Raw genomic sequence first — 57,176 nt, 5'->3', positions numbered from 1 at the left:
CCGGCCTGCCGCTGATTGCCCTGACCGGCATGCTGCGCCAGGCGGGCGTCGCCTTTTTCAACACCAAATAATTCCTATGCCAGGCACCCTCTTCCTCATTCCCAACACCCTCGGCGAGACCGAGGCGCTGTCCCATGTCATTCCCGAGCATGTGCAGGCTACCACCGCCGCCCTCGGCTACTTCGTGGCGGAAAACGCCAAGACCGCGCGCGCCTTTTTGAAACTGGTGGATGCGCAGCATCGGCTGTCCCGTCCGCTGCAGGAAATCAAGATCAGCGAACTGAACGTGAACACGCCGCAGCAGGCGCTGCTGGGACTGCTGGAACCGCTGCTGGCCGGCCAGGACGCGGGCCTGGTGTCCGAGGCGGGCGTGCCGGCCGTGGCCGACCCGGGCGCCGACCTGGTGCGCCTGGCGCACCAGCACGGCATTCCGGTACGCCCGCTGGTGGGGCCGTCCTCCATCCTGCTGTCGGTCATGGCAAGCGGCCTGAACGGCCAGAGCTTCGCCTTCAACGGCTACCTGCCCACCGACGCGGCGCTGCGCGCCAAGCGCATCAAGGAGCTGGAAAGCCGTTCGCGCAACGAAAAGCAGACGCAGCTGTTCATCGAAACGCCCTACCGCAACGCGGCCATGCTGGAAGCGCTGGTGGCCAGCTGCGCCGGCGGCACCTTGATTTGCGTGGCCACCGACATCAGCCTGCCGTCCGAAACCATCCGCACCATGACGGGCGCGCAATGGAAGAGCCTGCTCACGGCGGGCAAGGCGCCGGACTTCCACAAGAAGCCCACCGTGTTCCTCATCCTGGGCCAGTAAGGCCGCCCGATGCAGCCCGCCGACCTCGCCATCTCGATCCGCAGCTATGGCGACGTCCGCTCGACGGACAAGCATGACTACGCGCAGCTGGTGCTGCCGCTGCAAGGGGCGGTCATGCTGGACATCGAGGGCAGGCAGGCCCGGCTCGATCCGCTGCGCGCAGCGTTCGTCGCGCCGGGGGCGTGGCATTCGCAGCTGGGCACCTCGCACAACCGCTCGCTGATCCTGGACATCGCCGCACCCGCATTGCCGGCCCCGCTGCGCGACCAGCTCGGCGAGCGCCCCTTCCACGCGCTGAACGCCGCCTCCGGCAAACTGGTCGAATTCATGGGCCTGATGCTGGACCAGCAAGCCGCCCCGCCCGCCGCCGTGCAGGCTTGGCTTGGACTGCTGATGGACTCGCTCACGCTCGAATCGCCCCAGCCACGCACCCGCCTGGCCGTGCTGATGGCCGCCATCAGCGCCGATCCGGGCCTGCCGTGGAGCACTGAACGCATGGCGGGACAAGCCGGCCTCAGCGTGAGCCGCTTGCACGCGCTGTTCCGCGAGGAACACCACGCCACGCCGCACGGCTGGCTGCAGGCCACGCGCATGCAGTACGCGTGCACGCTGCTGGCGCGCGGCAGCCTGCCCATCGCCGACATCGCCTGCCGCGCCGGCTTCGCCGACCAGAGCGCTCTTACCCGCGCCATGCGCAACAGCCTGGGCCAGACGCCGGCCGCGTACCGCAGGCAGGCGCAGGAGAATTTGCCTAAAAGCTGAGAGCCGGCGACAAGAGATTTCCGCGCACGCGGGGCAAGATCGCCCCAACTGCAAAGGAACTCGAATGGACTCGAATCAAACTGGAATCAAAACGATGGGCCTGGGCATAGCCTGCGGCGTGGCGGCCGGCGCGCTGTGGGGGCTGGTGTTCCTGGCGCCCGAGCTGGCACGCGGCCACACCCCGCTGCAACTGTCCGCCGGGCGCTACCTGGCCTATGGCATTGCCGCCTGCGCGCTGATTGCGCCCTCGTGGCGCCGCCTGCGCGCCGCACTGGGCTGGCGCGACTGGCGCGCGCTGGTCTGGCTCAGCATGCTGGGCAACATCCTCTACTATCTGCTGCTGGCCAGCGCCGTCCAGCTGGGCGGCGTGGTGACGACGTCGCTGGTGATCGGCCTGCTGCCGGTGGCCGTCACCGTGATCGGCAGCCGCGAACAGGGCGCCGTTCCGCTCGCGCGCCTGGCGCCGTCCCTGCTGCTCAGCGCGGCGGGCACGGCCTGCATCGCCTGGCAAGCGCTTGCCGCGCCCCACCTGGCCGCCCGCACCACGGCAAGTGCCGCTGCTGCCGCCGCCGCCCCGGCCGCCGGCGGCGAGGCGGCAATCGGCTTGCTGTGCGCGTTCGGCGCCCTGCTCTCCTGGACCGCCTACGCCGTCGCCAACAAGCGCACGCTGGCAGCGTTGGGCCACATCAGCTCGCACGACTGGAGTTTGCTGACCGGCGTGGCCACCGGCGCGCTGGCCCTGCTGCTGGCCGTGCCCGCCTTCCTGCTGCCGCACCACGGCGCCGCTGGCGCCGCTACAGGCATGGGCGCCGCCGGCTGGCTGCGCTTCATCGCCATCGTCACGGCGGTCGGCCTGCTCTGCTCCATCGTCGGCAACGCCCTGTGGAACCGCGCCAGCCGCATACTGCCGCTCACCATGAGCGGCCAGCTCATCCTGTTCGAAACCCTGTTCGCCTTGCTCTACAGCTTCCTGTGGGAAGCGCGCTGGCCCACAGGCATGGAATGCGCCGCCGTCGCCCTGCTCTGCGCCAGCGTCCTCAGCTGCACCTCCGCCCACAGAAAGACATGATATATTCGCCAAGCTTATTGATTTCCCAAGGACACCGCATGGCCGAAACGCACCGGCTGCCTCATCGACTGCAAATCGTCGACGCCCTGCGCGGCTTCGCCCTGCTGGGCATCCTCAGCGTCAACATCTGGGCCTTCGCCGACTCGCACTTCGCCTCGCCCGCCGCCAATCCAGCTTACGTGTCCGCGCTGGACAAGGCCGTGCGCTTCCTGGCCGCACTGCTGTTCGAGACCAAGTTCTACCTGCTGTTCTCCTTCCTGTTCGGCTACAGCGTGACACTGCAGATGGACGCCGCCGCGCGCGCCCAGGCCGCCTTCCTGCCACGCATGCTGCGCCGCCAGGCGGGCCTGATCGTGCTCGGCCTGCTGCACGGCGCCCTGCTGTTCTACGGCGACATCATGTCGCTGTACGGTGCGCTCGGGCTGATCCTGCTGGCCTGCCGCCACTGGCCGCCGGAGCGCGCGGCCAAGGCGACAATCTGGCTGCTCAGCGTGATGGGCCTGGGATGGATGCTGTTCGGGCTGCTGCTGGCCGGCGTCACCGAGGCAGCACCGCCCGACACCAGCGCCGTGCTCAAGCTGCAGGCGTTCCGCGGCAGCGCCGCCGCCACACAGGCCTACCACCTCGGCCATCTGCCGGAAATGCTGGGCATTATCCTGCTGCTGCAAGCGCCCAGCGCCATGGCGCTGTTCTTCCTCGGCTTTGCCGCCGGCCGCCTGCGCCTGTTCGAGCAGCCAGAGCTCTGCCGCGAAGCCGCGCACCGGATGCTGCGCCTTGGCCTGCCGCTGGGCCTGGCCGGTGCGCTCTGCTACGCCGCCGCGTCGACCTACGGGCCCGGCGGCTGGCTGGAGGTCGTGGCCTTCGGCTTCGGCCAACTGAGCGCGCCGCTGCTGTGTTTCTCCTACGTCGCCGCCGCGCTACTGCTGTTTGAACGGCCTGCGGGACAGCGCATCGAAGCCGCGCTGGCGGCGCTCGGCAAAATGGCGCTGAGCAACTACCTGCTGCAATCGCTGCTGCTCGGCCTGCTGTTCACCGGCTACGGCCTGCGCCTGATCGACCGCCTGCCGCCGCTGGCTGTGCTGGCCTGCGTGCCGCCGCTATACGCGCTGCAGATGCTGCTCAGCCGCTGGTGGCTGGCGCGTTACCGCTATGGCCCCGGCGAATGGCTGCTGCGCGCGGCCACGCTGGCCGCCGTCCCGCCGCTGAGCAAGTGACAAAGTGTGACTATTCCGCCGTCCCGGGCTGCTATGCTGCCCGCTAACTTGCCACAAGGAATTAGTCCATCCGCGATCGATATGGATAACAGCCACTCAAAACGCCAGAGTTTCCTGCCGGGCCTGCTGGCCACCGGCATCACGCACGCGCTGCGCATCCCCTTGGCGGCGCCGCGCCCAGCTACTGCGCCGACAGCCGCTTCTGGCTGCTCCTGCAAGTGTTCGACATCGCCGGCGCCGCGCTGGCGGGCATCGCGCCGGCCGGCGGCCGGGCGGTGGCGAGGAAGTCTTCCTGCGGGGCTTTCTGGGCAACGGGCTGCGCCGCTTCGGCGCCTCCAACGCCATCGCCATATCGCTGCTGGTGCGGCTTCTTACGCACACTTACCAGGGGCCACACGGCACCTTGAACGTGGTATGTTCGGCGCCGCCCCCGGCATGTACTTGTTCCGCACCGGCCGCCTGGTTCCGGTGATCGCTGCGCACATCCTGGCAGACGCAGCTGCCTTACTCAATACTGGAGCTTCATGATCATCCGACCGACCACCGAATCAGACTGGGAAACCCTGAAAGCCATCCGCCTGGCGGCGCTGCTGGACGCGCCAACTGCCTTTGGCGTGACGCACGCCAGCGCCGCCGCCTACACCGACGCGCAGTGGCGGGAACGCGCCTCGGGCCGCAACGGCACCGAATTCCTGCTGGCGTTCGACGGCGATGCCGCCACCGGCATGGCCGCCCGCGCCGTCAGCGCCAAGCAGGAATGCAACCTGATCGGCATGTGGGTGCGGCCGCCGTACCGGGGCACGCCGGTAGCCGCCGCGCTGGTGCGGACACTGCTGGAACGCGCCGTGGCGCAGGGGCACACGCGCGTCGTGCTCGACGTTTCACCCGGCAACCAACGCGCCGCCGCCTTCTACCGCAAGCTGGGCTTTGCCTTCCTGCCTGCATGGGAGCCGCTCGCGAGCTACCCGGACATCACCGTGCAGAAGATGGAATGGCTGTCCACCAACCCGCACAACTGAACCATGACACGACACGCACTATCGGCCCTGCTTGCAGCCACCGCCGCCTTCGCCGTCGCCGCGCCGGCCCGCGCGGAACGCCTGCTCGACGAAGCCACCATACAAATCAGGAATGAGACCCGGCGCTACTACCGCTTGCATGATACCGAGGCGCCGCCGGAGGGGCCGCTGATCGTGCTGGTCAGCGGTTCCGGCTGCAACGATTTCGGCGCGCGCTTCAGCAAATACTTCGAGTCCTACCCGAAGTCGCTGGACCTGTATTTCCTCGAAAAGCCGCACATCGACAAGGGCGCCAGCGGCGAGCCCGGCACCTGTTCCGACGCCTACAAGCGCGCCGACAACCTGGACCGGCGCGTAGCCGACACGCTGGAATTCATCGACACGCACGAACACCTGAGAAACCGGCCGCCGGGCTCGCTGGCCTTGCTGGGATTTTCCGAAGGCGGCCAGGTCGCGCCCATCGTGGCATCGCGCAGCAAGAAAGTGGGCTGGCTGGCGGTGGCGGGCGCCGGCGGCATGCGCCAAGGCGCAGGCTTCCTGCTGTTCGCCGACCGTGGCGTCGCGCCGTATGCCGAATTTTCCAGGCCACGGCTGGAGGCCGAATTTGCAGCCATCGCCAAGGAACCGGACGCACTGGACAAGGAATTCTTCGGCCACCCCTACGCATACTGGAGCTCGCACCTGTTCCATGACCCCCTGCCGGTGTATGCGCAGCTCGACATCCCCATCGTGGTGGCCATGGGCGAGAAGGATGACAGCGAGCCGGTCGAAGCGGGCCGCCTGCTGAAGAATTACTTTGCACAGCGCCCGCAGAAGAAGTTCCAATTCATCGAATACAAGGATGCGAACCACGGCCTGCAAGCGAACGGGAAGTCCCATGCGAAGGACTTCGTGGGCAGCCTGGCGCAGTGGTTCAAGGGCGACGCCAAGGCGTTCGCGAACCAGCCGGGCAACTAAGGCATCAGCATGCGGGCGGCGTCCTCCGGCGGCACGTAGCGCTGCACCATGCGCTGCACGCTGCCGTCAGCCTGCATTTCCTTGATCAGCAAGCCCCAGCGCCTGGCGTCTTCGGCGCTGAAGTGCTTTTTGCTGATCAGCAGATTGGCCGCTTCGCGCGACAGCGCAGGCGCCCAGTCCTCTATCCTCACCTTGTCCGCGCGCAGGTAGTGCGAGTACACCAGCTGCGTGCCCAGCACCGCCTGGAAGCGTCCCGCCTTGAACATGGCGTACAACTGCTCGGTGCTGTCGATTTCATCGATGCGCGCGATATTGCGCAACTGCGCCACGAAGCCGTCAAACGGCTTGCCCGGAAAGTGGCCGCGCGCCACGCCGAGGCGCAGGTTGGGGCTGGCGATGAAGTCGGCCGGCGAGCGGATGGCGGGGCTCACGTCCTTGCTCAGGATGATCATGTTTTTCATCCAGAGATAGGGAACCGCATGCGCGAACACCTTGCGCTCGGCGGTGGCAATGGCGGACAAGGTCATATCCACCCTGCCGGCCTGCATCTCCTGCCAGATGCGGCCGCGCATCATCACCTTGTATTCAAAGCGGCAGCCGCTGCGCGCCGACAGCAATTCCGCCACGTCCTTGTCCAGCCCGGCGCCGGCACGGTAGAAGCCGCCGAATTCATACAGGCCGAACACGATGGGGCGCGGCGGGCAGGCCGGGCCGTCCTTGACCTGGGCCAAGGCGGCGGGGGCCAGCATCATGCAAAGCAGTGCGCAGACGGCCATGCGCACCGAAGCTGGCAATCGGCTAGCGGCAGTGCGGCGCGTGGGCTGGCGGCGTGGCGAAGACATGGCGGCGCCGCAGCGTCAGTGCACGCCGCTGGTGTAGTCGTTCACCCAGTCGAAGGCGGCCACCTGGATGGCGTACAGTTCGGCCGGCGACAGGTTCATGTCCTGCAGCATGCGGCCCAGCATGGCCGGCTCGCCGGCCTCCTCCAGCCGCTCGATGTGTTCAATCAGCGTCAGCATGCGGCCATAGTCTCCGTCACGCGCCAGCAAGGCGCCGCGCACTTCGTCCAGCACGTTGACGCTGTCCAGGATCTCGTCCATCTTCACCGAAAACAAGGTGTCCATCAGCGACATCACGCCCACCGTGAAGCCGATATCGGCGCTGGTGCGCTGGCCGGGCCGCAAGCGCTCGACGATCAGTTCGAGCGTCTTGCCGCGGGTGGTGGCCATCTGCAGCAGCGGCGAATCGAATTCCGGCTTCTGGCCGGTGCGCACGTACAGCAGGATTTGCAGCCAGCGCTGCAGCTGGCGCCGTCCCAGCACGATGAGCGCGTGGCCGACCGAGTTGATGCGGAAGCGCGCGCCCACCGCCGGCGTGTTCACCAGCCGCAGCAGGTTCAGGGTGATCAGCGGATCGTGCTTGACGCTGCGTTCGAGCTCGCGCTGGTCGGCGTCCGAACCGAGCAGGTTCAGCAGATTGAGGATGGACAGCTGCGACGGCGTGATTTTCTTCCCGCTCAGGATCACGGGGCGCGCGAAATAATAACCCTGGAAGTACTCGAAGCCCAGGTCCATGCATTGCTGGAACTCCTCCACCGTCTCGACCTTTTCGGCCAGCAGTTTCTGGTGCGAGTTGCGCATGGAACCGGCCAGCGCGGACAGGCGCGCGGGCTGCATGTGGTGGATGTCGACCTTGATCACGTCCATCATCGGCTGCAGCTTGCTCACATCCTCGGATTCCGACACCACGTCGTCCAGCGCGAAGCGGAAGCCGGCTTCCTTCAGCTCGCGCACGCGTTCCAGCACGTCCGGCGTGGCCTGTACGGTTTCCAGGATTTCGAGGATGACTTTGTCGTTCGGCAGGAAGCGGATGAAGTCGCTCATCAGGCCCACCTTGTCGACATTGACGAAGGCCATCTGGTCGCCCACCACCTGCCCCATGCCCAGTTCGGAGGCGTGGGCGATCACGGTGGCGGTGGCGGCGGCGTCATCGGTGACGTCCGCCTTGTCGGTGTCGGCGTTACGGAACAGCAGCTCGTATGCGACCAGGCGCTGGCTGCGGTTGAGGATGGGCTGGCGCGCCAGGTAGAAATGGTTGGCGAGCGCAGGCGCGATCTGTAGCGGCGAAGCGATGGTCATGGGCTACCCCAATCTGCGGCGGTATGGTAAGACTATACCTATCGATACAGTCTTGCCAACATTTATTGTCGCGAATTACGGGCGGCGCGGTTTGGTGTTGCGCGGCGTGCTCGTGCGTGGACCATCGGTGCCCAGCTTGGCTGCCGGCTTGGCGCCGGCCGGACGGCTGTAGCTGGCGCCGGGCGAGCCGGGACGGCCGGTGCCTGTGCCTGGCGTGCCGGGACGTGACGACGTGCGCAGGCTGCCGCGCGGCGCGGTCGGGGCGTTGTTGCCGCGCAGGCTGCCGCCCGGGCCGATGGCGCGCGGCGAGATCGGCGCGCGCAGGCCGCCGCGCGGATTGTTCTCCGCTTGCTGCAGCGACGCCGCGCGCGGCGCGGTGGCGGCGTTGCCCGACTCCAGCACGAAGCTGGCGCCGGCATCTTCGCCCAGCACTTCCACCAGGTAGGGCATCACTTCCTTCAACGTGGCTTCCAAGATGAAAGGCGGGTTGACGATGAACATGCCGCTGCTGTGCAGGCCGCCGAAGCCGTCCGGGCCCGGCGTGCGGATGGTCAGCGTGACATTCAGCCATTCGGTGCCCTTGATGTGCTTCATGCGCTCGGCGAAATTGCGCGCCTCGATACGCTGCAGGATGGGGTACCAGATGGCGTAAGTCCCGGCCGGGAAGCGCCTGGTGGCGTCGTTCAGCATGTCCACCACTTTGCGGTAGTCCTGCTTGTCCTCGTACGGCGGGTCGCACAGCACGACGGCGCGGCGCGACGGCGGCGGCAGCAGGCCTTTCAGTTCCTGGAAGCCGTCGCCGCGCGTGACCAGCACGCGCTTGCCGCGCACGGTGGAACGCACGCCCTGCGCGGCCTTGTGTTCGTCGAGCTTGCGGAAGTTGTCGGTCAGGATCTTGGAATCGGCCGGGTGCAGTTCGTACAGGCGCAGCCGGTCCTGCTCGCGCGCCACCTGGTCGGCGCAGTACGGCGAGCCGGGGTAGTAGCGCATCTTGCCGCTCGGGTTCATGGACTTGATCAGGTCCACGTATTCAGCCAGCGCCGCCGGCATGTCGGTGCGTTCCCACAGCGGGCCGATGCCGGTTTCGTATTCAGCGTTCTTGGACGCAAAATTGCCGTCCAGCGCATACACGCCCGCGCCGGCATGGGTGTCGATGTAGCTGTAGGCGGTGTCCTTCTGGTTCATATACTGAAGCAGCTGGACCAGCACGAAATGCTTGAGCACATCGGCGTGGTTGCCGGCGTGGAAGGCGTGGCGGTAACTGAACATGGTGTGGGGATTTCCTTAAAGATGATGCTGCAAGGGTGCATTATACCTAAGGAGTCCCCGGTTACCGGCTTACGCGACCTTCTGCGGCGGGTCGAAGCACCGCTCGTCTTCATGGGAACCGTGCAGCGCGGCGATCGGATTCCGGCATTGCCGGATGGCCCGGGCCACCGCGTCGACGTATCCGGCGCCCACTTCGCGCTGGTGCCTGCCGGGGGCGAAGCCCTTGGCGGCGGCGGCAAATTCGGCCTCTTGCAGTTCCACGAAGGCCGGCATCTGGCGCCGCGCGTAGCCGTGCGCGAGATTGAACATCCCGTAGTTGAGCGCGTGGAAGCCGGCCTGCGTGACGAACTGGAAGGCGTAGCCCATGGCGCCCAGCTCCTTCTGGAATTTGGCGATGGTGGCGTCGTCCAGGTGCTTTTTCCAGTTGAACGATGGCGAGCAGTTATAGGCCAGCATCTTGCCGGGGAACTTGTCGTGCACGGCATCGGCGAACCGCTTGGCGAATACCAGATCCGGTTTGCCGGTTTCGCAGCACACCAGGTCGGCGTACGGCGCGTAGGCCAGCGCGCGCGCCACCGCCTGGTCAAGGCCGGGACGCACCTTGTAAAAGCCTTCCACGGTGCGCTCGCCGGTGCAGAACGGCTGGTCGTTGCCATCCACGTCCGAGCTCAGCAAGTCGGCCGCGGCGTCGGTGCGGGCGACCAGCAAGGTGGGCGTGCCCATCACGTCCGCCGCGAGGCGCGCGGCGGCCAGCTTTTCCACGGCCTCGCGGGTCGGCACCAGGACCTTGCCGCCGCAAGCCAGCAGGTCCCCCAGATGCACGCCGGCGACGCCGGCCTCTATCATGGCCTTCGTCAGCTGGTAGGTGTTCAGGGCGCCGCCGGAACCGGCTTCGGCATCGGCGACGATAGGGACGAAAAAGTCGATCTCGCTGCTGCCTTCGGACCACTGCTGCTGGTCGGCCTGCTGCAAGGTGCTGTTGATGCGGTGCACAGCCGCAGGCGCCGGGTCGGCCGGATACGGCGGCTGGTCCAGCGGCGTTTCGCAGGACAGGTGGATTGCTCTCAGTCCAGCCCTAACCTGCTGCATGGCCTGGCTGCCGGTTTGCGCGCCGAGGGCGCTGACGAACGGTTCACGGTTGAGCAGTTCCCACAGTTTTTCAGCGCCGCGCTGGGCCAGGGTATGCTCGATTTTCAGCGAACCGCGCAGGCGGACCACGTCGCAGGCCGTGTAGCGGCGGGCGATCCCCTTCCAGCGCGGATTGCTGCTCCATTCCATTTGCAGCGCCGCCGCCTGCTGTTCACGAGTTGCCATGATGCTCTCCTATCGATGTAATTCTTTCGCTACATCATAGGATGGATTGTTCAATGCAGCATCTCTCTTCTATAAGACAAATAATCAGGAAAAAATGCTTTGGGATCAGTCGCTTAGCTACGCCTTTTCATGTGGCGGAAAGATATTCCTTGTCATGAAAGCGCCGCACTGATGCGCCGCCGCATGCCATTCCACATGATGAAACAGTTTTTGCGCAGCGTGAAAAGATGCCGTTTACGCCTCAAACTTTCCAAATTGAAATGTAAGTTATCATAAGAAAACACAATGGGACAATTGGAGAGAGTCTGCTAATCTGAAGATACTTTAAAAACCACAGCAGCCTGGCGCCGCGTGGAACCGGATGATGTCGACGCTGAAAGCGGTATCCGGTTGTTACGGCGTGGGGCTAGGCCCGTGCCGCCGCTTGTCCGGACAAGCGGCATGCGCGAATCGGCCGCAGCGTCGCCTCGACGCGTGCGGCCATTTCTTTTCTGGCTGGCCCAACAGCTCGCGGGGCGCCGCCCCGTCGAACAGCTTCTCCAGCCAGTCTTGCAACTCCTGCAGGCTGGACGCGGAGCGGCAGGGTCAGGCAAGCTGTTTTTGCGAGACCAGGATGCCGTCGGCGTCGGCGTAGATCCAATCGCCGGGGCTGACGGCCACGCCGCTGATCTGGACGCGCACGTCGCGCGCGCCGTCGCCGTGCTTGGAGCTTTTTTGCGGATGGGCGCCCAGCGCGCGCACGCCCACGGCGCAAGCGTTAATTTCGTCAACGTCGCGGATGCAGCCGTGCACCACGATGCCGGACCAGCCGTTGTTCTGCGCCAGCAGCCCCAACTGGCCGCCCACCAGCGCGCGGCGCAGGCTGCCGCCGCCGTCCACCACCAGCACGTTGCCGTTGCCCTGGGTCTCCAGCGTGCTGCGCACCAGCGCATTGTCTTCGAAGACCTTCAGCGTGGTGGCGCGGCCGCTGAATTTCTTGTGCTGGCCGTAGTGCTGGTACACGGGCGGCAGCACGGCCAGCGTGCCGTCTTCCAGCAGCTCGGCATTGTCGTCGCACAGGTCGGTGGTGGCAAAGTTCATGGCGTCTCCGGCTGGTTGGCAATTGATGGGTGATTCTAAGCCTTTTGCAGGCGCACCGCGCGGGTGTTGCTGCCCACGCCCACCGCAGTGGCGATCGCCAGCGCCTGGAACAGGCCGATGAATACGAACACCCAGGACGGATGATGCGCGTCCATCAGCGCGCCGAACACCAGCGGGCCGACCGACAGGCCGCTGTCCAGCCCCGAATACACCACGCCGAACACGCGGCCGGTGGCATTCGGCGGCGCGGCGGCGCGGATCAGCAGGTCGCGCGACGGGCCGGCAATGCCGGACGCGAAGCCGACCGCGCCCATCAGCACCACGGCCATCCAGGCGGGAACCAACGCCAGCGCCAGCACGATCGCCAGCGCGGCGGCGCTGCCGAAGGCAACGGTGATGGTACGGTCGTGGTTGCTGCTGCGCGCGCCGAGAAATCCGCCCAGCGCCATGCCCGCCGCCGATGCCGCCATATAGGCCGTATAGGCGGAGGTGGCCCAGCCCAGCGACATGCCGTACAGGTCCACCAGCGCGGTGGAGGCGAAGCTCTGGATGCCGGCCAGCGCCAGCGCGGTAATGAAGAAGAAGGCAAAGCACATCCACACAGATTTCAGGCGCAGGAAGGCCAGCGAGCCGCCCGCCGGCTGTCCGGGCGCGGCTTTCACGATGGGATCGGGCCGCAGCGCGTGGCGGTTCAGAAACAGCAGCGCGAGCACGATGAAGGGCAGCGCGGCGGCGCACAGCAGCGCGGTGCGCCAGCTCGACATGGCGGTGACGAAGGTCATGAAGATGGGCGACAGCGCCCAGCCGATATTGCCGCTGATGCCGTGCACCGAGAAGCCGTGCGCCAGCCGCGCCTTGGACACGCGCTGGTTCAGCAGCGTGTAGTCGGCCGGGTGGAACACGCTGTTGCCGACGCCGGCCAGCATGGCGCCGGCCAGCAGCATGGTGTAGTTGGGCGCGGCGGCCAGCGCCAGCGCGGACACGCCCAGCAGCGCGATGCCCGAGCACAGCACGGCGCGCGCGCCGAAACGGTCGACCACGAAGCCGGCCAGGGCCTGGCCGATGCCGGAGACGACGAAAAACACCGTCATCAGCAAGCCCAGCTCGGCGTACGACAGGTTGAATTCGGGTTTGAGCCAGGGGAACAGCGCAGCCAGGATCAGGTGGTAAAAGTGCGAGATGCCGTGCGCCACGCCGACCAGGCCGATCACGCGCGCATCCTGCCGCAAGCTTGCGGTGCTCATAAGGACTCCATGGATGGGTATGCAGAGCCCAGTGTAGCAATCCGGCGGCGGCTGATTTAAGATAGGCGGACATCTTTTGTCGCAATCCTGCCAAGGCCCGCCCATGCACATCCCGATTGTCACCCACACCAACCATTATCATCCTCGCAACGAACCGAGCGATGCGCGGCCGGTGACGCTGCGGGCGCGCGACCTGGAGGCGGCCGAATTCATGGCGCCGCACAGCCACGAATGGGGCCAGGTGACCTATGCGCTGGAAGGCGTGGTTCGCGTGACGGCCAACAATAGCAGCTGGATCGTGCCGCCTCTGCGGGCCATCTGGATCGCGCCGCACGTGGAGCACGCGGTGACGGTGCTGGAGAAGGCGCGCCTGCGGCCGCTGTGCGTGCTGGCTGCGCGCGCGCCATTCGCGGGCACGGAATGCAAGGTGCTGGAGGTGTCGGGCCTGCTGCGCGAGCTGATTGTGGCGCTGGAGCAGCTCGACCTGGGCAAGGAGACTGCGCGCGAGCCGCTGCTGGCAGAGTTGATCCTCGACGAGCTGGCGCGGTCGGCCACGCGCCCGATCCGCGTGCCGCTGCCGGAGGACAAGCGCCTGAAAATGCTGTGCGCGGCGCTGATGGACGACCCGGCCTCGCCGCAGACGCTGGAACATTGGGCGCGCCAGGTGGGCGCTTCCGAGCGCACGCTGGCACGCCTGTTCGAACGCGACCTGGGGCTGACCTTCGGCCAATGGCGCCAGCAGGTGCGGCTGGCACACGCGGCGCCGCTGATCGCGCGCGGCCTGCCGATGGCGCAAGTGGCCGAGCAATTGGGCTACACCAGCCAATCGGCGTTTTCGGCCATGTTCAAGAAGACCTTCGGCACCACGCCGTCCGCGTTCTTTACGTAAGCCGCCGGCTAGGCCAATTCATCGAGCAGGCTGCGGGCCAGGCGCAGGTCGCGCGTGGCGTGGCCTTCGCTGTAGCGGCTGTAGATGGCCTCCAGCGGCGCGCGCGCCTCCAGGCGCCGCTGCTGCGACCAGCGCAAGCGCGCCAGGCTGGTGGCCGCGCGCAGCTGCCAGGCGCCAGCGCCCTGCTCCGCCGCGATGGTCAGCGCACGCTCGAACAGTTGTTCGGCTTGCGCGTCCGAACCGGCCTGGCACAGGGTTTCCCCCCAGCTGCGCAGCACTTCGGCGCGGCTCCAGCCCGCGCTGCCGCCCTCGGCGCGCGCGATCGCCCGCGCCGACAGCAGGCGCGGATGCAGCGTCGCCAGCACGTCCACCTGCAGATCGCCGCAATGCCGGTCCTGCTGCAAGGCGAACAGTTCGTCGTCCTGCGGCGGGTGGCGGCCATGCAGCAGGCGCTGCGCCAGCGCGTGGCCCCGGCCCCAGAAATGCCATTGCGGCAGCGCGCAGCGGTGCGAGTGATCCAGCATCAGCGCGGCGTAGCGCTGGCCGTCCGCCTCGTCGCCGCACCAGGTGGACACGGTGCACGCGACCAGCACGGCGAAGCACAGCGAGATGCCGTGCCCGGCCCTCTGCCCTTCCTCCACGCAGCCGCGCGCCACTGCCATGGCCTGCTCCGGGTAACCTTGCAGCCACAGCACGCGGGCGTGGATGGCCATGCTGGATATGCGCTGGTCGAACTGGAAGCCGCGTCCCTGCGACAGGCGCATGCTGTCCAGCGGATGGTGCACCACGAACTCGATGTGGCTGCGCGCGAGATCCTGGTGGCCGAGATAATGCATGGTGCGCGCCAGCATGCGGGCGTGCGCCAGTTTGTGCACTTCCCCGCCGGCGCTGGCGGCCGCCGCACCGAAGCGCTCCGCGTAGCCCAATGCCAGCTGGTAGTCGCCGTTGAAAATGGCATCAACAAAGCAGCCCCACAGCGCGCCCATGCGGCTGGGGTTGTCGCCGATCTGCTGCGCCAGGTCGAGCGCGCGCGCAAAGGCGCTGGAGCGCTCGGCATTGTCGGCCTGGTCGCCCGCGTGCAGCAGCGCGTGGCCCAGCGCCAGCACCAGCGGCATTTCAAGCTGCGGGGCAAGCTGCGCCGGCCCTTCGGCGCTGCCGCCGTTCTCGCCGCCCTGGCGCGCCAGCCGCAGCGCCTGCTGCAGCCGGCTACGGTATTCATCCATCAGCGACAGCTGATACCACAGCGGCGCCGAGACGGCGCACAGCTGCAGGCCCAGCACCAGGTCGCCACCGCAAGCCTGGTCCGGACCGGCCGCGCCGCCGCCTGGCTCCACGCCGAAGGTCCAGTCCAGCGCGGCACGCACGTGGTCAATGCCGCGTCCGTAGGTGGCCATCCATGCCGCCGGCGGCTGCCGTTCCAGGTCCGCCTGCGCGGGCTGCAGGAATGCGCAGCAGCGCTGGGCGTAGCGCCGCGCCACCCACGCCAGCTCGCCGCTGGCAAGCAGCTTTTCCAGCGCGTAAGCGCGGGTGGTGTCGAGCAGGCGGTATTGCACCACCTCGCCGCCGGTGTCTGCGCTGAGCAGGGACTTGGCCGCCAGGTTGGCTATGCAGTCCAGCACGTCCGCAGCGCAGATATCGGCGCACTGCACCACGCCGGCGGCGCATTCCAGCGTGAACGGCGCGCGGAAAATGGCGAAGCGGCGCAGCGTGGCCTGCTCCGCAGCACTGAGCATGTCGTAACTCCAGTCCAGCGTGGCGCGCAGGGTCTGGTGGCGCGGCAGCGCCGTGCGGCGGCCGCGCGTGAGCACAGTGAAGCAATCCTGGAGCCGCTCGGCCAGTCCGTGCACGCCGAAAAACTCGGCCCGTCCCGCCGCCAGCTCGATCGCCAGCGGAATACCGTCCAGCCGGCGGCAGATATCGGCTACCGCGGCCGCGTTGTCCGCGTGGAGGCGAAAGCTGTCCATGCCGGCAGTGGCGCGTTCCACGAACAGCTGCACCGCCGGTGTGGCTGCCAATTCGGCCAGATCGATCCGGTTCGCCAGCTCGGCCGGAATGGCCGGCTTGGCCGGAGGCTCGGCGCTGTCCTGCCTGGCCGCCGGCGGCAAGGCCAGCGGCGGCAAGCGGTGCACCCATTCCGCATCCGCCCGCAGCGGCTCGCGGCTGGTGGCCAGCACGTGCACGCGCGGGGTCTGACGCAGCAAGCGCTCCACCAGGCTGGCCACGCTGTCGACCACATGCTCGCAGTTGTCGAATACCAGCAGCACATGCATGTCATGCAGGTGCGCCACCAGCACCGCGCCCGGATCGCTCGACATGGACGGCATGCCCAGCGCCAGCGCCAGCGCGCTGCTGACCTGCGCCCCGTCGGTCAGCGGCGCCAGGTCGACCAGCACCGCGCCGTGGCTGAAACCGTGCGCCAGTTGGCCGGAAGCGGCCACCGCCACCGTGGTCTTGCCCATGCCGCCCGGCCCCACCACCGTGACCAGGCGCCGCTGCGGCACCTGCGCGGCCAGCTGCCGCAAGGTGTCGTCGCGGCCGAAGATGCGAGCGTTTTGCAGCGGCGGCGCCAAGTTCCCGGCCGCTGGCGCTTGGGCATGCTGCCCCTGAAGAACCACACGCCGCACCGGCGCCACGAAACTGTAGCCGCGCCCCACCACATTTTCCACGTACAGGCTGCCGCTGGCGTCGTGCAGCACCTTGCGCAGCGCACCGATGTGCACCCGCAGATTGCCCTCTTCGACACAGGTGCGCGGCCACACGCGGGCGATCAGCTCGTCCTTGCTGAGCACTTCGCCGGGCCGTTCCAGCAGTGCCAGCAGCAGGTCGAAGGCGCGGCCGCTCAGGCGCACCGGCTGCTCGCTGTTGAACAGCGCGCGCTCGGACGGCACCAGTCGGTAGGCGCCAAACAGGATAGCGGTATCGGGTGAGGTCATTGTGTCGTCGGTATGGCCGGCGTCTATCCCTTAAGGACATTTAACGCCAATTTACAAGAATTTATTAACCGCTGCACGGAATAGTTTTTACAATATTTAAGCGCCACAGACCATCAAAGGCATGCCCCTAGTGAACACCCCCGCCACCTCCGCCGCTCCCCAGCCGCTCCCGCTGCCGCCCCACGCCCGGGCCAGCCTGGACCTGGCCGCGCGCCGCGCCGATGCGGCAGCCGCCGCCTTCCGCCACTGCAGCGTGGCCGACCGCTGCCGCCTGCTCGAGCTGATCTCCTTCCATATCGACGCCGCGCGCGAGGCGGTGGCCGCCAGCGCCCGGGCCGAACTGAACGCGGACGCACCGGTTGTTGCCATGGAGCACGAAGGTGTCCTGCAACAGCTGCGCGCCTTCGCCGCTGTGCTGCGCCGCAGCCACTGGCTGGGTGCCGCCATCGAAACCGCGCCGCCCGAACAGCGCGTGCAGAACATCGCGCTGGGACCGGTGGCCGTGCTGGGCGCCGGGCATGCCTGCGCCGCGCCGGTGTATGCGGCGGCGGCGGCCGACGTGATCGCCGCGCTGGCCGCCGGCTGCCCCGTGGTGGTGCGCAGCAGCGCCACCCATCCGCGTACCTGCGAGTTGCTGGCCGGGGCCATTGCCGCGGCTGTGCAGGCGGCCGGCCTGCCCGAAGGCGTGTACGGCCTGGTGGCGGACCACGCCGGCAGCGCCGCCGCGCTGGTCACCCACCCGGACATCAAGGCGGCCACGTATGCCGGCCTCCGCGCGGAAGGCATGGAACTGATGCGGCGCAGCCTGGACCGCAGCGAGCCGGTGCCGGTGCTGCTCGACATCGCCAGCAGCAATCCGGTATTCATCCTGCCGCACGCGCTCAATGCGCGCGCCGAGCACCTGGGCCAGCAACTGCTCAAGCAGTTCAGTCCCTGCACGGCCCACGGCATGTTCAAGCCCGGCATTGTAGTGGCGATAGAGGGCGACGGGTATATAGACTTAAGAGAGACCATCATTGACGGCGTGCTGGCCATGCCGCCGGTGGCGCTGCCCTGTGCCGGCGCGCAGCACGGCCACGCGCAGAGCGTGGCGCGGCTGCTGCGCGAGCGCAATGTGGATCTGCTGGCCGAGAGCGGCGCCGCAGCGGCCGGCGGGCCGGCCAGTGAAGCGCGCGCCGTCTTCGTCGAGGCCGAAGCGTCCAGCCTGCTGACCACGCCCACGCTGGCCGAGCGGCATCCGGGGCCGTCCGCGCTGCTGCTGCGCTGCGCCTGCCCGGAGGAGCTGCTGGCGGTGGCCGCGCTGCTGGGCCGCCAGCTGGTGGCCGGCATGCAGATGGCCGACGGCGACACTGCGCTGGCCGCGCGCCTGATGCCGCAGCTCGAGCGCATGGCGCGCCACGTCAACGTCAACAGTTTCACCTCCATGCCGATCTATAACGGCGCCACCGCCGCGCAGGCGATCGCGCGCTTCCTGCGACCCGTGTTCTATCTCGATGTTCCATCCAGCCTGCTGCCCGCCGCGCTGCAGGACGGCAACCCGCTGCAGCTGTGGCGCCAGGTTGACGGCGAAATGCGGCACTGACCTCTCGCGAGCATGCCATGCACCATGACGAAAAAGTAGGTGTCGCCAAAATCCGCATCAGCCAGGAGCGCGCCCGCGCAATGGCCGTTCTCGGCTCATTCGTGTCGGCCGACAAGCTGCTGCGCAGCTGGGCCACCGGGCCGCAAGACTATTTTGAATGCGATTTCGAAATCGAGTATCTGGACGGTTACCGCGTCAGCGGGCGCTATCCGATGTGGCAGAAGTGCACCACGCGCCAGTCGCTGGGCGCGTACGTGCGGCGCACGATAGAACAGCTGGAGGCGGAGCGGCTGCGCTTCGCGATGGCCGACAGCGGCCTGCCCCGGCGTGAGCCGAGGCGCTTTCTGGACCGCTATGAGGTGGAGGACTTCGGCGATGGCGCCTTACGCGGGGCCGAGCCCCGCTAAGCTGTCCTACGCGACGATCGGCTCTTTGCCGTCCGCGCTGAACACCAGCGCGCCGTTGCGTTCGCCGACGTGGATGGTGTCCTTCGGACCGAAACGGCCCTCCAGGATCAGGCGCGACAGGGGGTTCTCGATCTGCTGCTGGATCGCGCGCTTGAGCGGACGCGCGCCATACACCGGATCGTAACCCGCCTCGGCGATCTTCTGCAGCGCCCCGTCGGTTACCTGCAGTGCCATCTCCATGCGCGCCAGGCGCTGTTCCAGGATGTGCAGCTGGATCTTCGCAATCGCGCCGATGTTCTTCTCGTCCAGGCCGTGGAACACCACGATCTCGTCGATGCGGTTGATGAATTCCGGGCGGAAGTGCGAACGCACCTCGGCCATCACCGACAGCTTCACCAGGGCCGGATCGGAATCCTCCATCGACTGGATCTTCTGCGAACCGAGGTTCGACGTCATGATGATGACGGTGTTCTTGAAGTCCACCGTGCGGCCCTGGCCGTCTGTCATGCGCCCGTCGTCCAGCACCTGCAGCAAAACGTTGAACACGTCGTGGTGCGCCTTCTCCACTTCGTCCAGCAGGATCACGCTGTACGGCTTGCGGCGCACCGCTTCGGTCAGGTAGCCGCCCTCGTCGTACCCCACGTAGCCGGGCGGCGCGCCGATCAGGCGGGCCACCGAGTGCTTCTCCATGAATTCGCTCATGTCGAGGCGGATCAGCGATTCTTCCGTATCGAACAGGAAGGTCGCCAGCGCCTTGGTCAGCTCGGTCTTGCCGACCCCGGTCGGGCCCAGGAACATGAACGAGCCGTATGGGCGGTTGGGATCGGCCAGGCCGGCGCGCGAACGGCGGATCGCATCGGCCACCGCGTTGATCGCCTCATCCTGCCCCACCACGCGCTGGTGCAGCTTCTCTTCGATGTGCAGCAGCTTGTCGCGCTCGCCCTGCATCATGCGCGACACCGGAATGCCGGTGGCGCGCGACACCACTTCGGCGATCTCCTCGGCGCCCACCTGGGTGCGCAGCAGCTTGGGCTTGTCGGCGCTGTCGGCGGCCGCGCCCAGGGTTTCAGCCTGCTTGAGCTGCGTCTCCAGCTCCGGCAGCCTGCCGTACTGGAGTTCTGATACGCGCTGCCAGTTGGAGGCGCGCGTGGCTTCCTCCATCTGCTGCCTGATGCGCTCGATTTCCTCCTTGATGTGGGTAGTGCCCTGCACATTGGCCTTCTCGGCCTTCAGGATTTCCTCGAAGTCGTTGTACTCGCGCTGCAGCTTGGCGATTTCCTCGTCGATCAGGTCCAGGCGGCGGCGCGAAGCCTCGTCCTTTTCCTTCTTGACCGCTTCCTTCTCGATCTTCAGCTGGATCAGGCGGCGCTCCAGCTTGTCCATCACCTCCGGCTTGGAGTCGATCTCGATCTTGATCTTGGAGGCCGCCTCGTCGATCAGGTCGATCGCCTTGTCGGGCAGGAAGCGGTCCGTGATGTAGCGGTGCGACAGTTCGGCCGCCGCGATGATGGCCGCGTCGGTGATCGCCACCTTGTGGTGCAGCTCATACTTGTCCTGCAGGCCGCGCAGGATGGCGATGGTCGCCTCCACGGTCGGCTCGTCGACCAGGATCTTCTGGAAGCGGCGCTCCAGAGCGGCGTCCTTCTCGATGTATTTGCGGTATTCGTCCAGCGTGGTCGCGCCCAGGCAGTGCAGTTCGCCGCGCGCCAGCGCGGGTTTCAGCATATTGCCCGCGTCCATCGCGCCTTCGGCCTTGCCGGCGCCCACCATGGTGTGCAGCTCGTCGATGAAGACGATGGTCTGGCCCTCGTCCATGGCCAGTTCCTTCAGCACGGATTTCAGGCGTTCCTCGAATTCGCCGCGGTACTTGGCGCCCGCCAGCAGCGCGGCCATGTCCAGCGAGAGCACGCGCTTGCCGCGCAGCGAGTCCGGCACTTCGTTATTGACGATGCGCTGCGCCAGGCCTTCAACGATGGCGGTCTTGCCCACGCCCGGCTCGCCGATCAGCACCGGATTGTTCTTGGTGCGGCGCTGCAGCACCTGGATGGCGCGGCGGATTTCGTCATCGCGGCCGATCACCGGGTCGAGCTTGCCCGCGCGGGCGCGTTCGGTCAGGTCCAGCGTGTATTTTTTCAGCGCCTCGCGCTGGCCTTCGGCCTCGGCCGAATCAACCTTGCCGCCGCCGCGCACGGTGTCGATGGCCGCTTCCAGCGCCTTGCGCGTCAGGCCGTTTTCGCGCGCCAGCTTGCCGGCGTCGGATTTGTCGTCGGCCAGCGCCAGCAAAATCATTTCGCTGGACACGAACTGGTCGCCGCGCTTCTGGGCTTCCTTGTCGGACAGGTTCAGCACGCCGATCAGCTCGCGGCTGACCTGCACGTCGCCGCTGGTGCCGGACACCTTGGGCAGCCGCTCCAGCGACGATTTCAGCGCATTGGTCAGCGCGTTGACGTTGACGCCGGCGCGCTGCAGCAGCGAGCGCGCGCTGCCGTCGTCCTGGTTGATCAGGGCAACCAGCAGGTGCACCGGTTCGATGTAGGGATTGTCGTTGCCCACGGCCAGGCTTTGCGCGTCGGCCAGGGCTTCCTGCAGTTTGGTAGTAAGTTTGTCTTGCCGCATTTGAAATGCTCCTGAATTGGTCTAACCAACAAGTTGGGTTGCGCGACCGGTTTTCAAGGAGGCTATCTTGATCCAGATCAACCTAAATCAAGAAAGTGTCCATTTCTTCAGTGCGGCGTCATCGCTGACGCGGGCATCGACCCAGCGGGCGCCTTCCGGGGTTTGTTCCTTCTTCCAGAACGGCGCTTCGGTCTTCAGGTAGTCGATGATGAATTCGCAGGCGGCAAACGCTTCGCCGCGGTGGGCCGACGTCACCGCCACCAGCACGATCTGCTCGGTGGGCTTCAGGGGCCCGATGCGATGGATCACCAGCGCGCCGTAAATCGGCCAGCGCGCTTTCGCCTGTTCAATAATGGCCTCGATCGACTGTTCCGTCATGCCCGGATAGTGTTCGAGTTCCATTTCCGCCACGTCGGCGCCTTCGTTCAGGTCGCGCACGGTGCCGACAAAGGTGACTATACCGCCGACCCTGGCGTTCCCGGCGCGCAGTTGCGCCACTTCGGCGGCGACATCGAAGTCCTCCGCCTGCACACGTACCTGGGTCATTTGGCCTCCGCGCCGATGCGGCGGAACAACTGTTCGATGCGGCTGGCCGTGCGGGCGTCCGCCAGCGCCGGCATGGCGCACAGCTGCACGAACTGGGCCGCCTGCGTCATCGGCTTCTGGCCGGACTTGAGCGAGGACTGCAGCACCTCGACCTGCATTTTCAGGCGTTCGCGCGCGAACTCGGCGCCGCTGTCGACGCCGGCCACGATCTCCAGGCGCAGCACTTCCTGCAGCAACTTGGCGCGCGCCGCTTCCAGCTGGGCCGCATAGGCGCTGCGCTTGCCCGGTTCGGCCGCGGCGGCCAGCGCGGCGGCGAAACGGGCGTGCAGCGTGCGCTCGTAGTCGTTCGGCAGGGCCGGCAAGGCTTTCCAGCGCGCCTCCCAGTCGGCGGCGTCGACGGCGCCGCCGGCCGCGGGGGCGGCGGGCGTGGCGGCATCCGGTACGGCGGCAGCGGAGCCGTTGGGCGCGGCGCCTGCCAGGGCCGCCTCCAGCGCCTGCGTCAGGCGCAGCTTGTCGCGCAGCGCGTTGGCCTGCGCGGCGCCGGCGCGCTTGCGGATGGCGTCGCCCTGGGCCTGCACAGCGGCGATGGCCGCCTTGTAGCGCGCCTCGATCTTCTGCTCGCTGGCGCGCGGCACCGTGCCGGACGCGTGCCACGCCGTGGCGGCGTCGCGCAAGGCCTTGGCAATGGCGGCCTGCTGGGCCTTGTCATCGCCGCTGAAGGTGGCTTGCTCCAACTGCGCGCAAATGGCCTCGCGGGCATGCAGGTGGGCTTTGCGTTCGTGGTCGGCGGCGTGCGCCGACTCCTTGCGCGCGGCGAAAATGGCGTCGCAGGCGGCGCGGAAGCGCTGCCACAGCGCCTGCTCCTGCTTGCGCTCCAGCGGCAGCGCCTTGGCGTGCTCCTGCCAGCGTTCCTGCAGGATGCGCAGCGTGTCCAGCGTATGGCGGTCGACCGGATTGAGCTTGGCGGTTTCCTCGATCAATTGCTCGCGGCAGGCCACTTCGATGCTGCGCTGGTTTTCCAGCGGCGCGAGCATGGCGTCCATGGCCTTGCCGAAGATGGCGTCCAGCTTCTTCTTTTCCTTGCGGTCGATGGCGCCCAGGCGGCCCCAGGCCTGGCGCAGGCGCTGCGAGGCAGCGGCCAGCGCCTTGTAGTCGGGCGTTTCCGATTCGGCGGCCTTGGCCTTTACAGCGTCAACTTCTGCGATCAGCGCTTGCGCCTTGGCGGCGTTGGTGTGGCGTTCATCGGCCAGGTGCTTGAAGTGGGCGGCGGCCGGTGCGTAGGCAGCGGTGCAGGCGGCGTCGAAACGCTCCCACAGGCCTTTGGGCGCCGGGCCGGAAACCGAGTCCAGGCCTTTCCAGCGTTCGCGCATGCTGCCGACTTTTTTGGCCAGCTCGGCCATCGCCAGTTGCTGGCCTTGCAGGTCCTCGACCGACTTCACCAGTTCCTCGCGCGACACGTTGCCGCCCCAGCGCGCCCAGTCGCCCAGGCGTTTCAAGTCGGCGCGCACATGCGCCAGGCGGTCGGCCTGGGCCGGCGTCAGGCGGCCGGTCTTGATTTCCTTCAGTGTCTTGTCGTGGTCATTGGCCACATGCAACTGGCCTTCGGCCAGCGCCGCTTCCATGCCGTCCAGCGTGGCCATGAAGCGCTTGTTGGCCTCGCGCGCTGCCTCCTGCGCGGCAGGCGACAGGTCGCGCTGCCGGGCGGCGCGCTCGGCGCCTTTGCCGCCCGCGTCCCCGCCGTGCTTGGCCGATGCCTGGGATTCAGCGCCGTGCGCGGCGGACGGATACTGCTGCGCAACCTGTGCGCCGGCTGCCTGTGCGTCGGCTGACTGTGCCGCACCGTGCGCGGCGCCGTCGGTCTCGCTGCCGCCGGCAGCGGCATGGGCGCCCTGCGCAGCCGCAGCGCCCGGCACTGCGCCGTCGCCGGCTGCCTCCTGCGCGTTGCCGCCGGCCGCCGCCTCGGACTGGGCGGCGCCAGCGCTGGCGCCGGGGGGCGCGCCGGATTGCGCGGCGCGGCGGGCCTCTTGCGCGGCAAGCTTGCTGCGCGCCTCGGCCATGGCGGTCTCGAAATCACCCAGCAGGTTGCGCGGCAGCGCGCCCTTCTCGGGTGCCGCCACGTGTTTGGCGTGCTCCTCGGCCAGCGCGTCTAGCTGGGCCGCATCGGCCCCATCCGCCGCGAGGCGGCGCACGGCGGCCAGCGCGTCGAGCGCGGCGCGCTGCAGGTTGACCTGGTCTTCCAGGCGCTGCCCCAGCGCGCTGCGCACGCCGTTGAATTCTTCGGCCAGTGCGGGCGTGGCGGCAATCACCTTCCACAGGCGGTCCAGTTCGGCGACTTGATTGGGCGTGAGTTTCTCGTCGGCCTGCAGCTTGCGCGCATTGGCAATGGCGGCCTCGGCCTGGCGCTGTTCGGCCTGCTGGTGACGGATCGCGTCCAGGCGCGATTGCATCAGCTTGGCCACCCGGCGGTCGGTGTTGCGCATGGCCTGCTGCACCTTCTCCAGCGCCGGCTGCGACACCACGTGCGCGGCCGCAGCCAGGCGCACGTCGGCAAACTCGCTCTGCAAAATCAATTCGACTGCAGCGGCCTCGTCCTCGGCCAGCGTCTTGGCCCGCTCGGCCTGCGCGGCGCGGCGCGAGGCGGTCTGCTCAGCTTGGGCGGACGCGGCCACGGCGGCGGAAGCCTGTGCAGCGTCGGGCTGCTGGCCGTTCGGCGCATCGCCGGGTCGCTTGAAGAGGAATTCGAACATGATGGGCTATCGCTGTTTCAAAACCGCCATCATAGCAAAGGAAGGCCATGCTTTGCCTCGGCTACGCGAAAGCTAGTCTGCCAGCGCGCGGCTGGACGGACGCTGACGGCGCGGACGGACCAGTTCCGACACCGGAATATTGGTGTCGAACTCGTCGTCCGGCAGCACCTGGGGCAACACGGCCAGTTCCGGCAGCGCCAGCTCGTCCGCCTTGCCGCGCGGCCTGGCGGCCGGCTTTCCCACCAGGTGCAGCGTGCCGCCCTTGCAGCGGCGCGCCTCGGCCACGTTGGCATCGTGCAGCAGGAACTGGTTGGCGATGGCAAACCACGCTTCGCCGCCGATGGCGGTGCGCGCCACGGCAAACAGTTCCTTCTCTTCCTTGTCCAGCCGCTGCAGCAGCGACTCGCAAAAGGCGTCGATGCCGGCACAAATATCGTGCACGCGCTGCGCGGACTCGTCTTTCGATTCGGCAACCTGTTGCTGCAGCGAGCGGATCACCCCCAGCGCCGTGTCGTTTAGCCGGTTGAGCTCGTCGAGCAGCTGGTTGGCCTGCTCGGTCGCCTGGCGGATCGCCGGGATCAAATACATCTCGATCTTGCGCCAGTGGCAGGCCTGGTACAGCCGGTTCAGCGATTCGCACGCGAACTCGAGTTGCGACAAGGTCAGGCTGTTCTGGTTGAGCAGCGTGGACTGGACGTATTTCTGGAAGGAAAGCAAACTGACGCGGATGCTGGCTTGCTCGACAGATAGAGCTACCAAGGTGTATGTGGCAGTTAACATTCTTACTCCAAGCTAGGATCACAAAAAGCGACGAGGCGGAAGTAAAAGTGTAAATAATTGCGACGATCAGGACTTTGACATAGAACAAACTGTCTGGGTATTGATCAGGAAACTACGCTTGCAGCTTGAGATGTAAAATGGACGTCCCGGGTTCCGGCGACGGACTGACCGAGCCGCCGAAGCGCCGGACCAGCTGCTGGACACCGCCATTTTCAGACAACGCTTCACCGACAATCGCCGCAGTGCCTCGGCTGCGGAAATAATCGATCAGCTTTTGAAACAGAATAGCGCCTAGCCCCATTCCCTTCAAGTCCGAACGTACCAAAATGGCAAATTCAGCATGCTGATTATCGGGGTCGGCAACAGCGCGTACTACCCCTAGTGTTTCAGCCCTGCCCGCGCTACCGATGCGTGTTGCAATGAAGGCCATGGCGCGGTCGTAGTCGATCTGCGTGAGCCGCGCCAGTTGCGCCGGCTGCAACTCGCGCATGGCGGAAAAGAAGCGCAAGCGCACATCGTCCGGATCCAGTTTGGAAAAAAATTCGACATGTTGGGGGGCATCTTCAGGCCGGATCGGGCGCAAGGTCAGCGGTGCGCCGCGCCACAGGACTTCCTGTTCCAGCTCCTGCGGATAAGCACGGATGGCCAGCCGGTAGCCGGCGCGCGGCGGACCCAGCGTGATGCGGGCATCCAGCGCCAGCACGCCTTGCGCATCCGCCAGCAGCGGGTTGAGGCTCAGGCTGGCCAGTTCGCACGTGTCGGCCACCAGGTCGGATACCTGGATCAGCGCATGGCAGATGGCGTCGCTGTCGGCGGCCGGGCGCAAGCGGGTACGCTCCAGCAAGTCCCGCGCCAGCACCATGTTGAGCGGCGGCAAGCCGATGGCGCGGTGGCTGGCGCCGAAGTCCATGGCGCCGCCCCGGCCGGCCGCCGCCTCGGCCGCAAGATTGGCGCTGGCGCCGCCGGGCCCGAAACTGATCACCGGCCCGAAGGTGGCGTCGTCGTGCACGGTGATGGCCAGTTCGGTCGCATGCAGCGCCGCGGCCGGGCGGGCGCCGGCACCGTGCGCGCCGCCGCCCCAGTCCGCGCCCGAGTCCGAGCCTGCGCCTGATGCCGGCCCGGATACCGAACCGGGTGCCGGGCCGGGTCCGCCGTCCGGTGCCGCCACCCGGATGCCGTAGGCGGCCAGCACGGCGCGCGTTTCCGCCGCTGTCAGCGCCTGGCGCCCATCTGCCACGGCGGCAGCCAGCACGGCGCGCGCGGCGGCGCGCTCCGGCTTGCCGCCCGGCGGCAACTGGCCCGGCACTTCCATCAGCAGTTCCTGGTTGCGGCGATACTGCACCGTCTGCATGAAACCGCGCACGGCCTGCTCGGGCGTGTCGTAGGCCGGCAAGCCGGCTTCGGCAAACACGCGGCGCGCGCCGGCCACCGCTGCCCCGCCCAGCCAGCACGCCAGGACGTTCTTGCCCGAGGCGCGCGCCAGCGGAGCCAACAGCTCGGCAATCCGGCCGGCGTCCACCCCGGTGGCGGGCGCGTGGATCAACAGCACCGCATCCACTTGCGGCTCGCGCAGCAGCGCGGCGAACACGGCCGCGTACTGCTCAGGCGTGGCGGCGCCGCCCAGGTTGAGCGGATTGAACGGCGGCGCGGCCGCACGGCGCGCGATGGCCGCGCCCGGCTCGGCCGACTGCGCCTGCCGCAGCAATCTGATGGTCTCGTCCGACAGCGCCGCCAGCGCGCCGTCCGCGTACGCCAGTGCGTCGGTGGCGATGGTCCCCAGCGCGCCGCCGTTGGCCACGATGGCCAGCCGCTCGCCGCGCAGCGCGCGCGCATGGGTCAGCGTTTCGGCCGCGTCGAACAAGTCCTCGGTGGAATGCACGCGCAGCATGCCGGCGCGGCGGAAGGCAGCGTCGTAGGCCAGGTCGCTGCTGTCGCGCCCCGCTTTCAGCACGATCACCGGCTTGGCGCGCGCCGCCAGCCGCGCGGCCGACATGAATTTGCGTGCGCAGGCCAGGTTTTCCATGTAGACCAGGATGGCGGCCGTATCGGCATCGTCGGCCAGGTAGTCGAGCAAGTCGCCCAGGTCGATGTCGGCGCGCTCGCCCAGCGAGGCAAACTTGGAGAAACCGATGCCGTGCAGCCGCGCCCAGTCCAGCACCGCCGCCATCAGCGCGTCCGACTGCGAGATGAAGGCGATTTTCCCGGCCCTGGCGCCGCCCTCGGCCAGGCTGGCATTCAGGCCGCTGTGCGGCGCCAAGAGCCCCACCCCGCCCGGCCCCAGGATGCGCAGCAGGTGCGGCTTGGCCGCGTCCAGCATGGCCTGGCGGGCCGGCTTGCCGCCGATCCTGGCCTGGTCCAGGCCCTTGGTCAGCACCACGGCGGCGCGTGTGCCGCGGGCGCCCAGCTCGGCGATCAGCCCCGGCACTGTGGCCGGCGGGGTGCAGATGATGGCCAGGTCGGGCGCCTTCGGCAGCGCCGACACCTTGCCGTAGCAGCGCACGCCCAGCAACTCGTCGTACTTGGGATTGACCGGCCAGAGCGCGCCCGCGTAGCCGCCGCCGGCCATATTGGTTAGCACGATGGCGCCCAGGCTGCCCGGCCGCAGCGAGGCGCCGATAACGGCCACCGAGCCGGGGTCGAACAGGCTGTTGAAATTCCTGATGCTCATGGTCCGCCCTTTCAGCTCCCGCTACCAGCGGGAGCTATGGTCTTCCGTTACGCCCACCAGCTGCGTCACCATGCGTTTTGGCTGGTCTGCGCTGCTGCGCACCCAGCCGCTGAAGGTGCCGATCGGCTGCAAGTAGCGGCTGGCCGCCACCACCATATTCTTGTTCTGGCGGCGCGCGCCCTCCGGCGTGAAAAACAGTTCCAGCAGGTCGTCCTCGGTGAAGATATGCCAGCGCGCCAGCGGGTCGGCCTGGTCGTAGATGAAATGCGCCGGTCCCAGCGCATGCACCTGGCCGTCGAGCCACAGCGCGTTCTCATGGCCGCCGAAATAGCCGGCCTGCAGATTGAAACCCAGTTCCAGATTATGCCCCGAGGCCCAGCGCCACGCGGTATTGCGCGCCAGCAGGCCGTTGGAATAGTCGAAACTGGCCACGCCGCCGGCCAGATCGTATTCGCCGCGCCACAGCTTGACCTGGCCTGTGAGCGGCATCCCGGAAGACTTCTGCGTGGCGTGCACCGAACCGTCCTTGACCGGGCCGCTGGCCAGCAGCAGCGGCGCATTGCCGGGCCCGAACTCGGCCTCGATCACCAGGTAGGGACAATCCAGTTCCAGCTTGTAGCGGCCCGCGCCCAGCCCTTCGATGTTGATGTAGGTCTGCTTCATCTTGAAGGTACTGCGGCCGTTGGCGTGCGCAGCCACCCGGGCCGACGTGATGGGCAGGCCGTCCTGCGAAAAATTGGCCAGCATGTCGCCGTCGTCGCGGTCGAAAGCGTAGGCGAAACAGGTACTGATCCAGCCCAGGTCGACGATGGCCACGGCGCAAAACACCTGCTCGGTGGCCAGCGCCACATAGTGCCAGCGCTTGTGGTGGAAACGGCGCCACAGCGGGTTGCGGGCGTGCGGGCCGGCCAGTGCGCTCCAGTCGAATCCGGCCGCCTGCCCGGCATAGCGGCCGAACAGCGGCTGGCCGTCCGCGCCGACCAGGCTGGCGGGGGCTGCCGGCAGCATCATGCGGCCTCCCTGCCGGCTTGGCCGTCCAGCGCCGCCTGCAGCACGCCGGAAAAGCCGGACGGCTCGGTGGCGCCGGCTTGCACGCGGGGGCAGCCATGCCAGTTGGCGCAGCGCTGCAAGGCTGCGGCCACGTCGCGCGCGAAGCGCTCGCTGACCCGTACACCCGGTTCCAGCGCCAGCGATTTCAGCTCGAACACGCCGTCGCGCCGGTGCGCCTTGGCGTCGACCCGCCCCACCAGCGCACCGCGCCGCAGGATGGGCAGCGTGAAGTAGCCGTAGCGGCGCTTTTCGGCCGGCGTGTAGCACTCCAGGCGATAATCGAAATCGAACAGTTCCAGCGCGCGGCGGCGGTCCCACACCACCGGGTCGAACGGCGACAGGATGGCGGTGGCGGTGGCCGCCAGGGCGCCGGCAGCTGCGCTGGCGGCCAGGCCGGCGTGGTCCGGATGGATGTAGACCGGCTCGTCCCAGCCCTGCACGCGCGCGCGCAGCAGCGCGCCCTCGGCCGCCAGCGTTTCCGGATCGAAGCGCGGTGGCCGGGTCCGGAAGTAGTCGGCAATCCAGGATGCCTTGGCCAGGCCCAGTGCCTTCACGGTTTTCAGCACGAAAGTGCGGCGCGTGTCTTCGATGGCGGGCATGCGCTTATCGTCCCAGCCCGGCAGCGCACGCGCAAGTACGCGTTCGGCCAGGTCGTACACGCGCTGGAAGTTGTGGCGCCGCGCGATCATCAGCCGGCCGGCCGTAAACAGCACCTCCAGCGAACGCTTTTCCGGCTTCCATTCCCACCAGCCGCCGCTCTTGCCGTCGGTGCGCTCGAAGTCCGAGGAGCGTGCCGGTCCATGCTCGCGGATATGCGCCAGCACCGCATCGACCTCGGCGCGGCGCTCGGCCATCCAGGTCCCGGAATACTTCCAGCCCATGGAGCCAGGATCTATCATGCGGTGGCGGTACAAGCCATAGTCTTCCATCGGCACGAAACAGGCTTCATGCGCCCAGTACTCGAACAGCGCGCCCTCGGCCAGCAGCTCCTCCAGCCAGGCTTGCGGGTAGTCGCCCAGGCGGCTCCACAACACCAGGAAAGGGCTGCGCGCCACCACGTGGATGGTGTCGATCTGCAGCGCGCCCATTTGCCGTATCGCCGCCAGCAGGTCGGCTTTTTGCGCTTTCCTGCGGCGCGGCTGCAACAGCCCCTGGGCCGCCAGATGCAGCGCGCGCGCGCCGGCCAGGCTGAATGTCAATTCGGTCAAAAACGTGGCCCTTCCATAGTTAAACCCAGCCCGCTATTCTAAAGAAGAAAGCGCGCTTTGTTGCAAGCGCTGTCGACGATAGCTTGATGTTTTATCACTTTTTCCGGCGGCCCGGGATTTTTTGCTTTTGTTTTGGCATTCGCGCGGCCCAAGCACCCGGTTTACGTGCAAAATACCCCTGATGGAGACTGTGTTACCCCATAGCCCCAAGGCGACCAATTGACAAGATCCGATAACCCAGTCCGACGCCTGCTGCGTAAACTGTACCGGGCGATACTGCTGCCCGCCTTTGCGCTGGGCTTGCTGATTTCCATGTGGGCAGCCGTGGCTTACCAGGTTAGCCAGGAATACCACAGCGCCCGCCACGAGGGCGTGCTGCACAGCCAAACCCTGGCCCGCACCCTGGCCGAGCACACCAGCCACCTGCTGCGCCAGACCGAGCACGCCACCCAGCTGTTCAAGCTCAAATACGAAGAAACCCGCGGCGCGCTGCGCCTGCCCGAATTCACCCGCAAGGGCGGCCTGCTCGACTCCTTGATGCCGTCCCGCCTGGAGCTGCCGATTGCGCTGTACCTGCCGGACGGCACGCTGCTGGAAAGCCGCCACGGCTTCTTCAACCAGAGCATCGCCAACGATTCCGTGTTCAAGATGCTGATGCTGGCACAGGACGATGCGGCGCTGGCGTCCAACCCGATGGTCGAGCCGGTGACCAAGAAGTGGCAGATCCAGATCGCGCGGCGCCTCAACGACGCGCAGGGACAATTTGCCGGCGTTGTCATGCTGATGGTGGACCCTGCCTATTTCGTGGAGGACTACGACCGCCTGCACGTGGAGCCGAACGGTCTGGTGATGCTGGTGAGCCGCGACACCGGGCTGGCCATCGGCCGCATCGAGGAGCGCCTGTACATCACCGACACCATCGACTTCACCACCTCCACCACCGATGCCTACGGCAGCGCCGACGAGCTGACCCTGAAACAGCCGCTGGACGGCGTGGAGCGCATCTACAGCTTCCGCGACCTGCCGCGCTATTCGCTGACGGCGGTGGTGGGCAACACGGTCAGTTCGGCGATGGCCCGTTTCGAGCGCCAGCGCAGCATCTACTTCGTGCTGGCCGGCGTGGCGACCGTACTGGTGGTGTGCTTTGCCGCGCTGCTGATGCAGCAAAGCGAACGGCTGCGGCGCAGCATGAACGCGGCCAACGAGGCCAGGCAGAAACTGCGCGCGGCGGCCGACGCCAGCCTGGACGCGGTGTTCCTGCTCAAGGCTTGCCGCTCGCAGACGCGCGGTGAGGTGATCGACTTCACGCTGCTGGACGTGAACGAGCGCGGCGCGCGCATGCTGGAGCTGCCGCGCGACACGCTGCTGGGCCAGCGCATCGGTGAACTGGTGCCCATGTGGCGCACGGAAGGCTTCATCGACAAGTATCGTACCGTGATGGAGACCGGCCAGCCGCTGGAAGAGGAATTCGAGACGCGCAACCTGCCGGGCGAACCGCGCTGGCTGCGGCACCAGATCGTGGCGCTCGACGACGGCGTCACCGTCACCACCCGCAACATCACGTCGCGCAAACGCGACGAGCTGAAAATGCGGCAGAACCAGGCCGAACTGGCGGCCGTCAACGATGCTTCTCCGCTCGGCCTGATCCGCGCCGACGCCAACGGCCATTGCACCTATGTGAACCGCACCTTCGAGGCAATTACCGGGCTGACGCGCGACCAGGCCCTGGGAGACGCCTGGATGGCGGCCGTGCACCCGACCGACCGCGACGTGCTGCGCACGGCGCTGCGGCACCTGCGCGAAACGCTGAAGCCGTTCCAGGACACCCTGCGCTGCGTGCATCCGGACGGCACCATCGTGTGGACCTCGATGAAGGTTGCGCCGATTATCATCGACAGCAATATCGACGGCTTCGTCGGCACGCTGGACGACATCACGCTGATGCGCAAGTCGGTGATGGCGCTGCGCGAAAGCGAGGCGCGCCTGCGCACCATTGCCGACACGCTGCCGGCCATGATCGCCTACGTCGACGAGGAAGAAGTGTACCGCTTCAACAACCTGGCCTACGAGCGCGAATTCAGCCAGTCCGGCATCGAGGTGATGGGCAAGACCATCCGCGAAACCGTGGGCGAGCAGCGCTACCAGTTTTTGCAGCCCTACATCCAGCGCGCGCTGGCGGGCGAAACCCTGTCCTTCGAGGAAGACGACGAGAGCCATGGCCTGCTGCGCAGCTTTGAAGTGATCTACATTCCGCAATTCGACGAGGGCGGCTTCAGCGTGGTAGGTTTCCACGTCATGCGGCAGGACATCACCGCGCAAAAGCGCGAGAAACAGCGCCTGCTCAAGCTGTCGCAGGTCGACGCCCTTACCGGCCTGACCAACCGCGCGGGCTTCCTGCAGGAGCTGAACAACGCCATGGCCGCCAGCCGCGACAACGGCACCATGATGGCGGTGATGTATATGGACATAGACCGTTTCAAGCCGGTCAACGACACCTACGGCCACAGCGTGGGCGACTCGCTGCTGAAGGTGTTCTCGGCGCGCCTGACGCACGCCATGCGCGCCACCGACACCATCGCCCGCCTCGGCGGGGACGAGTTCACCATCATCGTCGAACGCCTGGCCCGCTGCGAAGACGCGGAGACCCTGGCAGCCAAGATCGTCACCACCATGCAGGCGCCGTTCGAGCTGGACGCGGCCACGGTGTCGGTATCGACCAGCATCGGCCTGACCTTCTACCAGGGCGAGGACGTGACTCCGGCCGAACTGCTGAACCGGGCCGACATGCTGCTGTACCAGGCCAAGCAGGCCGGCCGCAACACCTACCGCGCCGGCGCCCCCGTGCCCGAAGCGCACGTTGCCTCGAATGCGGCTTGAGCCTCCGCTTGAATATCCGTCAATGCCTGGCGGGCCAACTTAGGCTATATTGAGCGTTTTCCGGCTTTACCCTGGCAATCCATGCGTCTGCTGCACACCTCCGACTGGCATCTGGGCCAGTCGCTCCACAATTTCGAACGCACCTACGAGCACCAATGTTTTCTTGACTGGCTGCTGGACGCCATCGTGGCCGAGCAGGCCGACGCCCTGCTCATCGCCGGCGACGTGTTCGACAACGCCAACCCCTCGTCCGCCTCGCAGCGCCAGCTCTACCACTTCCTGCAACAGGCCAGGGTGCGCGCACCGCAGCTGGACCTGATCGTCATCGCCGGCAACCATGACTCGCCGGGCCGCCTGGAAGCCCCCGGCCCGCTGCTGGAAGCGCACGGCACCCGAGTGATCGGCAACGTGCCGCGCGGCGCCGAAGGCAGCATCGACGTCGAGCGCCTGGTGCTGCCGCTGACCGGCAAGAGCGGCGCGGTGGAAGCCTGGTGCCTGGCCATTCCCTTCCTGCGCCCCGGCGACGTGCCGCGCCCGGCAAGCGCGGCCGAACCGGCGCCGGAGCCCGCACCCGACCCGTACCTGGCCGGCATCGCCCTGCTCTACCAGCAGGCATTCGCCGTGGCGCAGGCCCGGCGCCAGCCCGGCCAGGCCATCGTCGCCATGGGCCACTGCCACATGGTGGACGGCCAGATGTCGAACGACTCCGAACGGCGCATCGTCATCGGCGGCACGGAGATGCTGCCCGCCGGGATTTTCGACCCGTCCATCGCCTACGCCGCGCTGGGCCACCTGCACCTGGCCCAATCGGTGGGCAAGCAGGAGCGCATCCGCTACTGCGGCAGTCCCATTCCGCTGTCGTTCGCCGAAGTCGGCTACCGCCACCAGATCCTCAGAATCGATCTCGATGCCGGCACCGGCGCGGCCGCCGAAGTAGTCCCCATTCACGTGCCGCGCGCCGTGGAACTGATGCGCGTGCCCGCCACGCCCGCCCCGCTGGAACAGGTGCTGGAACAGCTGGCCGCCCTGCCCGGCGAGAGCGGCCTGCCGCCGGAGGCCCACCCATTCCTTGAAGTGCGCGTGCTGCTGGACGCGCCTCAGCCCGGCATGCGCGCACGCGTGGAAGCAGCGCTGGAAGGCAAGCCGGTGCGGCTGGCGAAAATCGAAACCTCCACGCCCAAGCGCATGCCATCGCTGGACGACGCGGCCCTGACGCTGGACCAGCTGGGCAAGCTGCAGCCGGACGACATTTTCAAGCGCCTGTACCGTCAGCGCTTCGGCAACGAAGCCCCGGCCGAGCAACTGAGCGCTTTTGCCGAGCTGATGCTGCCCGGCGCCTGAACAAAGAACACCTATGCGTATCCTGAGAATCGGCGGTAAAAACCTGGCCTCGCTGGCCGGAGAATTCAGTGTGGACTTCGAACAGGAGCCGCTGGCTTCCAGCGGCCTGTTCGCCATCAGCGGCCCCACCGGCGCCGGCAAAAGCACCCTGCTCGACGCGCTGTGCCTGGCCTTGTACGACGCCACGCCGCGCCTGCTGAAGGCGCTGGGCCGCAGCATGCTGCCGGACGTGGGCGCCGAAACCGTCACCACCCAGGACACCCGCAACCTGCTGCGGCGCGGCGCCGCCGACGGTTTTGCCGAAGTCGATTTCGTCGGCAGCGATAACCTGCGCTACCGCGCGCGCTGGAGCGTGCGCCGCTCGCGCAACAAGGCCGAAGGCGCGCTACAGCCCACCGCCATGGGCTTGCAGCAGCTGCCCGCACTACTGCCGGTGGGCGGCACCAAGACGGAGGTAAAAGCCGAAATCGAAAAACGCATCGGCCTGTCGTTCGAGCAGTTCACGCGCGCCGTGCTGCTGGCGCAAAACGAATTCGCCACCTTCCTGAAAGCGGACGACAACGAGCGCGGGGAGTTGCTCGAAACGCTGACAGGCAGCGCTGTCTACAGCGAAATTTCCATGCGCGCCTTCGAGCGCGCCAAGCTGGAACTGGCAGCGCTGCAACGCCTGACGGGCCGGCTGGCCGACCAGAAGCCGCTCAGCGGCGAGGAACGCGCCGCGCTGGATGCGCAAAGCGCGGAGGCGGACGCCGTGGTAGCCGGGCTGGACGCGCAAAAAGCGGTGCTGGAGCAGGAACTGCGCTGGCACCAGCAGGCGCATAGGCTGGAGCAAAACGAGCTGCAGGCGCAGCAGGCATTGCAGCAGCGGCAGGAAGAAGCGGAGGCGGCGGCCCCGCGCCGCGCGGTGCTGGCGCAGCTGGACGCCGTGCAGCCCGCGCGTCCGCTGGCCGGCGAGGTGACGCGCATCGAAGACGAAATCATCGTTGCGCAAGCCGCGCTGGCAGCGCGCCAGCAGGAGTCGGAACAGGCGCTGCAGGCGCAGGCGCAAGCCGCCGCCGTGCTGCAGCAATCAGAAACGGCAGTTGTCGACGCCGAAGCCGCGCAGCGCAACGCCGGTCCGCAGCTGGACCAGGCAAAGGCGCTGGACGCCCGCATTGAAGCGGCGCTGCCCGCGCACCGGCAGGCCAGCGCTGCGCTGGAGGCAGCCAGCCAGGCGGACAAACTGGCGCGTAGCGCGCTGCAGAACAAGCAAAGCGAACACCGCCAGCTCACCGCCGCGCAGGAGCACGGCGCCGCTTGGCTGGCCCGCCACCAGCAATGGCAAGCGCTGGCCGAGTCGTGGCAGAAGTGGGACGTGCTGTTCGTGCAGGCAGGGCAGGCCGCGTCGCAATCCGAGAAGCACGGCCATGCGCTGGCGCTGCTGCAACGCCACGCTGCCCAGCACCGCGACGAGGAAGCGCGCGCCACAGCCAGCCTGGCCGGCGCCAGCGAACGGCTTCAGGCGCTGGAGGCGCAGCGCCAGCAAGCCATCGCCGCGCTGGCGTCGTTCGATGCGGACGCCTTGCACAGCCGCCGCCGCGCGCTCGAACAGCGGCGCGACCTGCTCGTTACCGGCGAGAAGGCGTGGTCCGAACTGGACGCGCGCCGGCAGCGCAAGGCACAGCTGGACAGCGAAGCCGCGCAGCAGCAGCGCATCCGGCAGGCGGCTGAAACCAGGCTGGCCGGCGCGCAGCAGCAGTACACATTGCTGATGGCCACCTTCGGCCAGGCCGAACGCTCGCTGAAACTGGCCGAAGCGGCGTGCGCGGAAAGCGTGGAGAAGCTGCGCGCCACCCTGCAGGACGACCAGCCCTGCCCGGTCTGCGGCGCGGAGGAACACCCTTACCGCCATGACGACGGCGCGCTCGCCGCCATGCACGCCAGCCTGCAGGGGGAAGTGACGCGCTGCCGCGAGCAGCTGCAGAAAAACATCGAGCAGCAGACCTTCCAGCGCACCACGGCCGAGAACAGCACCGAACGGCTTGCCGTGCTGGCCACCGAGCTGCACGCGCTGGCCGACACGCTGGCCCGCGCCGGCGCAGCCTGGGACAGCCATCCGCTCGCCGCTGACGCCATGGACGCTGCCGGCGCGAGCGCTCCCGCCGCCACGGCCATGAACGCCGGCACCGCAGCTGCCAGTGCGGCCCCCATGCTGCCTGACGGCGCAGCGCCGGACCTCGCCGGCTGGTTTGCTTCGGAACTGGCGTCGGCCCGGGACGCGCTGCACAGCATCGACCAGCAGGAACTGGCCCTGCGCCGCGCCGGCGCCGCGCGCGACCTCGCGCAGCAAGCCTGCGACTCCGCATCCGCCGAACACGCTCGCCTGCACGCCACGGCGGCGGCAGCGCAATCCGCGCTGGCGCAGTCGAACGCGGAGTTCCAGGCACTGGAAGACAAGCGCATCGAAGTGGCGCTGCAGCTGAGCGGCCTGCTGGATGAACTGGACGCCGCCTTCAGCAGCATCGACCTGCCCAATGAGGGCTGGAAAGACGAATGGAAAGCGGGCCCCGCGCGTTTCCACGAAGCGCGCCGTGCCGAAGCCAAACAATGGCAAACCCAGCGCACCCAGCTGGATGAACGCGCCCCTGCCTTCGCCGCGCTGGACGCCGAACTGCACGCGCTGGCCGCCGCGCAGGCCCGCACCGGCCATGACGCCGACAGCGCCCGCAGCGCCTTCGCTGCCGCCGACGCGAGCCTGCAGGCGATGCAGGAGCAGCGCATGGCGCTGTGGGGCGGCAAGGAAGTGCGCGACGTGGAAGCACAGTTGCAGGCCGCCATCGGCGCCGCCCGTGCGCGCCTCGCGGCCCAGCAGCAGGCCAGCCAGCAAGCCGCGCAGCAGCGTGTGCGCGCCGAAGAAGCCATTGCCCAATCGGCCGCCCGCATCACGGCCCTGCACGCCGCCGCCGAAGCCGCCGCAACCCGCCTGGCGGACTGGCTGGATGCCTACAACCGCGACCAATCCTCCCGCGCCGCTGCCGCGCGCGCAAATGCCGCGCGTGCAGCCGCCCCCCACGCATCCGGGCATGCCGCGCCGCCAAGCGACGACCTGTTCGCCGCCGGCTCCGCAGCGCCTGCGGCGCCGGAAACCGAGCCGCAGCCGCCCGCCGTCACGCTGGCGGAGCTGCTCGCCCTGCTGGCCTGCCCGGCCGACGCCATCCGCATCGAACGCGAAGCACTGCAGGCGCTGGACCATGCGGCCGCCGCCGCCGCCACCGTGCTGAAGGAACGGCAACTGCAGCGCCGCCAGCACAGCGAGAGCGCGCCGGCCGGCAGCGCGCGCAGCATGGACACACTGGCCCTGGCGCTGGACGCCCTGTCGGCCGAACGCAAGCAAGCCCACGACCTGGCCAGCGCGCACCGCCTCGCCATCGCGCAAGACAACGACAAGCGCCAGCGCGCGCACGCCATGCTGGCGGAGATCGAACAACAGGAAGCGGCCGAACAGCGCTGGGCGCGCCTGAATGAGCTGATCGGCTCGGCCGACGGCAAGAAGTTCCGCAACTATGCCCAGCAATTCACGCTGGACGTGCTGCTGGGCTACGCGAACGCCCACCTCAGCCACCTGGCGCGGCGCTACCAGCTCGAACGCATCAACAACAGCAACGGCCCTTCGCTGGGCTTGCTGGTGCGCGACCAGGACATGGGCGGTGAAATGCGCTCCGTGCACTCGCTGTCCGGCGGCGAATCGTTCCTGGTCTCGCTGGCGCTTGCGCTGGGACTGGCCTCGCTGTCGTCCAACCGCGTGCGGGTGGAGTCGCTGTTCATCGATGAAGGCTTCGGCAGCCTGGACGCCGAAACCCTGCGCGTTGCCATGGACGCACTGGACGGCCTGCAAGCCATGGGCCGCAAAGTCGGCGTCATCTCCCATGTGCAGGAAATGACGGAGAGGATTTCCACCCGCATCCTGGTGCAGCCGTCGGCGGGCGGAAAAAGCGTGGTATCAGTACATGCTTCCTAGCGCTGCGGCACTTCGCCGCGCTCCACTTTCACCAAATCCCAACCCAGCTCGCGGCGGATCTGCTGCGGGTCGGGTGGCGGACGGCGGTCCACCAGCTTGTTTTGCAGCCACTGGCGCACCGCTTCCTTGGTAGGTTGTTTCTTCTGATCCACAGCTAGCCTCTTTGAGCAACGTTCGGATATCTATTCAACGCGGCCCGGATTTTTCAGTTGACGGCGCGGGGCCGAATACAACACTTTGTTACGCTTTTTGCTAATATGGGATAACCATGAGCATCAGCGCCATCTCTCCGGGATCGAGTGCGGCGGCGCCAGCCGCTGTGCGCAGCGCTGCGCAGCCGCGGGTGCAGCTCACGCCGGAACAGCTGGCGCAGATTGAACAGCTCAAGCAGCGCGACACCGAAGTGCGCCAGCACGAACTGGCCCACCTGTCCGCCGCTGGCGGGCTGGCCACCTCCGGCCCCAGCTACACTTACCAGCGCGGCCCGAACGGCGTGAACTACGCGGTCGGCGGCGAAGTCAACATCGACACCTCGCCCGGCGCCACGCCGGAAGAGACCATCGCCCGCGCCCGCACCATCCAGGCCGCCGCGCTGGCGCCGGCCGAGCCGTCCGGCCAGGACCGCGCCGTGGCCGCCCGCGCCCAACAGCTGGAGCAGCAGGCCCGGACCGAACTGGAGCTGGCCTATGCGCCCGGCGCAGCCGCCAAGCCAACGGTTGATGTCTACGCTTGAATCTGCCGGGATGCGCTAAAATCTCGTCCTTTCACATTCCCCTACCGCGAGCCTTACATGCTGAAAGCCCCACGCACCCTGACGTTCAAATGCGTAAAATGCAACAAATCGGTCCAAGTTTTCCTGCAGAAAGTCTCGGCCTGCTCCCACATCCAGCCTTACCAGGGCATTTGCAAGTGCGGCGAAGTGAAACGCCATGCCACCGGCCAGAAAGACGCCGTGCAATCCTATCTGGCTTCGCCGGACGGCAGCTGGTCGCACCACCATTGACGCGGATGATTCTAGGCGGACGCTAAAGAAATCGGCATTCCTGCCGATAGCATAGGAAACCCGTCAATAGGTGCCGCAATGTCCACTCTTTCTCCTCTCAGCTCACGCCAGTTCCAGCCTGCCAGCCTGCCTGTTGCTAACCAGCAAACAGACAAAAACTTGCGCACCGGCAATTCCTCGCTGCTGGAGAAAGCCCAGAACGATATGGTGTCGCTGTCCAAGAACGGGATCGACCTGCAGCAGCGCGTCGAATCGCTGGGAAATTCCACCGTGGACCTGGCGCAAGACCTGCTCGGCAGCTTCGCCCAGCAGTTGTTCGGCGACGCCGGCAAAGGCGCGACCGTGTCGTTCGACTCGGTCAGCCTGGACTCGTCGGCCAGCTTCGCCGCCGGCGTGCAACAGAGCCAGGGTCCGAACGGTAGCACCAGCGCGGCCGCGTTCAGCCTGAACGAAAGCTCGCACTTCATCGGCAAGGGCACCATCACCACCGCCGACGGCCGCAGCTTCGATTTCGAAGTGGAAGTGCAGTACGAGTACTCCCTGGAAGCGGCCGCCAGCCAGACCACCACCGGCGCCGGCAATGGCGAGTCCGGAAAACCGCGCTCGGCAGCCGATCCGCTGCCGGCAGTGGAATTCCCGGACATCAAATTCCCAGGCAGCCTGCAAGACTTGTTCCGCCTGTTCGACAAGCCGCTCAAGACCGACGTGGTGCAAGACAACCAAGACCAGCCGGGCCAACAGCAAAAGCTGGGCACCCTGTCGCTGCGCCTGCTCAACCTGGTCAACAGCAGCGAGCTGCTGGATACTTACGGCCAGCAAAACGGCAAGTCCAAGGCTGTCGCCCACGCTTACGGCACGCAGGAAACGCCGGTACCGACCCTGGCCAAAATGCCGGGCAGCGTGCCGCAAGCGGCAGCCGCGCTGGCGGCAGCACAGCCGCCGGCACAAGCCCCTGCGCCGGCGCCCGCCGAGCCGGCGCAGGCCGATCCGCAGCCAGCCGCCAGCCAAGCCGCCACCTGACCTGCCACCCGAGCTGCCATGCCCCCTGCGCGGGCCGCCCAGCGCGGGCCGCGTATAATAGACCCTCTATACAGAACCGCCGCCCTCACGCGGCGGTTCTGCCGTTTACTTACAGATTGAAGATTTTATGACCGCAGCCACTCCCGAAGCACAATTCATCCACTGGACCGAAAACGGCGAGGACCGCTCGGCCCGCTGGCGCTCGGAGAGCGGCATGGCGCCGCCCAAGCGCGTCATCATCGCCGACGACACCACCAACGCCGACACCGCCTACCGCCTGGCGTGCGAAGGCACGGCCCTGCTGTGGAAGGGCGACTTCCAGAACGCGCGCCAGTTGCTGCAGGCGCTGGCCCGGCGTGCCGACCATAAAGGCGGCAAAGGCAAGAAGGCCAGGGCGCCCAAGGTTCCGGCCACGCCCACCGAAGCGTTCCACCTGCATCGACAGGCGCAGTCCCAGCGCGGCCGCACGCTGGCCATGCTGCTGATCCCGTTCGAAGCCGACTACAGCATCCCGCTGCGCCGCGCGCCGGATGTGAAGCTGGCCTGCAACGAGGCATACGGCCGTGGCGAGGAAGCGTTCGCCATGTCGCTGCGCGAACTGCTGGGCGTGATCGGCGCACACGAATGGCGCCGCAACGGCGTGGAAATCCCTGCGCTGGATGAGCGCATCCATCCGCACTACGGCGTGTTCTCGCCCGTGCGCGGCGAATACGTGGCCTTGGTGAACGAAGCGCCGCTGCCGAAGCACGCCAAGCTGGCATTCGACATCGGCGTCGGTACCGGCGTCCTGTCGGCGGTACTGGCGCGGCGCGGCATCGAACGCATCGTGGCGACCGACCAGGACCAGCGCGCGCTGAGCTGCGCGCGCGAAAACCTGCAGCGCCTGGACCTGAACCAGCAAGTGGAACTGGTGAAAGCCAACCTGTTCCCCGAAGGCCGCGCGCCGCTGGTGGTGTGCAACCCGCCTTGGGTGCCGGCCCGCCCCAGCTCGCCGATCGAGCACGCGGTCTATGACCCGGACAGCGGCATGCTGCGCGGTTTCCTCGGCGGCCTGAAAGAGCACCTGACACCCGGCGGCGAAGGCTGGCTGATCCTGTCCGACCTGGCCGAGCACCTGGGCCTGCGTCCGCGCGAGCAGCTGATGGCGTGGATTACCGCCGCCGGCCTGAAAGTGGTGGACCGCATCGACGTGCGCCCGACGCATCCGCGCGCCGCCGACGCCACCGACCCACTGCACGCGGCCCGCGCCGCCGAAGTCACGTCCCTGTGGCGCCTGGCCGCAGCGTAAAATTGCAGTTGGAAAATCCGGCTTTAAAATCTGCCCTTGCGGAATGAAACAGGCTTGTATATAATTCGGGCCTCAGACGCGGGGTGGAGCAGTCTGGCAGCTCGTCGGGCTCATAACCCGAAGGTCACAGGTTCAAATCCTGTCCCCGCAACCAGATTCAGAAAGCCGTTGATTTCGAAAGGAATCAGCGGCTTTTTCCATTGCAGGCCGACTACGGGAGAAGCATCATGGAAATCGACTGGACGCATTTCACGCCGTGGACCAGCCTGGCCGGCGGCGCGCTGATCGGCCTGGCGGCCGCGCTGCTGGTGCTATTCAATGGCCGCATCGCCGGCATCAGCGGCATCCTGGGCGGACTGCTGCCCTGGCCCAAGGGCGACACGGCCTGGCGCCTGGCTTTCCTGGCCGGCCTGGTGGCCGCGCCGCTGGCCTACGCGCTGGCGCTGCCATTGCCCGAGGTGCAGAGCGACGCGGGCACCGCCATGCTGACCATGGCAGGCTTGCTGGTCGGCGTGGGCACCCGCTACGGCGCCGGCTGCACCAGCGGGCATGGCGTGTGCGGACTGTCGCGCCTGTCGGTGCGCTCGCTGGCGGCCACGGCCACTTTCATGGCGGCCGGCTTCGCCACCGTGTTCATCGTCCGCCACCTGGCCGCATAGGGAGCACAACATGCAAATATTGATGGCATGGATCACCGGCCTGCTGTTCGGCCTGGGCCTGATCGTTTCCGGCATGACCAACCCGGCCAAGGTGACCGGTTTCCTCGACCTGGCCGGCCGCTGGGATCCCTCGCTGGCGTTCGTCATGGTTGGCGCCATCGGCGTTGGACTGGTGGCGTTCCGGCTGGCCGGCAAGCGCAGCACCTCGCTGCTGGGCGCGCCGATGCGCCTGCCCACCGCCAGCGACATCGACCGCCGGCTGGTGCTCGGCAGCCTGGCCTTCGGCACAGGCTGGGGCCTGGCCGGCTACTGCCCCGGCCCCGCGCTGGCCTCGCTGGCCAGCGGCGGCAGCAAGCCGCTGATCTTCACGGCGGCCATGCTGGCCGGCATGGCGCTATTCGAGCTGCTGGAGCGTCGCCGCAACACCGCCGCCGGCAGCCAGCCCACCGCCGGCCGCCCCGGAGCCTGAGATGAGCCGCTTTCCCGAATCGGCCGATATCTGGGACCAGCGCTACAGCGGGCCGGACTTTCTGTTCGGCACCGGTCCCAATGCCTGGCTGGCGCGCCAGGCCGCCCTGCTCGCGCCCGGCATGAAGGCGCTGGCAATTGCGGACGGCGAAGGCCGCAACGGCGTCTGGCTGGCGCAGCAAGGCTTGCTGGTGGACGCCTTCGACCTGTCGGCGGCCGGCATGGCCAAGGCGGCCGGGCTGGCGCAGCAGCGCGGCGTGTCGCTGAATGTGCGCGTATGCGACTGCGACGCCTGGGACTGGCAGCCGGCAGCCTATGACTGCGTCGCGGCCATCTTTGTCCAGTTCGCCGATCCGGCGCAGCGTGCGCGCCTGTTCGCGCGCATCGTCGCCACGCTCAAGCCGGGCGGACTGCTGATCCTGCAGGGCTACACGCTCAAGCAGCTGGACTACAAGACCGGCGGCCCCGGCGTGGCCGATCACCTGTACACGCCGGAACTGATGCGCCAGGCGTTCGCCGCGCTGGACATCCTCGAGCTGCGCGACTACGAAGACGAATTGCACGAAGGCAGCCGCCACGTCGGCCGCTCCGCGCTGCTGGGGCTGGTAGCCCGCAAGCCCTGAAATCCTATCTTGCGCCGCTGAGCTAAACGAGGCGCTAACATGCAAGTTGGAAATAAAACGCCCACTTGCAAAGGAGAAGGCGATGACGCTGGCGACAGATCAAAAGCTCGACACGCATGGCTTGTCGGCGACGGCCAAGACCTTGCTCGCCATACGCGACGCCGTCCTGGACCACTGGGAACGCGACGTGCGCGAGCACGTGCCGGAGGCGCGCGACGTGGCCGGGCCGGTGCTGATCAACACCCTGCCGGCCTTCTTCGATAACCTGGCCGAGGCCATTTCGCCCAGCCACCCCCGGGCCAACGCCACCAGCCACAACAACGCGGCGGCGGTGCACGGCGGCGAACGGGCCCGCATGACGTCGTTCAAGCCGGACCAGATCGTGCACGAATACCAGCTGTTCAAGCGGGCCGTGCTGGCCGTGGCCCAGCAGCATGGGCTGCAGTTCAACGCCGCCGAATATGCCTCGATCGAGCATTCCATCGACTGCGCGGCGCGCGAGTCCATCCGCGAGTTCACCGCCATGCACGAAGGCATGCGCCAGCGCCTGGCTGCCGGCCTGTCGCACGACATGCGGTCGCCGCTGGCGGTGATCGCCAACGGCGCCCAGCTGATCGGCATGTCCACCGACCTGGACAAGGCACAAATGCTGGCCACCAAGATCACCGCCAACGCCAAGCGGCTGGAGGCCATGATGGAGGAACTGCTGGATGCGCTGACCTTCGAGCGCACCGAAAAGCTGCCTTTGTCGCCGTCGCACTTCGACATGTATGCGCTGGCGCTGTCGGTGCAGCAGGAGTTCAACAGCCTGCGCTCCGGCGCGGTGGAACTGAACGGCGCGGCAGTGACGGGCTACTGGTGCCTCAATTCCATGCGCCGCGCGCTGGAGAACCTGGTGATGAACGCCTTCAAGTACGGGGACGGCAAGCCGATCCGCATCAACGTCGACGAGACGCGCGGCCGGCTCATCCTGTCGGTCCGCAACACCGGCACGCCCATTCCAGCCGAGCAACACAACCGCATTTTTGGCTACCTGCGGCGCGAAAGCGGGGCCGACAAGGCCGGCTGGGGCATCGGCCTGCCCTTCGTGCGCGCGGTGGCCGAAAGCCACGGCGGCAGCGCAGCGGTGGACAGTTCCGCCGCCACCGGCACGACTTTCCTGATCGACGTGCCGCTGGACAGCACGGTGGCCGACGCGGCCGGCAAATAATTCACGGCCAGCAAGCGCTGGCGGCCATGCCTTGTCAAAGAAATAGCGGCTTTTTCAGGCGGCAGTGATAAACTTTGCCGCTTGAAAATCTTTCTCAGGAGCCGCGCGTGAGCGACAACGATAACCAACCCGCCAACCTCTCGCGCCGCCGCATTTTCCAGGCCGCGGCCGCCACCGGCCTTGCCAGCGCCGTGCCCGGCATCGCCGGCGCCGCTCCCGCCAGGAAGCCTGCCGCCGGATCGCTGGACGCCAAGCTCAAGGCGCACGTGAAAAACGTGGTGGTCATCTACCTGGAAAACCGCAGCTTCAACAACCTGTTTGCCGACTTCCCCGGCCTGGCCTCGCCCATGCCCACCACGCTGTCGGCCGAGCAGGCGCAGAAAGACTACAACGGCTCGGTGCTGCCCACGCTGCCGAAGATCTGGGGCGGCATGGTGCCGCAGTCGCAAACCATCGGCGGCAAGACCTACGAGATCAAGGAAGAGCAGATCAAGGACTTGCCGAACGCGCCCTTCAAGCTGACCGGCTCGGACGGCAAGCCGCTGCCCGAGTCCGTCATCACGCGCGACCTGTGGCACTTGTTCTACCAGAACCAGATGCAGATCAACGGCGGCAAGAACGACGGCTTCGTGGCTTGGGGCAACACCGGCGGCATGGTGATGGGCTACTACGGCGAAACTGCAAAGAACCTGGGTCTGTACCAGCTGGCGCGCCAGTACACGCTGTGCGACAACTTCTTCATGGCGGCCTTCGGCGGTTCCTATATGAACCACCAGTTCCTGATCAGCGGCCGCCCTGCCGAGTTCCCCAACGCGGCCAACAGCGCCGCCAAGAAGAAAATCGTGGTGCTGGCCGACGGCCCCACCGGTTCGCGCCTGGCCGTGGCGCAGGACAGCCCCGCGTCCGCGCTGGACGGCAAGCCGAAGTACGTGAACGACGGCGCCATCACGCCGGACGGCTACATCGTCAACACCATGGCGCCGCCGTACCAGCCGAGCTGGATCAAGCCGGTGCCCGGCGGCGACCAGAACCTGGCCAATCCGGACGAGGCCTATTACCAGCCGCCGCAAAGCTACGACACCATCGGCGACCTGCTGTCGCGCAAAGGCGTGAGCTGGGCCTGGTACGGCGGCGCCTGGCAGGCGGCGCTGGACAGCAACGGCGGCGGACCGAAGCCAAACTTCCAGTACCACCACCAGCCATTCAACTACTTCACGCAGTTCGCGCCCGGCACCGCCGCACGCGCCGAGCACCTGCGCGATGGCGGCCTGGGCGACAGCCCGATGTCGAACAGGTTCCTGGCCGACGCGGTGGCCGGCAAGCTGCCGGCGGTGGCCTTCTACAAGCCGCAGGGCAACCTGAACCTGCACGCGGGCTACTCCGATATCGAATCGGGCGACCAGCACATCACCAACATCATCGCCCACCTGCAGAAGTCGCCGCAATGGAAGGACATGGTGGTGATCATCACCTTCGACGAGAACGGCGGCTGGTGGGACCACGTGGCGCCGCCCAAGGGCGACCGCTGGGGCCCGGGTTCGCGCATTCCGGCCATGGTGGTGTCGCCGTACGCCAAGAAAGGCGCGGTCGACCACACCTTCTACGACACCACCTCCATCATGCGCTTCCTCACGCGCCTGCACGGCCTGCCGCTGCTGGACGGCCTGAGAACGCGCAACGAGGCCTTCGCCGCGCGCGGCGCGACGCCGCCGGGCGACCTGACGGGCGCCCTGAGTTTCCGCTAAGCTACTATACCCACCACGGCGGCATGGCTTTGTGATACACTGCGTGCCGCTTTAAATATTTGAGCCCGACTGCTGCAGCCGGGCTTTTGTTTTTGAGATGAGAGACAAAAAAGACAACGCGACCTTCGACCTGCCTGGCTTCGCGCCGGCCGCGCCGCTGGAGCCGGAGCCCAAGCGCCCGCCTCCGCCGCGCGTGCGTCGTGCCGCCTTGAAACAGGAACAGCTCGAACTGCTGGAGGCGACCGACAACAGCGGCCTGCCGGTCTGGCAGCGCGACGAAGGCCTGGACGTGATGGGCCTGCCGGTCTGGCGTCCGAACTGAGTCTCTGCACGTCCGCTGTGAGCGGACACCGCTTGCGCATGGCCGGCAACGGCTCCCAGGAGCCTGCTAGACTGTGCGCACTTCCCCACTTTCTTACCGGGTCCGCCACCATGAGTTCTGATTCCTTCCACAGCCTGCCGCTGACGCCTGCCTTCCTGGCCAACCTCGACATCCTCGGCTACACCACCATGACCGCCATCCAGGCCCAGAGCCTGCCGTCGGTGCTGGAAGGACGCGACCTGATCGCCCAGGCCAAGACCGGCAGCGGCAAGACCGCCGCCTTCGGCATCGGCATGCTGAGCAAGCTGAACCCGGCCTGGTTCGCCACCCAGGGACTGGTGCTGTGCCCGACGCGCGAACTGGCCGACCAGGTGGCCAACGAGCTGCGCCGCCTGGCGCGCGGCGTGGGCAACGTGAAGATCCTGGTGCTGACCGGCGGCTCGCCGATGCGCCCGCAGATCGCCTCGCTGGAACACGGCGCCCACATCGTGGTCGGCACCCCGGGCCGCGTGCGCGACCACCTGGGCCGCCAGACGCTGGACCTGTCCACCGTCAACACCCTGGTGCTGGACGAAGCGGACCGCATGACCGACATGGGCTTCTACGACGAGATCGCCGGCATCGTGTCGGCCTGCCCCAAGCGCCGCCAGACCCTGCTGTTCTCGGCCACCTACCCGGACGACATCCGCGTGGCCACCGAAGCCTTCCTGGCCGACCCGGTGGAAGTGACGGTGCAGGCGCAGCACGACAACAGCAAGATCGAGCAGCGCTTCTATGAAGTGGGCTTCGATGACCGCGACAAGGCAGTCGGCAAGCTGCTCAAGCATTACCAGCCGGCCTCGGCCATCGCCTTCTGCAACACCAAGGTGCACTGCCGCGAGCTGGTGGAATCGCTGCGCGCCGAAGGCTTCACGGCGCTGGCGCTGTACGGCGAGCTGGAGCAGCGTGAGCGCGACGAGATCCTGGTGCTGTTCTCGAACCGCAGCGCCACCGTGCTGGTGGCCACCGACGTGGCCGCGCGCGGCCTGGACATTGCCAACCTGGAAGCGGTGATCAACGTCGACGTGTCGAAAGACACCGAAGTGCACATCCACCGCATCGGCCGCACCGGCCGCGGCGACGAGCGCGGCCTGGCCTTGTCGCTGTGCGCGCCGAACGAGAAGAAGTGGGTCAAGCTGATCGAGGAATACCAGGGCGCGGCCGTGGAATGGCACTCGATCAAGGAATTGCCGGACGACGAATACGCGCAAGGCGACCCGGCGCCGTTCATGACCCTGTGCATCCTTGCCGGCAAGAAGGACAAGCTGCGCCCGGGCGACGTGCTGGGCGCGCTCACCGGCGACGCCGGCCTGGCCAAGGAACAGGTGGGCAAGATCAACGTGTTCGAATTCCAGACCTATGTGGCGATCGACCGCCGCGTGGCCTACGAGGCGTTCGACCGCCTGGCCAAGGGCAGCCGCGAAGGCGCCGACTTCGGCAGCTTCAAGGGCCGCAACTTCAAGATGCGCTTTATCGAAGTGTAAAGCGGCGAAGTCCAACTATCCGCCGGCGTCTTCTGATAGAGTTGCTTCAAACAACGCTATCGGGAGAGCAGCATGAGAATCGGACTAGCCGGCATCATGGTGGAGGACCAGGCCAAGGCGCTGGCTTTCTATACGGAGATTCTCGGCTTCACGGTCAAGAACGACATCGCCATGGGCAGTTTCCGCTGGCTGACAGTGACCTCGCCCGAGGGCGCCGAGGGCGTGGAGCTGGTACTGGAACCGATCGGCTTCCCGCCCGCGCACGCTTACCAGAGCGCACTCTACGCAGCCGGCATCCCCGCCACCGCCTTCCTCACCGACAATATCCAGGCCGAATACATCCGCCTGAAGGAACTGGGCGTGGTGTTCCGGGGCGAACCCACCAACATGGGCCCGATCACCGGCGTGCTGTTCGAAGACACCTGCGGCAACCTCATCAACCTGGTGCAGCCGGCGTAAAAAGGATGGGCCTGGTCTGCATGGCCACCCATATAACGTGCGTTCCGTCACAGTCTTATCTTAATTCGCCGCTACAATGGGCTAACGACTCCTTGAGAGGTGCGCCATGGTCCGGTTTGCGCAGGCAGGCGAAAGATTTAATGCGGTAACACATCTGGCTGGCGCGCTGCTGGCGGCTGGCGGGTCGGTGTATCTGCTGGGGCAAGTGCACAGCGGACCGTGGCAGAGCGTGGTCAGCATCGGCGTGTATTGCTTCAGCCTGGTGCTGCTGTATGCCTGCTCGACCTTCTACCACGCCAGCATCGGCCGCGCGAAAGCCGTGTGGCAGAAGTTCGACCACTGCGCGATCTACGTGCTGATCGCCGGCACCTACACCCCGTTCTGCAGCCTGGCGCTGGACAGCCAGCTCGGCTGGGCCTTGCTGGCTGCCGTGTGGCTGCTGGCGGGCATCGGCATCATGCAGGAACTGAGAAAAGTCGAGCAGCGCTGGCTGTCGGTGGTGATCTACCTGACCATGGGCTGGTCCGCCGTGCTGATGGTGCTGCCGCTGCGCGAGTCGCTCGGCAGCGACGGCTTCGCCTTTGTGCTGGCGGGCGGGCTGTTCTACACGGTCGGCATCATCTTCTACGTGGTCGACACCCGCATGCGCCACGCGCACGGCATCTGGCACCTCTTCGTCCTGCTCGGCAGCGCCCTGCACTATCTGGCCATCGCGCGGTTTGTGCTGCCGGAAACCTGAGCACGCGATACGCGCGACACGGTGCATCCACGCCCACACTCCCCGGCAGCTGGCTTTCCTCACGCGTCTTCATGCCACGTTAGTGCATGCAGCAATTCCGACACGCTAAGCTCGCCTTGGCGTCTTGGATTGCCGCACATCCAGCAACTACAAGGCGTTGGCGTATTTAATAGTTTGCCGAGCCGGCGCAAATCGGTCGAGTTGTCAATTCCAAAATAAAAACGGCGTGCCCGCTTGATGCGGGCAGCATGATGGCGCCGAAGCGCACGTGCCAAATCTTTCATAAGTTTCTCCAGTCACCCCGGCAGCGTCATTGCCACCGGGGTTAGTCATGGAGTAACTGGTCCAAACATATATCTTCATTGCTTGCCTGATCGTTCAAAGTGATTTCGTCATCCGTTGTCAGTTCAATCGGATGCCGCGGTTACCGGATATGCTCTGCGCCGGCTGGCGGCACTACCCAGCTGTGCATGCGCTCTTCGTAGACTGAAATGGTCGGGGCGGGGAAATCCGGCTCGGCGAACGCGCCGATGGGCATGCCGAAGTATTCCGGCATCGCCAAAAGCTCATAGTACACCGTGGCGCCGCATTGCGGACAGAAGTGGAATCTTGCTCCCGGGCCCTCATCGCCAATGCGGACATACTCGGTCGATGCGCCGCGGATGGTAACGTGCTCGCGCAGGAAGCGTGCTTGCTGGCCGAATGGACTTCCGGTGCGGCGCTGGCATGCAAGGCAATGGCAGATCGAGACGCGGACCGGGTCGCCGACGGTTTGGGCCGTCAGTTGGCCGCAACTGCATGAAGCAAGCCGGGTGATCAAGGTTCCTCCTGAAACCGTGTTACGACGCGCCGAACAGGTCATGGGCGTCGAGGATGGCGTAGATGATGGCGGGGTTTTTCTTGAGGCAGCGGCGCACGGCGGCCGGAACGGCTTCGCGCGTCTTGCGGCACAGCCCGGGACGCATGCTCAGCTCGATCTGCAAGCCCATCACGGTGCGCACCTCATTGTCGCCGGGCGCGATCTTCAAGGCCACGCCGAGGTTTTGCTGCAGCCGCACGCCGATGCGCTGCAGTTCTTCATAGCTCTCTGCAGCCTCGATACGCTGGATCAGGCGCTTCTCTTCTTCCCTGGTCAGCCGCAGGATGGCCAGCCCGGCCATGTCCACCGCCGGGCCGTCCAGCAGCAGCTCGCGCTTGCAGTCGCAGGCGCCGGGCGGGCATTCTTTGCGGATCGGAAAATCGATTTGCAGCATAAGTTCCATCGCGGCCGGGCGGGCGCGCCGGGTGGCGCCCGCTTAAATTCTACCGCGATTTTTCCTTGCTACCCGCCCTATTTCGCCAGCACCTTGCGGATGGTGGCGGCCAGCTCTTCGGCCATGAACTTGGCCACATAGGCGTCCGCGCCCACGGTCTTGACGTGCTCTTCGTTGGTTGTGCCCGACAAGGACGAATGAATCACCACCGGCAGCGCGGAGTAGCGGCCGGTCTGCTTGATGTTGCGCGTGAGCGTGAAACCGTCCATTTCCGGCATTTCCAGGTCGGTCAGCACCAGCGCGATCTTGTCGTACACGGTCTTGCCTTCGGCCTCGGCGGCGGCGGCGATCTGGCCCAGCTTGTCCCACGCTTCCTTGCCGGACTTGGTCATGATAAAGGGCGCGCCCATCGCTTCCAGGCCCTTCTCGATCAGCGAGCGGGCCACCACCGAGTCGTCGGCGGCCAGGATCATGGTGCCGGGCCGCAGGTTCAGGCTGGGGCCGATGGTTTCGGGGTCGACGTCGGGCCGGTCGCTCGGGTTCATGCTGCGCAGGATGGTTTCCACGTCCAGCACCTGCGCCAGGCGCGAACCGCTGGCGCCGTCCAGGCGCGCGATGCTGGTGACCATGCCGCCCACGGCGGTCGATTCGGCCGACAGCACCTGGCCCCAGTCGAGCCGCACGATGTCCTCCACCGATTCCACCGCGAACGCTTGCGTGGTGCGGGCGAACTCGGTGACCAGCATGATGTTCAGGCCGGTCTTGGGCTTGCAGCCGCAGATGGCGGGCAGATCCAGCACCTGGATGATCTGGCCGCGCAGGTTGACCACGCCCAGCATATGGGGCTGCGATCCCGCCACCGCCGTGATGGGCGGCATGGCGACGATCTCGCGGATCTTGAACACGTTGATGCCGAACAGCTCGTTGCGCTCGCCGGTGGCGTCGCCGCCCAGCCGGAACAGCAGCAGTTCGAACTTGTTGGTGCCGGTCAGGTTGCTGCGTTCGTCGACTTCCTGTTGTACGGAATGCATGTGGGTGCCCTCGCCTCATCGTTGATGGTACGACTCTAACCGTGCCTGCCCCGGCCTGTAACCTGTCCTTTAGGCCAATAGGGAGCAGAAGCGCGCCATGTCCACGTTGCCGCCGCTGATGATAACGCCGATGCGCTTGCCCTGCAGCTGCGCACGCATGGCGCGCGCGGCGGCAAAACCCAGGCAGCCGGTAGGTTCGACGACGATTTTCATGCGCGACGCGAAGAAGCGCATTTCGTCCACCAGTTGCGCATCGGAGACAGTCAGCACATCGTCCACGTTGCGCCGGATGATATCAAAGGTGTAGTTACCCAGGTGCTGGGTCTGAGCGCCGTCGGCGATGGTCTTGGGCGTGTCGATGTGGACGATGGCGCCGCTGCGGAACGATTGCTGGCCGTCGTTGCCCGCCTCCGGCTCCACGCCGTAGATTTTGCAGTCCGGCGACAAGGCGCGCGCGGCCAGCGCGCAGCCGGACAGCAGGCCGCCGCCGCCCAGGCAGACGAACAGCGCGTCCAGCGGGCCCACTTCGTCGAACAGCTCCTTGGCCGCCGTGCCCTGGCCGGCGATCACGTCCGGATGGTCGTACGGCGGGATCAGGGTCAGGCCGCCCTCTTCGGCCAGCCTGCGGCCGATGGCCTCGCGGTCTTCGGTATAGCGGTCGTACAGCACCACCTTGCCGCCGTAGCCCCTGGTGGCGGCCACCTTGGCGGCCGGCGCGTCCTGCGGCATGACGATGGTGGCGGGAATGTCCAGCAGGCGCGCCGACAGCGCGATGGCCTGGGCGTGGTTGCCGGACGAGAAAGCGACCACGCCAGCCTCGCGCTGCGCCGCGTCGAAGCGCGACAGCGCGTTGAAGGCGCCGCGGAACTTGAAGGCGCCCATGCGCTGCAGGTTCTCGGCTTTGAAAAATAGTTGTGCGCCCAGTTCCTGGTCCGCCGTGCGCGAGCGCAGCACGGGGGTGCGGTGGGCGTGGCCTTCAATGCGCTGCGCGGCGGCGGCAACGTCGTCGTAGGTCGGCAAGACTTGCATGGATGTCCTTTCTGATGACTGAATAATTACCACGGCCAGGCCACGCTGGTGCCCACGCCGCGGGCCAGCGCGCGCTCGTAGATCAGGCGCGCCACGGTGAGGTCCTGCAGCGCGATGCCGGTCATGTCGAAGATGGTGATGTCTTCCGGCTTGCGGTGCGCCTGCAGCTGGCCCGACAGCAGTTCGCCCAGCTGGTGGCAGGGCAGCTCGGGCGCCCACTGCATTTCGCCGATCTGGCGCGCCTGGATATGGTCGTCCACGAACAGGCGCGCCTGCCGCAGCAGGCCTTCGGGCAGTTCGCGCTTGCCCAGCGTGTCGGCGCCGACGCAGTTGAAGTGGGTGCCGGGCCGCACGGCGTCCAGATTGAACAGCGGACCGCGCCCGGTGGTGGCGGTAATGACGATGTCGGCCAGCGCCACGGAGGCGTTGCGGTCGGCCGCCGGCGTGACCGTGCAGCGCTCGGAGAACTGGCGCTCGAAGGCCAGGTCCGCCTCGCCGCTGGAGCTCACGTAGTCCACCTGGTGCAGCGACGGGATCAGTTCCAGCGCGTAGCGCAGCTGGACGCGGGCCTGCACGCCGGTGCCGAACACGCACACGCGGTTGCTGTCGGCGCGCGCCAGCTGCAGCAGCCCGAGGCCGCCGGCCGCGCCGGTGCGCATGGTGGTCACGCCGTTGCCGTCGATGATGCACTGCGGCCGGCCCGTGGCCGGGTCCACCAGCACTATGGTGGCCTGGTGCGGCTCGCCGCCCTTCTCGCGGTTGCCGGGCCAGAAGCCGGCCGACTTGAAGCCGAGCAGGTTCTGCGCCACCACCTGGCCGGACTTGATGCCCCATATGCCTTCCGGCAGGCGCTCGCGCACCAGCGGGAACACGCGCCCCTCCTCCTGCTGATGCAATACGAACGCTTCGCGGGTGGCGTCCAGCACGTCGCGGAAGTTCATCAGGGTCTCGCCCTGGACGCTATCGATCAGCAGCAGTCTTGCGTTATTTGGCATAGCTGTACACAGTCGCTCTTGAAATGCCCAGGTGCTGGGCGATGATTTCCATGGCGCGCCGCACGTCCAGGCAGCCCGCCTCCCGTAATTCAACGATCAGTGCGCGCCGCTCGCCGGCCTTGAGCGCGCGCGGCGTGCTGGAAAGGCGTGCCGCGTATTCGTCGATGCGGCGCCGGATGCCGTCGGCGCCCACCGGGTCCAGCGACTCCTGCGGACCGCCGCCGTTGGCGCCATGGCTGGCGTCGATGCGGCTGAACTGCGCGAACACGGACTGCAGGCCGTGGAACATGGTCAGGTCCACGTTGATGCACAGCGCGGCGATGTACTGGCCGCCGGAGTCCTTGATGCCGATGGAGGTGCTCTTGGCCTGACGCCCGTCGGCGAAACTGTTGGCGTAGTTTGCCACGATGGCAGGATAGGCGGCGTCCGCGATGCGGGCCAGGCCAAGCTCGGTGGCCGGGCCGCCGATGTGGCGGCTGGACAGGTTGTTGTAGATGGCGGCAATGGCGTGCGCCGGGTCCAGCAAGTCGTGCACCACCACTTCGCAGAACGGCGCCAGGGTCTGGCCGAGCCCTTCGGCCACGTTCTTGAGCTGGTCCAGCAGCAGCTGTTGCTCTGCCGTGCGGGTGATCTTCTGTTTTCGCATTTGGACAGAATATCCAGAATTGGATATTCTGTCAAATCCTAGCGGAACACGGGTGACACGCTGGCCGGGAATTGCGGCGCGCGGCGGTGCCGCGTGGCCTGCTCGTAGGCGTAGGCCATGCCGATCAGCTTCGCTTCCGTGTAGCTGCCGCCCACGAAGGACAGGCCCACCGGCAGGCCGTGCACATAGCCGGCCGGCACGGTCACGTGCGGGTAACCGGCCACCGCGGCGGGCGAGGAGAAGCTGGCGTTGTAATGGTCGCCGTTGATGAAGTCCGTCAGCCAGGCCGGGCCGTCGGTGGGCGCCACCAGCGCGTCCAGGCGGTGTTCGCGCATCACCTGGTCGATGCCTTCGGCGCGCGAATAGCGGTGGTTGTTGGCCAGCGCGTCCAGGTAGACCTGCTCGTCCAGGCCGCCCTTGGCGGCGGCACGCTCCAGGTATTCCTGGCCGAAGTAGGGCATTTCCTTGTCAGCGTGCTGGCGGTTGAATTCCACCAGGTCGGCCATATTGCGCACTGGCGCGTGGGGCGCGTAGTCCTTCAGGTACGCCGCCAGGTCGGCCTTGAATTCATGCAGCAGCACTTCGGTTTCGGTGCTGTCGTACTTGTTCACGTTGGGTATTTCCACGTCCACCAGTTGCGCGCCCTGCGCCTGCAGCACCTGCAGCGCCTTGGCGATTTCGGCATCCACGTCCGGATTCTTGCCGAAGAAATTGCGCGCCACGCCGAGGCGCTTGCCGTGCAGGCTGTCGCGGTCCAGCGCGGCGGCGTAGCCGGCGGCCTTGCCGGCGCTGCCGGCGGTGGCCGCATCGGCCGGGTCCACGCCGGCCATGGCGGCCAGCATCAGCGCGGCGTCGGCCACCGAACGCGCCATGGGACCGGCCGTGTCCTGCGAGTGGGCGATGGGGATGATGCCGCTGCGGCTGACCAGGCCCAGCGTGGGCTTGATGCCGACCAAGCCGCAGATCGAGGCCGGCGAGACGATGGAGCCGTCGGTCTCGGTGCCCACCGCCAGCGTGGCCAGGCCGGCAGCGATGGCAGCGCCGGAGCCGGAACTGGAGCCGCTGCAGTTGCGGTCGAGCGAATACGGGTTGCGCGTCAGGCCGCCGCGCGCGCTCCAGCCGCTGACGGAATGGGTGGAGCGCATATTGGCCCACTCGCTCAGATTGGTCTTGCCGATGATGACCGCGCCGGCCGCGCGCAGCTGGGCCGCCACGTGGGCGTCGCGCGCCGCCCGCACCCCGGCCAGGGCCAGCGAGCCGGCGGTGGTGCTCATGCGGTCGGCCGTGGCGATATTGTCCTTCAGTAGTACCGGGATGCCGTGCAGCGGGCCGCGCACGCGCCGCAGCAAGCGTTCGCGGTCCATCTCGCGGGCAATCTTCAGCGCTTCCGGATTGATTTCGATGATGGCGTTGATGCGGGGGCCGGCTTTGTCGATGTTGCGGATGCGGGCCAGGTATTGCGAGGTGAGGGAGTGCGAGGTGAGCTTGTTGGCGGCCATCAGTTCCTGCTGCAGCTGGACGCCGCTGTCGAGGATGCCGCCGGGGCCGGGTTTGCCCGCCTCGGACAACTGCGCCTGCGCCGTGGCGTTGGCAGTACCGACCGTACCGGCCGCACCGGCGGCCAGGCCCATCCGAACAAATCCCCTGCGATCCATGCCCAACTCCGTGAGTGGTTATACCAATAGTAACAAGCGCGCAATCGGCTAGCATACCAGCCGAAATGTTTCCGAGCTACTAATTTAATTATCTTTCTGAAATGAATAAAAATATTATCGGAAACACCAAAATATCCGGGTGGAACCGTGCGGAGGTCGATTCGTTATCTGATGCACAATTTGTCGGCCATATCCCTACAACCATCTATCGCAACCTCCGACAATCATGCTGCCAAACATCTCTAGCGCCGTGCAGAACGGCGTCAGCGCCACCGACATCGGCGCCCGTATTTCCGCCAATGGCCGCTATGCGGCATTCTCGTCCAACCAGTCCCTGGTGCCGGCCGACACCAGCCTGAACGACGGCGACATCTATTTGTATGATCTACAGCTCAAGCAGCTGAAGCTGGCGTCGACCAATTCAGACGGCAGCACGCTGGCCGGTGTGAAACTCAGCGCGTCGCTGTCGGCAGATGGCGGCACGCTGAGCTTCCAGAACACCGTCAACGGCAACGCCAGCATCATGGTCAAAAACATGAGCACCGGCGCGCTGAGCACGGCATCCACCACCAGCACCGGCGCGGCCGCGAACGGCCAGAGTTACAACGCGGTACTGTCGGGCGACGCGCACTACGTAGCCTTTATCAGCAAGGCGACCAACCTGGTCGCTGGCGACACCAACGGCAGGGACGACGTCTTCGTCAAGGACTTGCTGACCGGCGCCGTGGTGAACGCCTCCACCACCGCCGCCGGCGTGCAGGCCGATGCGCCCAGCGGCGACACCGCGATGTCGTCCGATGGCCGCACCGTGGTCTTCACCACCTTTGCCACCAACCTGGCGGCAGGCGACGACAGCTATGCCGACATCTACGCCAAGAACCTGAACACGGGCGCCCTCACCCGCGTGTCCACCGATTCCAACGGCGTGGGCGCCAACGGCAGCAGCGACAACGCCGCGGTATCGGCCGACGGCCGCTACGTGGTGTT

General features: G+C 67.0%; 51 protein-coding genes and 1 tRNA gene (2 of these 52 cut by a window edge). 28 read left to right on the top strand and 24 right to left on the bottom strand.

Going from position 1 to position 57,176, the window contains the following annotated elements:
* From ASD15_RS26550 to ASD15_RS26530, 5 genes are all read left to right on the top strand, one after another.
* Positions 1-71: the end of a Maf-like protein gene (locus ASD15_RS26550; protein WP_057158021.1), read on the top strand. 541 nt of this gene lie to the left of the window's left edge; 71 of the gene's 612 nt are visible here — the last part of the coding sequence; its start codon lies beyond the left edge, outside the window; its stop codon occupies positions 69-71.
* A 5-nt stretch (positions 72-76) separates the two neighbouring features.
* On the top strand, positions 77-814 hold the full coding sequence (locus ASD15_RS26545) for an SAM-dependent methyltransferase (RefSeq protein ID WP_057158020.1): 738 nt from the start codon (positions 77-79) through the stop codon (positions 812-814).
* 9 nt (positions 815-823) lie between these two features.
* The gene (locus ASD15_RS26540; protein WP_057158019.1) at positions 824-1,576 is read left to right on the top strand and encodes an AraC family transcriptional regulator; all 753 of its coding nucleotides are present in this window, start codon (positions 824-826) and stop codon (positions 1,574-1,576) included.
* Positions 1,577-1,640: 64 nt separating this feature from the next.
* A complete protein-coding gene (locus tag ASD15_RS26535) occupies positions 1,641-2,645 on the top strand; it encodes a DMT family transporter (RefSeq protein WP_057158018.1) in 1,005 nt (334 codons plus the stop codon).
* Positions 2,646-2,683: 38 nt separating this feature from the next.
* Positions 2,684-3,859, top strand: a complete 1,176-nt coding sequence (locus ASD15_RS26530) for a DUF418 domain-containing protein (protein WP_057158017.1) — start codon at positions 2,684-2,686, stop codon at positions 3,857-3,859.
* A gap of 181 nt (positions 3,860-4,040) precedes the next feature.
* Here the strand turns inward: ASD15_RS26530 and ASD15_RS26525 are convergent, their stop codons facing one another.
* Positions 4,041-4,238 (bottom strand): hypothetical protein, encoded by a 198-nt coding sequence (locus ASD15_RS26525; protein ID WP_157201159.1) that lies wholly within the window; start codon positions 4,236-4,238, stop codon positions 4,041-4,043.
* Positions 4,239-4,383: 145 nt separating this feature from the next.
* Here ASD15_RS26525 and ASD15_RS26520 point away from each other — a divergent pair, with 145 nt between their 5' ends.
* Both ASD15_RS26520 and ASD15_RS26515 read left to right on the top strand, forming a co-directional pair.
* Positions 4,384-4,878: a GNAT family N-acetyltransferase gene (locus tag ASD15_RS26520; protein WP_082552163.1), complete on the top strand. Its 495-nt coding sequence runs from the start codon at positions 4,384-4,386 to the stop codon at positions 4,876-4,878.
* 3 nt (positions 4,879-4,881) lie between these two features.
* A complete protein-coding gene (locus ASD15_RS26515; RefSeq protein WP_057158015.1) occupies positions 4,882-5,835 on the top strand; it encodes a S9 family peptidase in 954 nt (317 codons plus the stop codon).
* On the opposite strand, the gene ASD15_RS26510 is transcribed toward ASD15_RS26515, so the two are convergent.
* The 6 genes from ASD15_RS26510 to ASD15_RS26485 all read right to left on the bottom strand — a co-directional run bounded on the left by ASD15_RS26510 (position 5,832) and on the right by ASD15_RS26485 (position 12,880).
* Positions 5,832-6,677 carry an ABC transporter substrate-binding protein gene (locus ASD15_RS26510; RefSeq protein WP_082552162.1) on the bottom strand — a complete coding sequence of 282 codons (846 nt, stop codon included), beginning with the start codon at positions 6,675-6,677 and terminating at the stop codon, positions 5,832-5,834. The two genes, ASD15_RS26515 and ASD15_RS26510, sit on opposite strands and share 4 nt — an antisense overlap.
* A 15-nt stretch (positions 6,678-6,692) precedes the next feature.
* Positions 6,693-7,973 (bottom strand): EAL and HDOD domain-containing protein, encoded by a 1,281-nt coding sequence (locus tag ASD15_RS26505; protein WP_057158013.1) that lies wholly within the window; start codon positions 7,971-7,973, stop codon positions 6,693-6,695.
* Between the two features lie 75 nt (positions 7,974-8,048).
* Positions 8,049-9,242, bottom strand: coding sequence for a 23S rRNA (adenine(2030)-N(6))-methyltransferase RlmJ (gene rlmJ, locus ASD15_RS26500; RefSeq protein WP_057158012.1), 1,194 nt, complete (start codon positions 9,240-9,242; stop codon positions 8,049-8,051).
* Positions 9,243-9,311: 69 nt separating this feature from the next.
* Positions 9,312-10,556, bottom strand: a complete 1,245-nt coding sequence (aceA, locus tag ASD15_RS26495; RefSeq protein WP_057158011.1) for an isocitrate lyase — start codon at positions 10,554-10,556, stop codon at positions 9,312-9,314.
* Between the two features lie 585 nt (positions 10,557-11,141).
* The gene (gene rraA / locus ASD15_RS26490) at positions 11,142-11,636 is read right to left on the bottom strand and encodes a ribonuclease E activity regulator RraA (protein ID WP_057158010.1); all 495 of its coding nucleotides are present in this window, start codon (positions 11,634-11,636) and stop codon (positions 11,142-11,144) included.
* Between the two features lie 35 nt (positions 11,637-11,671).
* A complete protein-coding gene (locus ASD15_RS26485) occupies positions 11,672-12,880 on the bottom strand; it encodes an MFS transporter (RefSeq protein WP_057158009.1) in 1,209 nt (402 codons plus the stop codon).
* A 103-nt stretch (positions 12,881-12,983) separates the two neighbouring features.
* Between ASD15_RS26485 and ASD15_RS26480 the strand changes: the two genes are divergently transcribed.
* Complete coding sequence (locus tag ASD15_RS26480) at positions 12,984-13,769, top strand: helix-turn-helix transcriptional regulator (protein WP_057158008.1); 786 nt, start codon at positions 12,984-12,986, stop codon at positions 13,767-13,769.
* Between the two features lie 8 nt (positions 13,770-13,777).
* Here ASD15_RS26480 and ASD15_RS26475 read toward each other — a convergent pair whose 3' ends face one another.
* Entirely contained in the window at positions 13,778-16,702 is a 2,925-nt protein-coding gene (locus ASD15_RS26475) for a winged helix-turn-helix domain-containing protein (RefSeq protein ID WP_057158007.1), read from the bottom strand.
* A gap of 130 nt (positions 16,703-16,832) precedes the next feature.
* Here ASD15_RS26475 and ASD15_RS26470 point away from each other — a divergent pair, with 130 nt between their 5' ends.
* Both ASD15_RS26470 and ASD15_RS26465 read left to right on the top strand, forming a co-directional pair.
* Positions 16,833-18,284 (top strand): aldehyde dehydrogenase family protein, encoded by a 1,452-nt coding sequence (locus tag ASD15_RS26470; RefSeq protein ID WP_057158006.1) that lies wholly within the window; start codon positions 16,833-16,835, stop codon positions 18,282-18,284.
* A gap of 17 nt (positions 18,285-18,301) precedes the next feature.
* Positions 18,302-18,691: a hypothetical protein gene (locus ASD15_RS26465; RefSeq protein ID WP_057158005.1), complete on the top strand. Its 390-nt coding sequence runs from the start codon at positions 18,302-18,304 to the stop codon at positions 18,689-18,691.
* Positions 18,692-18,697: 6 nt separating this feature from the next.
* On the opposite strand, the gene clpB is transcribed toward ASD15_RS26465, so the two are convergent.
* The 7 genes from clpB to ASD15_RS26430 form a co-directional block, all read right to left on the bottom strand.
* Positions 18,698-21,307, bottom strand: a complete 2,610-nt coding sequence (clpB, locus tag ASD15_RS26460; protein WP_057158004.1) for an ATP-dependent chaperone ClpB — start codon at positions 21,305-21,307, stop codon at positions 18,698-18,700.
* An 87-nt stretch (positions 21,308-21,394) separates the two neighbouring features.
* A complete protein-coding gene (gene moaE / locus ASD15_RS26455; RefSeq protein ID WP_057158003.1) occupies positions 21,395-21,853 on the bottom strand; it encodes a molybdopterin synthase catalytic subunit MoaE in 459 nt (152 codons plus the stop codon).
* Positions 21,850-24,600 carry a DUF349 domain-containing protein gene (locus ASD15_RS26450; protein WP_057158002.1) on the bottom strand — a complete coding sequence of 917 codons (2,751 nt, stop codon included), beginning with the start codon at positions 24,598-24,600 and terminating at the stop codon, positions 21,850-21,852. Before ASD15_RS26450 ends, moaE begins: the two co-directional genes overlap by 4 nt.
* 72 nt (positions 24,601-24,672) lie before the next feature.
* Entirely contained in the window at positions 24,673-25,380 is a 708-nt protein-coding gene (locus ASD15_RS26445; protein ID WP_057158001.1) for a hemerythrin domain-containing protein, read from the bottom strand.
* 112 nt (positions 25,381-25,492) lie between these two features.
* A complete protein-coding gene (locus ASD15_RS26440) occupies positions 25,493-28,048 on the bottom strand; it encodes a bifunctional acetate--CoA ligase family protein/GNAT family N-acetyltransferase (protein ID WP_082552160.1) in 2,556 nt (851 codons plus the stop codon).
* A 21-nt stretch (positions 28,049-28,069) separates the two neighbouring features.
* Entirely contained in the window at positions 28,070-29,059 is a 990-nt protein-coding gene (locus tag ASD15_RS26435) for a DUF2804 domain-containing protein (RefSeq protein WP_057158000.1), read from the bottom strand.
* Positions 29,056-30,306, bottom strand: coding sequence for a winged helix-turn-helix domain-containing protein (locus ASD15_RS26430; RefSeq protein ID WP_057157999.1), 1,251 nt, complete (start codon positions 30,304-30,306; stop codon positions 29,056-29,058). Before ASD15_RS26430 ends, ASD15_RS26435 begins: the two co-directional genes overlap by 4 nt.
* A 219-nt stretch (positions 30,307-30,525) precedes the next feature.
* On the opposite strand from ASD15_RS26430, the gene ASD15_RS26425 reads away from it, so the two are divergent.
* From ASD15_RS26425 to ASD15_RS26415, 3 genes are all read left to right on the top strand, one after another.
* Complete coding sequence (locus ASD15_RS26425; RefSeq protein ID WP_229418342.1) at positions 30,526-33,183, top strand: diguanylate cyclase domain-containing protein; 2,658 nt, start codon at positions 30,526-30,528, stop codon at positions 33,181-33,183.
* Between the two features lie 81 nt (positions 33,184-33,264).
* The gene (locus tag ASD15_RS26420; RefSeq protein ID WP_057157998.1) at positions 33,265-34,524 is read left to right on the top strand and encodes an exonuclease SbcCD subunit D C-terminal domain-containing protein; all 1,260 of its coding nucleotides are present in this window, start codon (positions 33,265-33,267) and stop codon (positions 34,522-34,524) included.
* Between the two features lie 13 nt (positions 34,525-34,537).
* Positions 34,538-38,521 carry an AAA family ATPase gene (locus tag ASD15_RS26415; RefSeq protein WP_057157997.1) on the top strand — a complete coding sequence of 1,328 codons (3,984 nt, stop codon included), beginning with the start codon at positions 34,538-34,540 and terminating at the stop codon, positions 38,519-38,521.
* Here ASD15_RS26415 and ASD15_RS32975 read toward each other — a convergent pair.
* Positions 38,518-38,673: a hypothetical protein gene (locus tag ASD15_RS32975; RefSeq protein ID WP_200954087.1), complete on the bottom strand. Its 156-nt coding sequence runs from the start codon at positions 38,671-38,673 to the stop codon at positions 38,518-38,520. The two genes, ASD15_RS26415 and ASD15_RS32975, sit on opposite strands and share 4 nt — an antisense overlap.
* A 116-nt stretch (positions 38,674-38,789) precedes the next feature.
* Here ASD15_RS32975 and ASD15_RS26410 point away from each other — a divergent pair, with 116 nt between their 5' ends.
* The 14 genes from ASD15_RS26410 to ASD15_RS26345 all read left to right on the top strand — a co-directional run bounded on the left by ASD15_RS26410 (position 38,790) and on the right by ASD15_RS26345 (position 49,580).
* A complete protein-coding gene (locus tag ASD15_RS26410) occupies positions 38,790-39,254 on the top strand; it encodes a putative metalloprotease CJM1_0395 family protein (protein WP_082552159.1) in 465 nt (154 codons plus the stop codon).
* A 57-nt stretch (positions 39,255-39,311) separates the two neighbouring features.
* Positions 39,312-39,524 (top strand): hypothetical protein, encoded by a 213-nt coding sequence (locus ASD15_RS26405; RefSeq protein ID WP_057157996.1) that lies wholly within the window; start codon positions 39,312-39,314, stop codon positions 39,522-39,524.
* Between the two features lie 78 nt (positions 39,525-39,602).
* Entirely contained in the window at positions 39,603-40,544 is a 942-nt protein-coding gene (locus ASD15_RS26400; protein ID WP_157201158.1) for a hypothetical protein, read from the top strand.
* 127 nt (positions 40,545-40,671) lie between these two features.
* The gene (locus tag ASD15_RS26395) at positions 40,672-41,832 is read left to right on the top strand and encodes a class I SAM-dependent methyltransferase (protein ID WP_057157994.1); all 1,161 of its coding nucleotides are present in this window, start codon (positions 40,672-40,674) and stop codon (positions 41,830-41,832) included.
* A gap of 77 nt (positions 41,833-41,909) precedes the next feature.
* Positions 41,910-41,986: transfer RNA gene (locus ASD15_RS26390), tRNA-Met, on the top strand.
* A 73-nt stretch (positions 41,987-42,059) separates the two neighbouring features.
* Positions 42,060-42,491, top strand: coding sequence for a YeeE/YedE family protein (locus ASD15_RS26385; RefSeq protein WP_057157993.1), 432 nt, complete (start codon positions 42,060-42,062; stop codon positions 42,489-42,491).
* A gap of 10 nt (positions 42,492-42,501) precedes the next feature.
* Positions 42,502-42,960: a YeeE/YedE family protein gene (locus tag ASD15_RS26380; protein ID WP_057157992.1), complete on the top strand. Its 459-nt coding sequence runs from the start codon at positions 42,502-42,504 to the stop codon at positions 42,958-42,960.
* A 1-nt stretch (position 42,961) separates the two neighbouring features.
* Positions 42,962-43,582 (top strand): cyclopropane-fatty-acyl-phospholipid synthase family protein, encoded by a 621-nt coding sequence (locus ASD15_RS26375; RefSeq protein ID WP_057157991.1) that lies wholly within the window; start codon positions 42,962-42,964, stop codon positions 43,580-43,582.
* Between the two features lie 82 nt (positions 43,583-43,664).
* The gene (locus ASD15_RS26370; RefSeq protein ID WP_057157990.1) at positions 43,665-44,792 is read left to right on the top strand and encodes a sensor histidine kinase KdpD; all 1,128 of its coding nucleotides are present in this window, start codon (positions 43,665-43,667) and stop codon (positions 44,790-44,792) included.
* Between the two features lie 107 nt (positions 44,793-44,899).
* Positions 44,900-46,537, top strand: a complete 1,638-nt coding sequence (locus ASD15_RS26365; RefSeq protein WP_157201157.1) for an acid phosphatase — start codon at positions 44,900-44,902, stop codon at positions 46,535-46,537.
* A 97-nt stretch (positions 46,538-46,634) separates the two neighbouring features.
* The gene (locus ASD15_RS26360) at positions 46,635-46,859 is read left to right on the top strand and encodes a hypothetical protein (protein WP_057157988.1); all 225 of its coding nucleotides are present in this window, start codon (positions 46,635-46,637) and stop codon (positions 46,857-46,859) included.
* A 110-nt stretch (positions 46,860-46,969) separates the two neighbouring features.
* Complete coding sequence (gene dbpA, locus ASD15_RS26355; protein ID WP_057157987.1) at positions 46,970-48,382, top strand: ATP-dependent RNA helicase DbpA; 1,413 nt, start codon at positions 46,970-46,972, stop codon at positions 48,380-48,382.
* Between the two features lie 72 nt (positions 48,383-48,454).
* Entirely contained in the window at positions 48,455-48,841 is a 387-nt protein-coding gene (locus ASD15_RS26350; protein WP_057157986.1) for a VOC family protein, read from the top strand.
* A 106-nt stretch (positions 48,842-48,947) separates the two neighbouring features.
* Positions 48,948-49,580, top strand: a complete 633-nt coding sequence (locus tag ASD15_RS26345; RefSeq protein ID WP_057157985.1) for a hemolysin III family protein — start codon at positions 48,948-48,950, stop codon at positions 49,578-49,580.
* Positions 49,581-49,639: 59 nt separating this feature from the next.
* Here the strand turns inward: ASD15_RS26345 and ASD15_RS32675 are convergent, their stop codons facing one another.
* From ASD15_RS32675 to ASD15_RS26310, 8 genes are all read right to left on the bottom strand, one after another.
* Complete coding sequence (locus tag ASD15_RS32675) at positions 49,640-49,864, bottom strand: hypothetical protein (RefSeq protein ID WP_157201156.1); 225 nt, start codon at positions 49,862-49,864, stop codon at positions 49,640-49,642.
* A gap of 140 nt (positions 49,865-50,004) precedes the next feature.
* Positions 50,005-50,400 (bottom strand): GFA family protein, encoded by a 396-nt coding sequence (locus ASD15_RS26340; RefSeq protein WP_057157984.1) that lies wholly within the window; start codon positions 50,398-50,400, stop codon positions 50,005-50,007.
* A gap of 19 nt (positions 50,401-50,419) precedes the next feature.
* Positions 50,420-50,833, bottom strand: coding sequence for a hypothetical protein (locus ASD15_RS26335; RefSeq protein WP_057157983.1), 414 nt, complete (start codon positions 50,831-50,833; stop codon positions 50,420-50,422).
* A 77-nt stretch (positions 50,834-50,910) separates the two neighbouring features.
* Positions 50,911-51,864, bottom strand: coding sequence for a chemotaxis protein (locus ASD15_RS26330; RefSeq protein WP_057157982.1), 954 nt, complete (start codon positions 51,862-51,864; stop codon positions 50,911-50,913).
* A 69-nt stretch (positions 51,865-51,933) separates the two neighbouring features.
* Entirely contained in the window at positions 51,934-52,893 is a 960-nt protein-coding gene (locus ASD15_RS26325) for a threo-3-hydroxy-L-aspartate ammonia-lyase (protein ID WP_057157981.1), read from the bottom strand.
* Between the two features lie 26 nt (positions 52,894-52,919).
* A complete protein-coding gene (locus tag ASD15_RS26320) occupies positions 52,920-53,888 on the bottom strand; it encodes an ornithine cyclodeaminase family protein (RefSeq protein ID WP_057157980.1) in 969 nt (322 codons plus the stop codon).
* On the bottom strand, positions 53,878-54,534 hold the full coding sequence (locus tag ASD15_RS26315) for a transcriptional regulator (protein ID WP_057157979.1): 657 nt from the start codon (positions 54,532-54,534) through the stop codon (positions 53,878-53,880). The genes ASD15_RS26320 and ASD15_RS26315 overlap by 11 nt, the downstream gene beginning before the upstream one ends.
* Before the next feature lie 38 nt (positions 54,535-54,572).
* A complete protein-coding gene (locus tag ASD15_RS26310) occupies positions 54,573-56,189 on the bottom strand; it encodes an amidase (protein ID WP_057157978.1) in 1,617 nt (538 codons plus the stop codon).
* A gap of 226 nt (positions 56,190-56,415) precedes the next feature.
* Between ASD15_RS26310 and ASD15_RS26305 the strand changes: the two genes are divergently transcribed.
* Positions 56,416-57,176, top strand: the start of a protein-coding gene (locus tag ASD15_RS26305; RefSeq protein ID WP_057157977.1) for a DUF4214 domain-containing protein. The gene runs 1,078 nt beyond the window's last position; the window shows 761 of its 1,839 coding nt (coding positions 1-761); the start codon lies at positions 56,416-56,418; the stop codon falls past the right edge of the window.

It is taken from the genome of Massilia sp. Root351 (genome assembly GCF_001425045.1).
GTDB lineage: Bacteria > Pseudomonadota > Gammaproteobacteria > Burkholderiales > Burkholderiaceae_D > Rugamonas.
Note: the sequence above shows the minus strand (reverse complement) of the source record. Positions and strands in the feature narration are given on the sequence as shown.

Coding starts and splice junctions, on each gene's coding strand:
- ASD15_RS26515 (WP_057158015.1), top strand. CDS start 4,882: ATGACACGACACGCACTATCGGCCCTGCTTGCAGCCACCGCCGCCTTC.
- ASD15_RS26370 (WP_057157990.1), top strand. CDS start 43,665: ATGACGCTGGCGACAGATCAAAAGCTCGACACGCATGGCTTGTCGGCG.
- ASD15_RS26375 (WP_057157991.1), top strand. CDS start 42,962: ATGAGCCGCTTTCCCGAATCGGCCGATATCTGGGACCAGCGCTACAGC.
- ASD15_RS26360 (WP_057157988.1), top strand. CDS start 46,635: ATGAGAGACAAAAAAGACAACGCGACCTTCGACCTGCCTGGCTTCGCG.
- ASD15_RS26465 (WP_057158005.1), top strand. CDS start 18,302: ATGCACCATGACGAAAAAGTAGGTGTCGCCAAAATCCGCATCAGCCAG.
- ASD15_RS26345 (WP_057157985.1), top strand. CDS start 48,948: ATGGTCCGGTTTGCGCAGGCAGGCGAAAGATTTAATGCGGTAACACAT.
- ASD15_RS26410 (WP_082552159.1), top strand. CDS start 38,790: ATGAGCATCAGCGCCATCTCTCCGGGATCGAGTGCGGCGGCGCCAGCC.
- ASD15_RS26335 (WP_057157983.1), bottom strand. CDS start 50,833: ATGCTGCAAATCGATTTTCCGATCCGCAAAGAATGCCCGCCCGGCGCC.
- ASD15_RS26450 (WP_057158002.1), bottom strand. CDS start 24,600: ATGTTCGAATTCCTCTTCAAGCGACCCGGCGATGCGCCGAACGGCCAG.
- ASD15_RS26420 (WP_057157998.1), top strand. CDS start 33,265: ATGCGTCTGCTGCACACCTCCGACTGGCATCTGGGCCAGTCGCTCCAC.
- ASD15_RS26310 (WP_057157978.1), bottom strand. CDS start 56,189: ATGGATCGCAGGGGATTTGTTCGGATGGGCCTGGCCGCCGGTGCGGCC.
- dbpA (WP_057157987.1), top strand. CDS start 46,970: ATGAGTTCTGATTCCTTCCACAGCCTGCCGCTGACGCCTGCCTTCCTG.
- ASD15_RS26380 (WP_057157992.1), top strand. CDS start 42,502: ATGCAAATATTGATGGCATGGATCACCGGCCTGCTGTTCGGCCTGGGC.
- ASD15_RS26540 (WP_057158019.1), top strand. CDS start 824: ATGCAGCCCGCCGACCTCGCCATCTCGATCCGCAGCTATGGCGACGTC.
- ASD15_RS26435 (WP_057158000.1), bottom strand. CDS start 29,059: ATGATGCTGCCGGCAGCCCCCGCCAGCCTGGTCGGCGCGGACGGCCAG.
- ASD15_RS26505 (WP_057158013.1), bottom strand. CDS start 7,973: ATGACCATCGCTTCGCCGCTACAGATCGCGCCTGCGCTCGCCAACCAT.
- ASD15_RS26395 (WP_057157994.1), top strand. CDS start 40,672: ATGACCGCAGCCACTCCCGAAGCACAATTCATCCACTGGACCGAAAAC.
- ASD15_RS32675 (WP_157201156.1), bottom strand. CDS start 49,864: ATGAAAGATTTGGCACGTGCGCTTCGGCGCCATCATGCTGCCCGCATC.
- rlmJ (WP_057158012.1), bottom strand. CDS start 9,242: ATGTTCAGTTACCGCCACGCCTTCCACGCCGGCAACCACGCCGATGTG.
- ASD15_RS26325 (WP_057157981.1), bottom strand. CDS start 52,893: ATGCAAGTCTTGCCGACCTACGACGACGTTGCCGCCGCCGCGCAGCGC.
- ASD15_RS26535 (WP_057158018.1), top strand. CDS start 1,641: ATGGACTCGAATCAAACTGGAATCAAAACGATGGGCCTGGGCATAGCC.
- ASD15_RS26385 (WP_057157993.1), top strand. CDS start 42,060: ATGGAAATCGACTGGACGCATTTCACGCCGTGGACCAGCCTGGCCGGC.
- ASD15_RS26485 (WP_057158009.1), bottom strand. CDS start 12,880: ATGAGCACCGCAAGCTTGCGGCAGGATGCGCGCGTGATCGGCCTGGTC.
- ASD15_RS26440 (WP_082552160.1), bottom strand. CDS start 28,048: ATGAGCATCAGGAATTTCAACAGCCTGTTCGACCCCGGCTCGGTGGCC.
- ASD15_RS26545 (WP_057158020.1), top strand. CDS start 77: ATGCCAGGCACCCTCTTCCTCATTCCCAACACCCTCGGCGAGACCGAG.
- ASD15_RS26330 (WP_057157982.1), bottom strand. CDS start 51,864: ATGCATTCCGTACAACAGGAAGTCGACGAACGCAGCAACCTGACCGGC.
- ASD15_RS26530 (WP_057158017.1), top strand. CDS start 2,684: ATGGCCGAAACGCACCGGCTGCCTCATCGACTGCAAATCGTCGACGCC.
- ASD15_RS26480 (WP_057158008.1), top strand. CDS start 12,984: ATGCACATCCCGATTGTCACCCACACCAACCATTATCATCCTCGCAAC.
- ASD15_RS26315 (WP_057157979.1), bottom strand. CDS start 54,534: ATGCGAAAACAGAAGATCACCCGCACGGCAGAGCAACAGCTGCTGCTG.
- clpB (WP_057158004.1), bottom strand. CDS start 21,307: ATGCGGCAAGACAAACTTACTACCAAACTGCAGGAAGCCCTGGCCGAC.
- ASD15_RS26350 (WP_057157986.1), top strand. CDS start 48,455: ATGAGAATCGGACTAGCCGGCATCATGGTGGAGGACCAGGCCAAGGCG.
- ASD15_RS26405 (WP_057157996.1), top strand. CDS start 39,312: ATGCTGAAAGCCCCACGCACCCTGACGTTCAAATGCGTAAAATGCAAC.
- aceA (WP_057158011.1), bottom strand. CDS start 10,556: ATGGCAACTCGTGAACAGCAGGCGGCGGCGCTGCAAATGGAATGGAGC.
- ASD15_RS26400 (WP_157201158.1), top strand. CDS start 39,603: ATGTCCACTCTTTCTCCTCTCAGCTCACGCCAGTTCCAGCCTGCCAGC.
- rraA (WP_057158010.1), bottom strand. CDS start 11,636: ATGAACTTTGCCACCACCGACCTGTGCGACGACAATGCCGAGCTGCTG.
- ASD15_RS26415 (WP_057157997.1), top strand. CDS start 34,538: ATGCGTATCCTGAGAATCGGCGGTAAAAACCTGGCCTCGCTGGCCGGA.
- ASD15_RS26320 (WP_057157980.1), bottom strand. CDS start 53,888: ATGCCAAATAACGCAAGACTGCTGCTGATCGATAGCGTCCAGGGCGAG.
- ASD15_RS26445 (WP_057158001.1), bottom strand. CDS start 25,380: ATGTTAACTGCCACATACACCTTGGTAGCTCTATCTGTCGAGCAAGCC.
- ASD15_RS26520 (WP_082552163.1), top strand. CDS start 4,384: ATGATCATCCGACCGACCACCGAATCAGACTGGGAAACCCTGAAAGCC.
- ASD15_RS26510 (WP_082552162.1), bottom strand. CDS start 6,677: ATGTCTTCGCCACGCCGCCAGCCCACGCGCCGCACTGCCGCTAGCCGA.
- moaE (WP_057158003.1), bottom strand. CDS start 21,853: ATGACCCAGGTACGTGTGCAGGCGGAGGACTTCGATGTCGCCGCCGAA.
- ASD15_RS26475 (WP_057158007.1), bottom strand. CDS start 16,702: ATGACCTCACCCGATACCGCTATCCTGTTTGGCGCCTACCGACTGGTG.